The sequence below is a fragment of the Shewanella sp. YLB-07 genome, assembly GCF_009377275.1.
On record NZ_VOQB01000001.1, the window covers coordinates 57672 to 115342 of the forward strand.

The 57671-nt window shown below is 46.2% G+C and carries 39 protein-coding genes (1 of these 39 only partly in view); 24 read left to right on the forward strand and 15 right to left on the reverse strand.

Annotation, left to right across the window (positions count from 1 at the left end; genetic code table 11):
• Positions 1 to 108, forward strand: partial view of a DUF924 family protein gene (locus FS373_RS00280; RefSeq protein WP_144047633.1) — the 3' end only. Its footprint begins 366 nt before the window's first position; the window shows 108 of its 474 coding nt (coding positions 367-474); its start codon lies beyond the left edge, outside the window; the stop codon is at positions 106 to 108.
• Between the two features lie 56 nt (positions 109 to 164).
• On the opposite strand, the gene FS373_RS00285 is transcribed toward FS373_RS00280, so the two are convergent.
• Positions 165 to 1064 (reverse strand): LysR family transcriptional regulator, encoded by a 900-nt coding sequence (locus FS373_RS00285; RefSeq protein WP_152828831.1) that lies wholly within the window; start codon positions 1062 to 1064, stop codon positions 165 to 167.
• Positions 1065 to 1147: 83 nt separating this feature from the next.
• On the opposite strand from FS373_RS00285, the gene FS373_RS00290 reads away from it, so the two are divergent.
• The 3 genes from FS373_RS00290 (at position 1148) to FS373_RS00300 (ending at position 3343) form a co-directional block, all read left to right on the forward strand.
• On the forward strand, positions 1148 to 1564 hold the full coding sequence (locus FS373_RS00290) for a PACE efflux transporter (RefSeq protein WP_152828832.1): 417 nt from the start codon (positions 1148 to 1150) through the stop codon (positions 1562 to 1564).
• 211 nt (positions 1565 to 1775) lie between these two features.
• Positions 1776 to 2348 carry an OmpA family protein gene (locus FS373_RS00295; RefSeq protein WP_144047630.1) on the forward strand — a complete coding sequence of 191 codons (573 nt, stop codon included), beginning with the start codon at positions 1776 to 1778 and terminating at the stop codon, positions 2346 to 2348.
• A 152-nt stretch (positions 2349 to 2500) separates the two neighbouring features.
• Positions 2501 to 3343 (forward strand): mechanosensitive ion channel family protein, encoded by an 843-nt coding sequence (locus FS373_RS00300; protein ID WP_152828833.1) that lies wholly within the window; start codon positions 2501 to 2503, stop codon positions 3341 to 3343.
• A 312-nt stretch (positions 3344 to 3655) separates the two neighbouring features.
• Here FS373_RS00300 and FS373_RS00305 read toward each other — a convergent pair whose 3' ends face one another.
• A complete protein-coding gene (locus FS373_RS00305) occupies positions 3656 to 4288 on the reverse strand; it encodes a trimeric intracellular cation channel family protein (RefSeq protein WP_144047628.1) in 633 nt (210 codons plus the stop codon).
• A gap of 371 nt (positions 4289 to 4659) precedes the next feature.
• On the opposite strand from FS373_RS00305, the gene ltaE reads away from it, so the two are divergent.
• Positions 4660 to 5670 (forward strand): low-specificity L-threonine aldolase, encoded by a 1011-nt coding sequence (gene ltaE / locus FS373_RS00310; RefSeq protein WP_144047627.1) that lies wholly within the window; start codon positions 4660 to 4662, stop codon positions 5668 to 5670.
• Between the two features lie 124 nt (positions 5671 to 5794).
• On the opposite strand, the gene FS373_RS00315 is transcribed toward ltaE, so the two are convergent.
• The 3 genes from FS373_RS00315 to FS373_RS00325 form a co-directional block, all read right to left on the reverse strand.
• Positions 5795 to 6619 carry a hypothetical protein gene (locus FS373_RS00315; protein ID WP_152828834.1) on the reverse strand — a complete coding sequence of 275 codons (825 nt, stop codon included), beginning with the start codon at positions 6617 to 6619 and terminating at the stop codon, positions 5795 to 5797.
• A gap of 87 nt (positions 6620 to 6706) precedes the next feature.
• Positions 6707 to 8338 carry an alkaline phosphatase gene (locus tag FS373_RS00320; RefSeq protein WP_144047625.1) on the reverse strand — a complete coding sequence of 544 codons (1632 nt, stop codon included), beginning with the start codon at positions 8336 to 8338 and terminating at the stop codon, positions 6707 to 6709.
• A gap of 27 nt (positions 8339 to 8365) precedes the next feature.
• Positions 8366 to 9871 carry an alkaline phosphatase gene (locus FS373_RS00325; protein WP_144047624.1) on the reverse strand — a complete coding sequence of 502 codons (1506 nt, stop codon included), beginning with the start codon at positions 9869 to 9871 and terminating at the stop codon, positions 8366 to 8368.
• A gap of 387 nt (positions 9872 to 10258) precedes the next feature.
• Here FS373_RS00325 and FS373_RS00330 point away from each other — a divergent pair, with 387 nt between their 5' ends.
• Both FS373_RS00330 and FS373_RS00335 read left to right on the forward strand, forming a co-directional pair.
• On the forward strand, positions 10259 to 10627 hold the full coding sequence (locus FS373_RS00330) for an acyl-CoA thioesterase (protein WP_152828835.1): 369 nt from the start codon (positions 10259 to 10261) through the stop codon (positions 10625 to 10627).
• Positions 10628 to 10762: 135 nt separating this feature from the next.
• Positions 10763 to 12235 carry a BCCT family transporter gene (locus FS373_RS00335; protein WP_227992484.1) on the forward strand — a complete coding sequence of 491 codons (1473 nt, stop codon included), beginning with the start codon at positions 10763 to 10765 and terminating at the stop codon, positions 12233 to 12235.
• Between the two features lie 173 nt (positions 12236 to 12408).
• Here the strand turns inward: FS373_RS00335 and FS373_RS00340 are convergent, their stop codons facing one another.
• From FS373_RS00340 to FS373_RS00350, 3 genes are all read right to left on the reverse strand, one after another.
• Positions 12409 to 13215: a phosphate/phosphite/phosphonate ABC transporter substrate-binding protein gene (locus FS373_RS00340; RefSeq protein WP_144047622.1), complete on the reverse strand. Its 807-nt coding sequence runs from the start codon at positions 13213 to 13215 to the stop codon at positions 12409 to 12411.
• 68 nt (positions 13216 to 13283) lie between these two features.
• Positions 13284 to 13502 carry a hypothetical protein gene (locus FS373_RS00345; RefSeq protein ID WP_144047621.1) on the reverse strand — a complete coding sequence of 73 codons (219 nt, stop codon included), beginning with the start codon at positions 13500 to 13502 and terminating at the stop codon, positions 13284 to 13286.
• Positions 13503 to 13724: 222 nt separating this feature from the next.
• Positions 13725 to 14087, reverse strand: a complete 363-nt coding sequence (locus FS373_RS00350) for a cytoplasmic protein (RefSeq protein WP_144047620.1) — start codon at positions 14085 to 14087, stop codon at positions 13725 to 13727.
• A gap of 561 nt (positions 14088 to 14648) precedes the next feature.
• Between FS373_RS00350 and FS373_RS00355 the strand changes: the two genes are divergently transcribed.
• The 3 genes from FS373_RS00355 to FS373_RS00365 all read left to right on the forward strand — a co-directional run bounded on the left by FS373_RS00355 (position 14649) and on the right by FS373_RS00365 (position 21353).
• Complete coding sequence (locus tag FS373_RS00355) at positions 14649 to 15827, forward strand: efflux RND transporter periplasmic adaptor subunit (protein WP_144047619.1); 1179 nt, start codon at positions 14649 to 14651, stop codon at positions 15825 to 15827.
• A gap of 200 nt (positions 15828 to 16027) precedes the next feature.
• A complete protein-coding gene (locus FS373_RS00360; protein ID WP_144047618.1) occupies positions 16028 to 19147 on the forward strand; it encodes an efflux RND transporter permease subunit in 3120 nt (1039 codons plus the stop codon).
• Between the two features lie 154 nt (positions 19148 to 19301).
• The gene (locus FS373_RS00365) at positions 19302 to 21353 is read left to right on the forward strand and encodes a cation:proton antiporter (protein WP_152828836.1); all 2052 of its coding nucleotides are present in this window, start codon (positions 19302 to 19304) and stop codon (positions 21351 to 21353) included.
• A gap of 312 nt (positions 21354 to 21665) precedes the next feature.
• Here the strand turns inward: FS373_RS00365 and yiaY are convergent, their stop codons facing one another.
• Complete coding sequence (gene yiaY, locus FS373_RS00370; RefSeq protein ID WP_144047617.1) at positions 21666 to 22814, reverse strand: L-threonine dehydrogenase; 1149 nt, start codon at positions 22812 to 22814, stop codon at positions 21666 to 21668.
• A gap of 607 nt (positions 22815 to 23421) precedes the next feature.
• Here yiaY and FS373_RS00375 point away from each other — a divergent pair.
• From FS373_RS00375 to FS373_RS00405, 7 genes are all read left to right on the forward strand, one after another.
• The gene (locus tag FS373_RS00375; protein ID WP_144047616.1) at positions 23422 to 24588 is read left to right on the forward strand and encodes a porin; all 1167 of its coding nucleotides are present in this window, start codon (positions 23422 to 23424) and stop codon (positions 24586 to 24588) included.
• A gap of 809 nt (positions 24589 to 25397) precedes the next feature.
• A complete protein-coding gene (gene malQ / locus FS373_RS00380; protein WP_152828837.1) occupies positions 25398 to 27593 on the forward strand; it encodes a 4-alpha-glucanotransferase in 2196 nt (731 codons plus the stop codon).
• Positions 27594 to 27706: 113 nt separating this feature from the next.
• Positions 27707 to 30088 (forward strand): 1,4-alpha-glucan branching protein GlgB, encoded by a 2382-nt coding sequence (gene glgB, locus FS373_RS00385; RefSeq protein WP_152828838.1) that lies wholly within the window; start codon positions 27707 to 27709, stop codon positions 30086 to 30088.
• Positions 30075 to 32213, forward strand: a complete 2139-nt coding sequence (gene glgX / locus FS373_RS00390) for a glycogen debranching protein GlgX (protein ID WP_152828839.1) — start codon at positions 30075 to 30077, stop codon at positions 32211 to 32213. The genes glgB and glgX overlap by 14 nt, the downstream gene beginning before the upstream one ends.
• A complete protein-coding gene (locus tag FS373_RS00395) occupies positions 32203 to 34707 on the forward strand; it encodes a glycogen/starch/alpha-glucan phosphorylase (RefSeq protein ID WP_152828840.1) in 2505 nt (834 codons plus the stop codon). The genes glgX and FS373_RS00395 overlap by 11 nt, the downstream gene beginning before the upstream one ends.
• A gap of 102 nt (positions 34708 to 34809) precedes the next feature.
• Positions 34810 to 36078 carry a glucose-1-phosphate adenylyltransferase gene (gene glgC, locus FS373_RS00400; RefSeq protein WP_144047613.1) on the forward strand — a complete coding sequence of 423 codons (1269 nt, stop codon included), beginning with the start codon at positions 34810 to 34812 and terminating at the stop codon, positions 36076 to 36078.
• 63 nt (positions 36079 to 36141) lie between these two features.
• Positions 36142 to 37959 carry a glycogen synthase gene (locus FS373_RS00405; RefSeq protein ID WP_227992486.1) on the forward strand — a complete coding sequence of 606 codons (1818 nt, stop codon included), beginning with the start codon at positions 36142 to 36144 and terminating at the stop codon, positions 37957 to 37959.
• A gap of 109 nt (positions 37960 to 38068) precedes the next feature.
• Here the strand turns inward: FS373_RS00405 and FS373_RS00410 are convergent, their stop codons facing one another.
• The gene (locus FS373_RS00410; RefSeq protein WP_152828841.1) at positions 38069 to 38548 is read right to left on the reverse strand and encodes an aminoacyl-tRNA deacylase; all 480 of its coding nucleotides are present in this window, start codon (positions 38546 to 38548) and stop codon (positions 38069 to 38071) included.
• 484 nt (positions 38549 to 39032) lie between these two features.
• On the opposite strand from FS373_RS00410, the gene FS373_RS00415 reads away from it, so the two are divergent.
• Complete coding sequence (locus FS373_RS00415) at positions 39033 to 43250, forward strand: collagenase (protein ID WP_152828842.1); 4218 nt, start codon at positions 39033 to 39035, stop codon at positions 43248 to 43250.
• A gap of 978 nt (positions 43251 to 44228) precedes the next feature.
• On the opposite strand, the gene FS373_RS00420 is transcribed toward FS373_RS00415, so the two are convergent.
• The gene (locus FS373_RS00420; RefSeq protein WP_144047611.1) at positions 44229 to 44711 is read right to left on the reverse strand and encodes a glutathione peroxidase; all 483 of its coding nucleotides are present in this window, start codon (positions 44709 to 44711) and stop codon (positions 44229 to 44231) included.
• A gap of 280 nt (positions 44712 to 44991) precedes the next feature.
• Here FS373_RS00420 and FS373_RS00425 point away from each other — a divergent pair, with 280 nt between their 5' ends.
• Positions 44992 to 45531, forward strand: a complete 540-nt coding sequence (locus FS373_RS00425; RefSeq protein ID WP_144047610.1) for a YfaZ family outer membrane protein — start codon at positions 44992 to 44994, stop codon at positions 45529 to 45531.
• Between the two features lie 466 nt (positions 45532 to 45997).
• Positions 45998 to 47662, forward strand: coding sequence for a diguanylate cyclase (locus FS373_RS00430; protein WP_144047609.1), 1665 nt, complete (start codon positions 45998 to 46000; stop codon positions 47660 to 47662).
• A gap of 75 nt (positions 47663 to 47737) precedes the next feature.
• On the opposite strand, the gene FS373_RS00435 is transcribed toward FS373_RS00430, so the two are convergent.
• The 3 genes from FS373_RS00435 to FS373_RS00440 all read right to left on the reverse strand — a co-directional run bounded on the left by FS373_RS00435 (position 47738) and on the right by FS373_RS00440 (position 52955).
• The gene (locus FS373_RS00435) at positions 47738 to 50890 is read right to left on the reverse strand and encodes an NAD(P)-binding protein (RefSeq protein ID WP_152828843.1); all 3153 of its coding nucleotides are present in this window, start codon (positions 50888 to 50890) and stop codon (positions 47738 to 47740) included.
• 252 nt (positions 50891 to 51142) lie between these two features.
• The gene (locus FS373_RS31380) at positions 51143 to 51313 is read right to left on the reverse strand and encodes a hypothetical protein (protein WP_185976877.1); all 171 of its coding nucleotides are present in this window, start codon (positions 51311 to 51313) and stop codon (positions 51143 to 51145) included.
• Between the two features lie 250 nt (positions 51314 to 51563).
• On the reverse strand, positions 51564 to 52955 hold the full coding sequence (locus FS373_RS00440) for an RsmB/NOP family class I SAM-dependent RNA methyltransferase (protein ID WP_322619442.1): 1392 nt from the start codon (positions 52953 to 52955) through the stop codon (positions 51564 to 51566).
• Between the two features lie 366 nt (positions 52956 to 53321).
• On the opposite strand from FS373_RS00440, the gene FS373_RS00445 reads away from it, so the two are divergent.
• The 4 genes from FS373_RS00445 (at position 53322) to yqfB (ending at position 56925) form a co-directional block, all read left to right on the forward strand.
• A complete protein-coding gene (locus FS373_RS00445) occupies positions 53322 to 53540 on the forward strand; it encodes a DUF3955 domain-containing protein (RefSeq protein WP_229380965.1) in 219 nt (72 codons plus the stop codon).
• An 87-nt stretch (positions 53541 to 53627) separates the two neighbouring features.
• Positions 53628 to 54116 carry a DM13 domain-containing protein gene (locus tag FS373_RS00450; RefSeq protein WP_144047607.1) on the forward strand — a complete coding sequence of 163 codons (489 nt, stop codon included), beginning with the start codon at positions 53628 to 53630 and terminating at the stop codon, positions 54114 to 54116.
• Positions 54117 to 54388: 272 nt separating this feature from the next.
• Positions 54389 to 56437 carry a methyl-accepting chemotaxis protein gene (locus tag FS373_RS00455; protein ID WP_194165800.1) on the forward strand — a complete coding sequence of 683 codons (2049 nt, stop codon included), beginning with the start codon at positions 54389 to 54391 and terminating at the stop codon, positions 56435 to 56437.
• A 170-nt stretch (positions 56438 to 56607) separates the two neighbouring features.
• Positions 56608 to 56925: a N(4)-acetylcytidine aminohydrolase gene (gene yqfB / locus FS373_RS00460; protein ID WP_144047605.1), complete on the forward strand. Its 318-nt coding sequence runs from the start codon at positions 56608 to 56610 to the stop codon at positions 56923 to 56925.
• 26 nt (positions 56926 to 56951) lie between these two features.
• Here yqfB and FS373_RS00465 read toward each other — a convergent pair whose 3' ends face one another.
• Positions 56952 to 57620 (reverse strand): glutathione S-transferase family protein, encoded by a 669-nt coding sequence (locus FS373_RS00465; protein ID WP_144047604.1) that lies wholly within the window; start codon positions 57618 to 57620, stop codon positions 56952 to 56954.
• Positions 57621 to 57671: the final 51 nt, after the last annotated feature.

A 57671-nucleotide genomic window follows, 5' to 3' on the forward strand; every position in this document is an offset into this window, starting at 1 on the left:
CTCGAAGGGATGCAATCTCAAGTCGAATCGATTCATAGGCCCGCTTGGGTGAATTGGTATGAGCATGCTTCTGCTAGTCGGTCAGCAAGTTCTATTACTTTAGACTAGATTTCATCATCTTTCTTAAGTGCTGACGTGGATTGATATTGCAGGCATCGTTAGTTCTAATTTTTGAGACTTGTAGATTCCGATTTCATCATCTTTCTTAAGAGCTGACGTAGCAGTGTGCAGGCTTCATTACCTGAGCCTGTGTGCTGAATGACATCTATATTAGCCACCCAACCCAACTCTTCAAACTCTACAGGAATTTTGCAAAGTTGTTTGCTATTTATTGCTTCTTGGGCAAGATGGGTTGGGAGTAGCCCCCAACCAAATCCAGATTTAGCCAATTCAAGCAAAACATAGTAATTGTCCGCATACCAGACATCCGGTGAATGTTGCTGATTATAATTGCTTGGAGCCCTGTCTCTGCCACCTATGATCAACTGCCTATGTAATTTTAGCAGATCCATATGTTTAGATTTCGAACTTGCTAATGGGTGATTAGGGCTAATCAATAGTTCAAATTCAATAGTCCCTATGGACTCGAAATCGATATTTTCAGGGTAGATAAACTCACTGAAGACCAGACCAAGATCGGCACGCTTTTCACTGACTAGCTGGATGATATCTTGGCTCGAAGCGTTCAAAAATTCGAGTTGTATATGAGGGAAGTATTCAGTGAATTCGATCAGATAATGGGTTAATTGGCTATAGGGTACCCCTTCATCCAGTGCCAAGGTTAACTTTTGTGGCTGCCCCTCACTTAAGGCTTCAACTTGTTGGTTGAGCCTTCTATGCTGGGCAATGACTGCGTTTGCTTGGGGTAAAAGAGCCTCACCGGCTGCAGTCAGCTTAGGGTAACGGCCGGAGCGATCGAACAGTGTCTGATCACTGTCGATCTCCATATTCATAATATTTTGACTTACCGCAGATTGTACCTTGCCCAGTTTCCTGGCCGCGGCCGAAAATGAGCCTGTTTCCACGGTTTCTACGAATGAGTAAAGCTGCTCGAGTGTTAACATATCAGTATTTGTGATGGTAACTAACTTTGTTCTATCATAATTTGGCTTGATAATGGCTGCAAGTCTTTTAGAGGAGTCGCTTGATGACAACCAAGCAACGCGTTACCCATGCCATTTTATTCGAACTGTTTGCCCTTGTGATAGTCGTGCCTCTAGCTATTATTATCACAGGGAAAGATACTTCCGAACTACTCCTGGTTGCCATAGGACTTAGTGTCTATGCGGTAATTTGGAACTATTTTTATAATATCTGGTTCGATAAGCATTTTGGCAATAACAGAAATAAGCGCAGTATAGGGACAAGAATAGGCCATGCATTGGGCTTCGAAGGAGGCATCATAGTTGCGACATTACCCATCGTATCTTGGTTCTTGGGTATCTCAATATTCGCCGCCTTCATACTCGAGTTTACGTTTCTGGTGTTGTTCTTCTTTTACGCCATCGCTTTTAATTATGTCTATGATCGTGTTTGTCAGCGGTTACTAACAACACCGGTTTAGTGACTTATTAAACTAGATTGGCTAAATTAGTGAATGTTAGGTTTTCGTGACTCGCTTAAAGTTTATAGTGCTAAGTAATTGCGAAATTTGCAGAAGGATATAAAATACGCCAATCTGCGAGGATAATCTTTAGTATTTCACGTCAGGGCCGATGAGCTATTATAAGCTTTAGGCACAAGCTATAGGCGTCAATGGCCATTATAGGTTACAAATGATGAATAAATTTTGGCTTATTTTATTATGCTTTATTGGGCTTATTCTCAGTCCTGTAGCATTTGGCTGGAATGATAGTGATAAAGATGGGGTACCGGATATCAAGGATGCCTGCCCGCATACGCCCTTGGGTGTACTGGTCGATGCTTCAGGTTGTGATAAGAGTCGACTATTCAAGCCGGTTTGTTTAATCACAACCGATGACAGGGTTTATCCTGATACTTGTATTCAGGCCACTGAGTTAGCGTTAAATTTTGAGTTCGCTAAGACTGAGATACTCTACTCCCAATGGCAAATTCTCGCTCAAATAAAACAATTTTTACAGCTAAATGACGTTAAATTATGCCTCATTGGACATACTGATGCCGTTGGGAGTGTAGAGGCCAATCAGCTCTTATCCGAGGCAAGGGCAAAAACTGTTAAGGGTATCTTAGTTGAAGATTATGGCTTCGATCCGGAACGCTTTATCGTGAGGGGGATGGGAACTCGCTCTCCAATCAGTACAAATGATACACCAGTAGGCAGGGCCCTGAATCGACGGGTCAATTTTTTAGTCGAGTTAGATCACTAGCGAGCAAGTAGGGCTCAGGGAGTCCGCTTAGAATTTTGATTTGAATTAAACCTGAGGTTAAACAGTTCATATTTATATGAGCTGTTTTTTGGTGTTAGATTTGAATTGCGTTAACTCAAACATTTGTTTGGGAAATTTTTAGGGAGTAATACATGGAAAACTTGGAAGGTTTGATCGAGCAAGCGCCAGAGCTTATCGTGACCTATGGAATGAAGATCATTTTTGCGATTGTCATCTTTGTTATCGGTAAATATTGTGCCGGTATTGCTAAGAAGTTATCTAGTAAGTTGATGACCAAGCGTAAAGTTGATCCTACCGTTGTTTCATTTGTCTCAAATATGGCATGGTCACTCGTGTTTGTGTTCACCATAGTGGCAACACTTGGACAGATTGGCGTACAGACAGCATCACTGGTTGCTGTTATCGGTGCCGCGGGTCTAGCGGTTGGCTTGGCCCTACAAGGTTCACTGTCTAATTTCGCTTCAGGCGTCTTGATGGTGATGTTCCGCCCATGTCGTGTCGGTGATTATGTTGAAGCCGCCGGTATCGCGGGTACAGTCAATGAGATCACTATTTTCTCAACTAAGCTACTGACACCGGATAATAAACTTATTGTGGCGCCAAACTCAGCCATGATGGACGGTACTATTATTAACTATTCTGCGATGGATACTCGTCGTGTCGATTTCGTTATCGGAGTTTCTTATGATGCAGATCTTTTGGAAACGAAGAAGGTACTGACGCGCGTTATTGAGAACAACCAGTATGTATTGAAAGATCCTGCTTACACTATCGCATTGTCTGAGCTTGCCGATTCGTCGGTTAACTTCGTGGTTCGCCCATGGGTTAAGGGCAGCGATTACTGGCCAGCTTATTTTGAAATTCTAGAGCAGATTAAACTAGCACTAGATGAAGCTAACATAGGTATCCCATACCCTCAGATGGATCTTCACTTGAAAGAGACACCAGCAGTTGCATCTTCTGCAGCAGCTTAAGTCTACATTTTTATTGTGACTGCTAGATCTTACTCACACGCTAGCGCACCGAGTGAGACCGCTGGCAATTAGATCGCTGAAAGTTAGACTGCTGGAAGTTAAAAAGGAAAAAGGTCGGCATTTGCCGACCTTTTCTATGTTTGGAACATTTATGCCACACCCTATGGGTGGTTAGGCGTGGTATTTGTGTCTGGAACACTTATGAAGATTTACCAGGGACAGGTATAAATCTTCGCTATGTCTGGAACATTTATGCAACTAAGATACTAGGACCCTAGGACCCTAGGACCCTAGGAACTAGAATCTCAAGTCTTAATGTACCTCACCATATTGATAATCAAATTTTGGCATGCCCCAATGGAATTTTATTGCCAGCATTCTCAAGCCGAAACCAAATGGCAGACAGATGGCCAGGTTGACCCACTCACTGACTCCGTATGACTTAAGACCCACATAGAGTGCGGCAGTGAGCAGGGCGACTAGGGCATAGAGTTCTTTCTTGAAGATCAGCGGCACTTGATTACACAAGATGTCACGAATAACGCCACCAAAAACCCCGGTTACTAGCCCCATGACGATGGCCACTAGCGGGCTAAACCCTAGTAATAGTGTCTTCTGGGCACCGACAATAGAAAATACCGCCAAGCCTAAGGCATCTATGGCTAAGAAGAGCTTAGACAGATAGCGCATCACGGGGGCGATCACTACGGTGAGCAATGAAGCAAATGCAATGGCGATAAGGTAATGAACGTTCTCTACCCAGATTAAGGGATAGTTCCCCAGCATCATGTCACGCAAGGTACCCCCACCGATAGCCGTGGCACAGCCTATGATGACGACGCCGAAGAGATCCATCTGCTTCTTACCTGCACATAGGGCACCTGTCATCGCTTCGGCTATGATACCGATAAGCCAGAGAAGGCTAATAAATTGAACTTCTTGCATGATATAGAGTGCCGCTGAGTAAAAGGAGACGGATTTTGCCTGATAAAAAACCGAAGTGATAGCTATAAAAATTAATTTTATGGATTAGAATTTGTAATGATTAAGTTTTTTCCTCTCCCTTTGTTGCTGGTAATTTTGCTTTTATATGGTTAGTAATGGTAATCCAATATTGACTAATTATGTATTTATCATTGCCTTGAAGTATTGTTAGTGTTTTGTTGGGTTTTTATTGTGTTAACTGCAGTTCTACTCGTGATGATTTCTGACTTTATCTTATGAGCTAACGACTCTTATTTTTGGCAGATAAATACTGGCACTCGTTATGTTCAGGGAGTAGTATTCATGCCTCGAAATCATAAACAGGGGCTAAGATGATCGATTTTCGCAGTGATACAGTAACCAAGCCAACGACTGCAATGCGCGAGGCAATAGCCAATGCCGAAGTAGGGGATGATGTTTATGGCGATGATCCTACGGTAAACAGTTTAGAGGCCATGGCCGCCGAGATGTATGGCTTCGATGGTGCCTTATTCACTTCATCAGGTACTCAAGCAAACTTATTGGCCTTGATGGCTCATTGTGAACGTGGCGATGAGTATATTTGTGGCCAGCAGGCTCATAACTACAAGTTTGAAGGAGGCGGCGCGGCGGTACTTGGCAGCATCCAGCCTCAACCGCTGACTAACCAAGCAGACGGCAGTATCTTGCTCACCGACATTCAGGCTGCAATTAAGCCTGATGATGTCCACTTTGCTCACACTCAATTGCTCAGCCTCGAGAACACCATTGGGGGGAAAGTCTTGCCGCAGGCCTATTTGGCACAAGCGCAAACGTTAGCATTCGACAATAAGCTGAAAATCCACTTAGATGGTGCTCGAGTCGCTAATGCGGCCGTTGCGCAAAATATCGCTATCGGTGACATCACCCAATATTTTGATTCCGTTTCTATCTGCCTCTCTAAAGGCCTGTGTGCTCCGGTAGGCTCCTTGCTTTTAGGTGATGAGCGCTTAATTCATAAAGCCAGGCGCTGGCGTAAGATGCTTGGCGGTGGCATGCGCCAAGCCGGTATTTTAGCCGCAGCGGCTAAACTTGCTATCACTGACCAAGTCGATCGCCTGGCTATCGATCATGACAACGCGCGCTATTTAGCTGAGTGTTTGTCTGAGCTTGATGAATTTGAGATAGAAGCTCAGCAGGTGCAAACCAATATGCTGTTTGCCGAGGTGAAGCAAGATGTAGACATCAAGCATATCGCGACCGAGCTTAAGTCTCTGGGGATATTAATCAGCCCGGGTTCTACTTTGAGGTTAGTGACTCATGCCGATATCAGCCGAGCCGATATCGATAGCTTTATCGCTAAACTAAAAGGCTTGCTGGCTTAATGGTCTGATAGTGACTCATTAGCCAGTAATGTAATCATTAAAAAGTCTGCCGAGGCAGACTTTTTAAATTCACTCTTATTAAAACCAAGAATACCAAGGCTAGGTATTTCTACAGTTAGCGCCTCTAGTGAGAGTGGTTATTATGACTACTGCCGGGCATCTGTTGTCCGTCACTGGTATAAAACCCTGAGCTGCCGTGTTGAATGAATCCTTGAGTGATCATCTTGGCGATAAAGGGATCTGACTCGCTGTCGCCCACATCGGCAAAATCGATATCTTTGTATCCCGCAGTCAAGATCTTAAAATCCGCAGGTGTGACCGACTTTACCTCGCTGAGTTGATAAGTCAGTCGTTGCTCCCCTCGACCCATAGTGAGGCGGTAGGGTAGCTCGAGTGATGTTGCCCACTGCAGGCTCACCTCTTGCCCTCCCTGTTCACCGCTAAAACTCTCAACTGTCAGACAAGTGTGATCGATGTCATCGGCTTGCTTAAGCTCAGAGCGTACTTCTGGTGAGACGAGATGAAAGACCTGTTCTAAATCGTAGCTGATATTGAGGGATAGCAGGTCGCCAGTGCGATAACTCACAGAGCGTTTATCCATTGGAAAGTAGCGAACATATTCGCCGTTACGCTGCCAAGCCTCGAAGGTTTGCGGCGACCTTTGGTAGATAACCGTATCTTGGTAGCGCGTCAGTTGCAGCTCATGACCCAGCTTGCTTGAGTCATCTCCCTTGAATATCACATAAGTTGCGCTGAGCTGGCTCGGTGATATCCCGTCGCATACCTGCTGTATCTTGTCAGGCTGCTCGACACTCAAGGCTGGCTGAATCTGCGTCGATTGACTCGCTGTTGATAGGTTAGCTGCAGTGGAATGACTCGCTGTCGAATGAGCCGACACTGTGTGAACGAAACCTATGAGTAGGGTGGCGCTCAGCAAAGAATACTTCATAACAACTCCTGTGCTTTGGATTGTTTGAATGAAGGCCGTCTAAGTCGTACCTATGGGTATAAGATTAGACGGCCAATAAACAGCGGCTTATAGAGCCGCTTCGGCTTTTACGACTAAGCTCGCGGCGTGGTTTATCACATGGAAAATATGGTTCTGCTCTACAGTCCCTTGCACTAAGTGCGCGCCGGGTCCACTGGCAAAAATTCCCACATCTTCTCCCGCATGGGTTTCAGACTCTAATGGCACTAAGGCTTCTTGATGGAATCCTGCGCTTTGTGTATCCACATAGTTGAGGTCGAAACGACCGGCTGCGATTGGTAGGCCATAGCGCTCATCTCCGCCAGTTTCCAAAGCTGCGTAGCCACGACCATTGGTGTAGCCCACCGTAGTGTAAGGCATGCCGTTGGCATCGGTTGAGTTAGTGACGGCCGAGATGCCGCTGGAATCATTGCCCTTTACTAGGCCCAGAATAGGATTGCCTCGAGTCGGGTAACCGGCAATGGTGAACACATGGCTGTGATCTGCGGTAACCACAAGCAGAGTATCCTTGCTCGAGGTCTTTTCCATGGCGACGCGCACGGCTTCAGACAGAGCAATTGTGTCGTGTAGCGCTCTTGCCGCATTGCCTGCATGGTGGGCATGGTCGATACGACCCGCTTCTATGATAAGCACGAAGCCTTTGTCATTCTTCTTGAGAATATCGATAGACTTGGCCGTCATTTCGGCAAGGGATGGCTCGCCAGTCGCGCCGTCTGTCGTACGGTCGTAGTCATATTCCATATGAGATGAATTAAACAGACCGAGGGCATGGTCTGTGGTTGCTGGATCCAATGCTAAGAAGCTGTCTCTGTCGGCAACATAAGCTGAGTTGGCATATTTAGCGGTCCACTCAGATGTTAAGTCACGGCCATCGAGTCGCTTACCACTCTTGCCTTCAGGATCTGTCATTGTATTAGGGATAAATGCGCGACGTCCGCCGCCCATCACCACGTTGATACCCGAGCCATAGCCGTAATCCAGCAGTTGAGCCGCGATATCTTTACAGCCGTTACTCACGGCTTCTACCGTCAGGTCCGCATCACTCTCCCAGTTGCGCTCCGGTGAATGGGCATAGGTCGCGGCAGGGGTTGCATGGGTGATACGGGCGGTAGATATCACCCCAGTGGACATGCCTGCAATAGAGGCAAGTTCGATGGAAGTCATTAGATCTTGTCCCTGAGTCGACGCACAATTTCCGCGAGTCACGCCTTCAGCCTGTGAAAGCACGCCAACATCGGTTTTAACTCCTGTGACCATGGCCGTCATGGTGCCGGCAGAATCAGGTGTCTGACCATCGACATTGTAGGTTTTAGCCAGACCAAGATAAGGCAAGGTCTCGAACGAAAGTGAGTTTTCCTCACCTGTCTTGCCTTTAAGTTGACCATCTAATATTCGCGCCGCCGTCACAGTTGAAACCCCCATGCCGTCACCGACGAAAAGGATAATGTTTTTAGCTGCGCCTGCTTGATTATTTACCTCTAGTTCACTGGCTTGAGTCACACGACGTTGGCCATCTATGTACCACTCATTGACTGCGGCCCAATCTTTACCGTCGCTGCCGTTATTGCCATCACTGCCATTGTTACCATCACTGCCGTTTGTGCCGTTGTCACCGTCGCTACCACACGCCGCCAAACCTAAAATTGCTGCCATCGACAGTACGAGAAATTTCTTATTCATGATTTGCTCCAGATGAGTACTGTTTGATTAGTATTTAGTGCCGCCAAGCGATTGCGCCTGGTTGATGATATGGAAGATCACATTCTGCTCGATAACACCTTGAGCCAGATGAGAGCCGGGGCCAGTTGCATGAAGGCTGATATCTTCACCCGCATGGGTTTCACTGCTTAATGGCACTAATGACTGTTGCATAAAATTTTTCTGCTCTGTATCGACTGATGAAAGATCATCACGCTGGCCGATAATGGCGCCGGGGCCATTGGTGTAGCCTAATGTAGTGTATGGCTTGCCATCGTCTGCTATGGCTAAGTCACCACCTACGTTATGGACCAGACCAAGAATGGGATTACCACGCTCCGGGTAACCGGCAATGGTGAATACATGGCTGTGATCTGCGGTGACCATGATTAAGGTGTCATCGGGGTTGGTATTTTCAAACGCGGCTTTTACCGCATTTGATAATTCTACCGTGTCCACTAGGGCGCGATGGGCATTACCCGCATGGTGAGCGTGATCGATTCGGCCCGACTCAACGATAAGCAAGTAGCCTTGCTCATTCTTGTTGAGGATCTCGATGGACTTGGTGGTCATCTCTGTGAGTGAGGGCTCACCTGCGGTGTCATCTAGACGGTCCGCCTCATATTCCATATGTGACGAATTAAACAGGCCAAGCAGATGATCTGTAGTGCTGGTATCTATGGCATCGAAACCTTCTTTATCCCACACATAGGCGGCATTGCTGAAGTTTTCTGTCCAGGCTTGAGTGAGATCCACACCATCACTGCGACGACCCGATTTATTCTCACCGTCGGTCACGGTATCAGGAATAAAATTGCGGCGGCCGCCTCCCAATGCCACACTCAAAGCGTCAGCCTCATCACGCATCACTAGCTGATACGCTATGTCTTTACATTCATTGGTTATTGCTTCTGTAGGTAAATTGCTATCGGCTTCCCAGCCTCGCTCTGGTGTTGCGGCATAAGTCGCAGCTGGTGTGGCGTGTGTGATACGAGCCGTACTGACAACGCCAGTAGATAGCCCCTTGGCATTGGCTAAGTCGACTAGGGTGATTAACTCGTTACCTTTAGATGATAAGCAGTTAGCGCGAAGGCTGGCATCTGAAACAGATAACACTCCGGCTTTAGACTTAACCCCGGTAGCCATGGCGGTCATAGTGCCAGCTGAATCCGGAGTCTGCTGGTTGGTGTTATAGGTTTTAACTAGGGCCGTGTGAGGAAACTGCTCGAAGCTAAGAAAGTTTTCTTCACCACCGTCATTGCCTTGGAGCTGCTGACCTTGATAGATGCGCGCCGCCGTGAGTGTCGAAATACCCATGCCGTCACCGACAAACAGAATGACATTTTTGGCTTGGGTCTTGTTCGTTTGCAGGGTTTTATCGTTGACAACTTGCGCACTGGTTTTGAACCATAGACTGTCAGTTTGCGTGGCAGGTAAAACTGCGGCGTTGGCCGCCATAGTCACTAAACTGCATGAAACGAGTGCAGCTACTTTTTTCATATTAATCACTATCATCACCCTTATTGTATTGAGGTATGTTGGGATTTCATTTTTAGACGCGACGATTGTCGGTGTTTTTCATGACAGAAATGGGTTGGGTATGTGTAGGTTTTGTGACTTTGTTGTGGGGCGACGAGGCTTTACTCTTTTCTTGCTGAGCTCAATCTGTTTGCTTACGGTGCAAACTACCGAGACTTACTCGATATTGGTGAGGTAGTTCCATTTAATATCTTATTAAGCTGTTGTTTATTAGCTAATTAAAAGTTGGCCCTCAACTTGCTACCTATTAATAGGTATTCAGTGTCATTCGAAATGAAGGCCTGTTACTGGCTCTGAATCTTTGTAGTCAGACATTGAAACTGATTAACTTTTGACTGTTAAGTTTTAAGAAGGGAGATATAAATGAAATATTACAGCCGTAGATTTATCAAACCTGAGCACCTAAATCCTGCTAATGCACTGTTTGGTGGCCAGCTGTTAAGTTGGATAGATGAGGAGGCGGCCATTTTTGCCGGGTGCCAGATGCACAGCCAGAGCATAGTGACTAAGATTATTTCGGAGATTAACTTCAGAACTCCTGCCAGGCAGGGAGATGTTATCGAGTTTGGACTAGAGATGGTCAGCGCTGGTTCTAGCTCGATAACCGTGCGCTGTGAGGTGAGAAACAAGGTGACCCGTCTACCTGTGGTCTACATAGATAAGATGGTGTTCGTGAATGTTAATGAGCAGGGCTTGCCAATTCCACATGGAATTCGTGCAAACGCAGCCTGACTCGAGGCCTGAAGAATTAAAGGACTAGGCATAGGCTTAGTCCTTTTTATTGTCAGTGTGTTAGGCTAGCGGCCAATTCATGCCTTCCGGTCTGTGCCTTGCTACTATGCCGGACAATAAAATCCTGTCAGCCCTATGAACACATTAACGCATTCCATTCGAAACCTGATGAGTCAATTGAGTCGGGAGTCCATAGGCCTTATCTGCTGTTGTATTGCGGCGGCCGCCTTCCTCATCTTCCCCGAGACGGCAATATCTTTGGTGGCCGGGGTAACGGGTTATGCTATCCACGAATTTGGCCTGGCTTTTATCATCATTCCCTCCCTATTTGTGATTTTATCTCTGGCCATCGCCTTGAGTCCTTGGGGTAAAATTAAGTTAGGTAAAGGTGCTAAACCCGAATTTGGCTTTGTCAGCTGGACCGCCATGTTATTTGCCGCAGGTATGGGGTCGGGACTTATTTTCTGGGGCGTGGCCGAGCCTATCGCCCATTATGCGCACCCCCCCGCATTTGTGTCTGTCGATAACATAGGTAAAGATAGTGCCCTAGCCTTGACCTATTTTCATTGGGGGCTACATGCCTGGAGCCTCTATGCTATTTCAGGTTTGGTGATGGCATGGTTTGCCTTCAATAAGTCCAGACCTATGACCATCTCGGCAAGCTTCACCGATAAACCAGAGTCAAGCCGGTATCAAGTATTCGATCTTCTGGCTGTGGTGGCGGTGATCTTCGGCGTGGCTGGAACCTTGGCCAATACCATAGCCTTAGTGGAAAGTGGCGTGGAGCAGAGCATAGGCTCAGATATTGGTGGACTGAGTTTTCGACTCGGTCTGCTAATGGCCATCACCTTAGCCTTTACCCTTTCATCTACCATGGGGCTGGATAAGGGCATCAAGCGGATGAGTCTGTTTAATCTGCTGTTGGTTGTCGTCATGCTGGTGGCGGTGTTAGCCTTGGTCGACCCTCTATCTGTCGCCAGTACTGTGGTGACTTCAACTCTGACTTATCTGCAACTCTTACCGTCTGTCTCTTTCTCTATTGATATGGATTCTCGACAATGGAGTGAAGGTTGGAGCATCATCTATTTTGTCTGGTGGATTGCCTGGGCACCTTTTGTCGGTCCCTTTATCGCTCGAATCAGTCGTGGTCGTACCATACGTCAATATCTGCTGTGCACCATACTCATACCCACTATGACCTCCATTGTCTGGTTCAGTACCTTCGGCGGCAGTGTATTCGAGATGAGTATCTTGCCTGATGTAGTACAGGCGACCAATACAGATTTTACCTTAGGCCTGTTCACTTTCTTCGATAACCTGGCTTTTGGAAAAATCCTGACCTACAGCGCCATCTTGCTTTTGATAACCTTTGTGATTACCAGTGCCGATTCGGCTATCTATGTCACTAGCATGATGACGGGGAGTCAGGCGGTGAAATCTAAGTTGATGTGGAGTCTGGTATTAGTTGCGATCACGGCGGCTCTGGTATTGAAAAATAATATCGACCTGAATAAGCAGATCGCGATTTTTGGTGCGCTCCCCTTTACGCTAATTTTACTCGCTCAGGCAGGCATCATGGTGAAAGAACTGATAAAACATAAGTCATAGATGTAAGTAGAACGGAATTAATTGAATTGGAATGATATTTTGTGTCCAGATTCCCCTTTTCGCTAATTTTACTCGCTCAGGCAGGCATCATGGTGAAAGAACTGATAAAACATAAGTCATAGATGTAAGTATAACGTAATGAGTTGAATCGGAACGATATTTTGTGTCTTGGCTTAAATTTCGGCCCACTCTATTTTTTCGGCGCTCTGAGCCATTTTCCGAATAGGATCATAGTCTCTGTCCTCGGTCGCGGAGAAATGTGAGATCTCAACCTTGTCCAATATACTTCGGCCGATAGGATCTTGGTGCATCTCCACTAAGAGATGTTTAATGCGTCGACGTAATTCAACCGGGACAAGCCTAGATATCATCCAGGGCGGGAAACTGCTGGGGCCAAGGGTGTCTATTACGCGCAGCTTTGAAGCGAGTTCTGGGCGTTTTATCATCTCTAATTCCAGTACCCAGCTATCGATAGCCGAAGCGTCGATCCGATTGTCTAAGATCATCTGTATCGAGTTCTGGTGGGCACCTGATTCGACAATCTTGCCAAAATATCGACAATCCTTACCCATCTTAGCCAGATGGTCACGCACGACATAAGTGCCAGAGTGGGACTGTGGTTCATTATAGGACCAACGCATGCCTTCGAGATCGGCAAACTTGCGTATTGGACTGTCTTTGTGCACCACCACATCAGAATAGTAGACGGCCCTATTGCGGTAACGCCTGCCCTTTAATACTGGTGTCGCCAGCAATTCAACTTGGGGAGCAGGTTTGTCTACCTTCCAGATATAGGGAAGGCCGCAGATCCAACATATTTCGATATCGCCGGCATCGAAGCCGAGCTCCCGCTCTTGCCAGGGGATATCCAGACAAGCTTCTATGTGGATATTTAATCTATTAGTCAGGTATTCGGCCAAAGATTTTACAAAATCATCGGCATTAGGGGCCATGCAGGAGGTGAGTTTCAATGTGTTCATTTTTCTATTTTGGCTGCGGTTTTAGTCTGGGTATGTAAACAGAGGGGTTAGGCCTCGATTCGATATACTTAGTTCTTTTTCTCATCTTCATCGCTTAAGTCTGCTTTAACCGATTTGACCGCATCACGAGAGGCGTGGCCTATGGCCTTAGTTGCATCTCTCGTTGCATGACCTATCTCAGTAGTGACTTCCTTGGTGGTTTGGCCGATAGTGCGTCCTGCATCTTGTAGGTCAGCGCAGCCAGTCAGTCCGATAAAAAGCACTAGAACCATCAGGGATAATTTCATTTTGAATACTCAAGGTTAGATGTCCGGGCTATTTTAGCGGTTTAAGGCCGTGGCCGAAAGAGAAACAAGCTTCTTGTTATGGACTAGGGGGCGCAGGTATTTTATCGGGAGTTTGGAAAATGCTTGGTTATTAAGTCTTAAAATGTGCACTGCCTCATAAAAGAGGCAGTTTAAATTAAGCATTTGGAGTTTTAGCCCACAGCTTCTATACCAATTGGCAGACTAGAGCTTAGCTAGTTTTTCATCAAGATCTGCTATCAAGTGCTGCATGATCTCTTGTACCGATGTATCTTTAGTCGACTCATCCATGAAGATCTTAAAGGTCACCAGCACATGACCATCGTCTTTAATTCGTTTGTTTTGCATCGAGAAATAAGCACTCTCGGCCTCAGCCTCTCTAACGACGAATCCATCCAGTTCGAAGATACGGTTACCTGAGCGGTCGTGCCATTTTGTGATTCGGCTTAATCCAATTTCGCAAGATTGATTAAATTCAACATGATTTTGCCATGTTGTTGGGTGTGCAGGATCTTTAACGTGTGGGCATCGAACGGTATAGTTGTATACATGTGAGATTGCTGTCATATATTACCTACTTGTTTGCGAGTACTAATGCCATCATAGACATTGCTTTTCTGATCGGTCAACTTTATTCGTCTTTATTCATATAAGTTTACTGTCTCTTCCTAACGAGAATAGTGAACTTGCTATAACTCTTTTTTAGCATGACTCAAACCCAGATAACCTTGTGCTAGATCTCACTTTTTAACTATTTATCACTCTTGTTTCGTCTTCGGTTAATAAAGCAACAGCTAATTGACTATTGGGCTGTGTGTTGTCGGGTCCTTTACTCCAAGAATGAATACCTATCAGTAAAGGTGATACTAACTAACTTCTGTATCTCATGTTTAAAGATGATAATCAGTAAATCATTTGCTTGATTCACAGACTATATATCCAAAATCTTTGGATACATATGTATTGCTATATGTTGTTCAATTTGCAAAGGAGGCAGTGAGTGAACACTTAGTGATGAATGAAATGTGATGCAAATGAAATAAAATTGTAAATAGCTATTAATGCCGCATTTATCTGCTTATAATTTCTCGATAAAAATTAAATTTCTATACTCTACCGGAGGCTTAAATGCTGGCCAGAACCGTTTCAATTTTTAAGTGGTGCGCTCTTTTCATCGCCACAGTGCAACTCACGGCTTGTGGAGAGGCTCCGGCGCCTCAAGCCCCAATGCTTCCTAGTGTGATAGTCAATACGGCTAATACCAAAGAAATTCAGTCAAAGTCTGAGATAGTAGGACGTACCAGGGCATCTGAAGATGTCACCATCAAGTCTCAAATCCAGGGTCAATTACTCAAGCGTGCGTTTATTGAGGGGGATGACGTTAGTGCCGGCGATCTGTTATTTGAGATCGACCCTGCCAATTATATTTCCGAGTTAGCTCAGCAAAAAGCGGTGCTTAAGCAGGCACTAGCATCGAGAGATGTGGCGGTAATGAATTGGGAACGTGGCAGAAGACTGCTTCCCGATGGAATGATCAGTGCTCAAGATATGGATGAGTTAACTTCACGTAAGCTCACCACTGCAGCAGGTGTGGTACAAGCCGAAGCCGCCGTGCAAGGGGCCGAGTTACAACTTAGTTACACCAAGGTCTACGCACCTATTTCCGGTCGTATCAGTAATGCTAAGGTCAGTACCGGAGACATAATTACGCCAAATTCAGAGATGGCGAACCTGGTTCAGCTGCAACCTATGTGGGTTAACTTTCAGGTTGCAGAGAAGACGCTTATCTCTGCACGGCAGAATTTCTCACAGGCGGCAAAACATGAGGTGAAGATCTCAGATATCGTGATAAGCCTGCGTCTGCCTAATGGCAGCATGTTTAACGAGACGGGTTATATCGATTTCATCAGTAATAAAGTCGATGCAGCGACGGGAACCTTACCCATCAGAGCAACTTTCAAGAACGATGTTAAGTTAATGCTGCCAGGCCTGTTTGTGACTCTGATAATCGAATCCCCCATCAAAGAGAAAGCCTTACTCATTCCTCAAGCCGCAGTACAGGAAGATCAGCAGGGACGTTTCGTCATGGTGCTCAATGATCAAGATGAAGTAGAAAAGCGCATCGTCGAGCTTGGTGAGCGTTTCGGTATCGACTGGCGTGTGCTTAGCGGTCTTGAAGATGGCGAGCGTATCGTAGTCGATGGCTTACAGAAGATCCGTCCGGGTATCAAGGTGAATGCTGTCGAACAAGAAATCGTGCCATTTCAAGATACTCAAGCTACACCCACTGCCAGCGATGCTAAGTAAAGTAGGACTAAATGTATATGAGTGAATTTTTTATTGGTGGCTCTAAAATTAGCCTAAGTTTGCCTTTGTCACTGGCTAACAGGGAAATGTCATGATTAGTGAATTTTTTATTGGCTTGGCCCTAAGTTTGCCTTTGCCCACATCAAATGTTTGCCTTTGCCCACATCAAATGTTTGCCTTGAAGATGGCAGGGGGATGTCATGATTAGTGAATTTTTTATCAACAGACCAAAGTTTGCCTTCGTCATTTCGACGGTACTGACACTTGTTGGCCTGATCTCTATTCCGATCTTGTCTGTGTCAGAATTTCCTGAGATAGCACCACCTCAGATTAATGTGTCGACCAGTTATTCCGGTGCTAGCGCCAATATCGTCAGAGACACCATAGCTCAGCCATTGGAAGCGGAAGTGAACGGCGTCGAAGACATGCTCTATATGGAGTCTAAGAGCGCCAACGATGGTAGCTACTCCTTGAGTGTGACATTCGATGTGGGTACCGATGCCGACATGGCTCAGGTGAAAGTACAGAACCGAGTGCAGCAGGCCATGCCTAGGCTACCTGCTGAGGTTCAGCGCCAGGGCGTAAAGGTTGAGAAACAGAGCCCGAATATCTTGATGGTGGTGAATCTGGTGTCCCCCAATGAGACGTTCGATTCTCTGTTTATCACCAACTATGCCGGACTCAATATTACCGACTCTTTAGCGCGTCAAAATGGTGTGTCTAAAGTTCAGGTGATCGGAGCGCTGGACTACGCCATTCGTATCTGGCTGAACCCGGATAAGATGGCCAGTCTTGGGGTAACGGCATCGGACGTCATAGCCTCACTACAGGAGCAAAACATTCAGGTAGCGGCGGGTCGTATCGGCGCCGCCCCAGTGGATCCGGAGCAGCAGTTCCAATACACATTGCAAACCAAGGGACGTTTGAAGGATCCCCAAGAATTTCGTGAGGTGATGATCCGCGCCAACAATGATGGATCTAAAGTTATCGTCGGTGATGTAGCTCGTGTTGAGCTTGGTTCTCAGACTTATGATGCCCAAGGCCGACTGAACAATAAACCTTCTGCCATCATTGCCGTCTATCAATCACCCGATGCGAATGCATTAGAGGTTGGTGCGGCAATTAAGGCCGAGATGGACAAATTGTCGAAGCAGTTTCCTAGAGACCTGGAATATGAAGTTCTCTATGACACCACAGAGTTTGTCGAAACTTCGATCAAGGAGGTAGTGCAAACGCTGTTTATCTCCATTGCACTCGTGGTCTTAGTGGTGTTTATCTTTCTGCAGGATGTACGCTCGACTCTGGTACCTGCTATCGCGATCCCAGTGTCTCTTATCGGCACATTTGCCTTCTTGCTGGTTTTTGGCATGAGCATCAATACGGTATCTCTGTTCGCCCTGATCTTGGCTATCGGTATTGTGGTCGATGATGCGATTGTGGTGGTGGAGAACGTCACTCGCTTGATGGAAGATGAGGGATTGTCACCGAAAGAAGCGACATCTAAAGCGATGAAAGAGGTCACAGGGCCTATTATTGCGACCACCTTAGTATTACTGGCGGTGTTTGCCCCTACGGCTGTGATGCCTGGGATCACGGGTCAGATGTACGCCCAGTTCTCTGTGACTATATGTATCTCGGTACTTATTTCATCGATCAATGCCCTGACATTAAGCCCGGCTCTGTGTGCTTCCCTTCTTAGACGGCCAAAGAAGCATACTAAAGGCTTTCATGCCACCTTCAATAAACATTTTGAGCGTGTGACTGGCAAGTACATGAAGTTGGTTTCATCCCTGACTCGTAAGCTTTCCTTAGTCTTAGTTGTGTATGTAGGCCTGCTCGCCGTAACGGGAGGCGTAGCTAATATCTTGCCTTCAGGTTTCGTGCCAATGGAAGATAAGAAGGCCTTCATGGTGGATATTCAGCTACCGGATGGTGCGTCACTTAACCGTACCGAAGAGGTGATGAGAGACCTTGTTGAATTAACATTAGCCGAGCCTGGGGTCGAGAATGTGATCCATGCCAGTGGTTTTAGTATCCTATCCGGTTCGGTTGCCTCCAATGGTGGTTTGATGATCGTGACACTTTCCAGCTGGGAGGAGCGAGATACTCCCGACATGGTGGAAGCGGCGATAGTGACCAAGTTGCAGGCCAAGTATGCGGCTAATCCTTCGGTGAAAGCCATGGCATTCTCATTGCCACCAATTCCTGGTGTGGGTAGTGTCGGTGGTTTCGAATTTGTGTTGCAGGATACTCAGGGACGAACGCCTCAGGAGCTAGCTTCTGTGATGCGAGCCTTGATCATGAAAGCCAATGAACAGCCTGAAATTGCCATGTCATTCAGTAATTTCCGTGCCGATGTGCCGCAGATGTATGTGGATGTAGACAGAGACAAGGCCAAGGCGTTAGGTATCTCCCTTAACGAAATTTTCTCAACCATGCAGACCATGCTGGGTTCCATGTACGTCAACGATTTCAACCGTTACGGCAAGGTATTTAGGGTGATCTTGCAGGCCGAAGGAGAATTTCGTAATTCTGATCAAGATATCTCGCGTTTCTATGTCCGCTCTAACACCGGGGAGATGATCCCTCTGAGTACACTGGTGACAGTGACTCCGATATTGGGTCCTGATGTGATGACCTCATATAACATGTTTAGCTCGACCACCATCAATGGTTTCCCCGCAGCAGGTTTCAGCTCGGGTGACGCCATTACCGCCATGGAGCGTGCGGCTAATGAGACTCTGCCTACGGGTTATACCTTCGAATGGACAGGTCAGACTTACCAAGAGATCAAGGCGGGTAACTTAGCGCCCTTGATTTTTGCCCTGGCGTTGGTGTTTACCTATCTGTTCTTAGTGGCTCAGTATGAGAGCTGGACTATACCTTTCGCGGTTATTCTGGCCGTGCCAATTGCGATATTGGGGGCCTTCCTCAATATCTGGTTGATGGGCTCAGACTTGAACCTTTATGCACAGATAGGTCTGGTGCTCTTGATTGGGCTGGCGTGTAAGAATGCCATCTTGATCGTGGAGTTTGCTAAGCAGCTGCGTGAAGAGGGCAAGAGTATTCTCGAGGCAGGTGAGACGGCTGCAAAATTGAGATTCCGTGCGGTATTGATGACCGCTTTCTCCTTCTTGCTCGGGGTCTTACCTCTGATTATCGCCACAGGTGCTGGTGCGGGAAGTCGACGTGCCTTGGGTTATTCGGTATTTGGCGGTATGTTAGCGGCCACTATCGTAGGAACCCTATTAGTTCCTGTCTTTTATGTGATGATGCAAACGATGCGGGAGAAGTTTAAAGCTAAGGCTAAGGCCGAATAGGCTAAGTCTAAGTTTAAACGGCAACAAGATAAGCCAACAGGCTCGGGACTCAAATCCTGAGCCTTTTTTTGTGGGCCCGCATATGCGGTTAGGGTGATTAATTGATGATTTAGAGCTACTTTTAATAGACGGTACTAATGCCTAGGTGATGCGTATGCACATGCAAATGACCTTACAGCTGTTAGTATTTTTTGTGGTAGCGATAATATTAGGGATCTTGTTACGCAGGCTATTGAAAAATACGGCAATTCCATACTCTGTGGCCCTATTAGTCTTAGGAATGTTGATTGGCTCTGTGTTGGATTATGAAGTTCATAGCCCCTTCCTGCACGAACTTAAATCATCCTTTCTGCTTGCTAGTCAGTTAGACGCTAACCTTATCATGTTTATTTTTTTACCGGCTCTGGTATTCGAGTCGGCTTTCTCGTTAGAAGTTCATCTGTTTAAGCGTATGTTTTCCCAGATCGCCCTGTTGGCGATCCCGGGAATGGTGCTCTGCACTGGGATCACAGCCTTGTTAAGTCTCAGCGTTCTACCTTGGCACTGGTCGGTGGGAACAGCCTTGATGTTTGGTGCGATTGTCAGCGCTACGGATCCGGTTGCTGTGGTGTCCTTGCTAAAAGAGATGTGCTCAAGAGCCCGGCTGCAAACGCTGATCGAAGGGGAGTCATTACTCAATGATGGTACCGCCATCGTCTTGTTTACCTTATTTTTGGGGCTAGCGACTCAGGCACAGGCCGAGTTGAGTTTCATGCACGTGATAGGTGAATTTACTCGGGTCGTTAGTATAGGTGTGCTTATCGGTGCCGTTGTCGCGGCAATCAGCCTGATGTTTATCGGCTCCTTATTTAATGACAGCCTAATAGAGATCGCACTGACGCTGGTCTTGCCCTATCTGGTATTTTATCTGTCTGAGCATGTATTTCACGCATCGGGTGTGGTGAGTGTGGTCACACTGGCACTCATATACGCAGGCCCTGGTCGAACGCGTTTCTCCCCCGAAGTGATGGAGCACCTGCATCACTTCTGGCATACCTTATCTTATCTATTTAACACCTTGATATTTATCTTAGTGGGTCTGGTTATATCGACTCGACTCGGACTCGCCGATCTCGCTAATTGGCAATACTTAGCGGTGATCTTTGCCGGAATACTGGTCATCAGGACCATGGTGATCGTCGGTTTTATGCCGATCTTAGCCAGAATAGGCATAGGTTTGACCAAGGAGAAATCAATCGTCTTGATATGGGGGGGCTTGCGGGGGGCTGTTTCATTAGCATTAGCCTTAATCGTGGCGACGAATGAATCTTTAGACATTCAGCTACGGGATCAGGTGCTGTTTCTCACAGCGGGTATAGTGGTCCTCACCATAGTGGTCAACGGCTCGAGTATGCGTTTTGTGATGGCAAAACTTGGGCTGGACAAGCTGCCGAAGGCCAAGCAGAAGACCTTTGCTAAGGTGCAGCATAAGATCTCCGATGAAATAGCCAAGGTAAGGGAGAGCCTTAAACAAGATGAACATCTGAAGGCGGTTAATTGGTCGATGGTCGATCGCAATATTATCACCGTAGCGACGCCCTATAAGGAGGAAGAAAGCATAGATACTCAGGTGGAGTATCAAAGAAAGCTACTGGAATCTGAGCGACAATTTTATTGGAATCAATTTGCTAAGGGTCTCCTTAGCCAAGATGCAACCCACATCTTAATCGGCGCAATAGAGAAGGCGCTAGATGGGACGCCGCAGATTTGGCCCAGACCGTCCATTACCAAGCATTGGCATATTCCTAAATGGGCGAATCAGTGTGCAAAAATGCCGATAATAGGAGGCTATGCACGGGCCGCGAGTTACAAGCAGCATGTCATTACCTTCGAGAGTGCCAGAGGCTTGTATGAGGCGAGTGCTTATATTCTTGAACTCGCTCCTAGCTTGTCTTTAGAGGCTGTTCAGCTGGAAAAAGTATTGCAGCAAGTCAGCCTGGTTAATCAATTTGCCGATAAAACCTTAAATGATTTTCGTAAGGACTCGCCCCATCTGGTTGAGCGGGTAGAGTCCTATCTGGCCTTAAGGATATTGCTCAATACAGAACGTAAAAAGATCCAGGAGTTGACCCATGAAGGCATGATCTCGGAAGTCGATGCCGAGAAGCTTATCGAAGAGGTAGAGCTCAAGATGCATGAGAGCAAGAAACTGAATCAGCTAGTCTGAACCTTATTATTTCAGTGTATTAGCCCGTAAAAATAAGCAAGGCCCGCTCACTTAAAAAGTGAGCGGGCCTTGCAGTTTGCTGATTCTTTGCAGGGAAAAAGCTAACTTTCACCACTCTATAACAAGTGTATAAGCCTTTGCTAGAGATAAGTCACAAATTTACCATCTCGAATAATCAATCTCACCTATTTACAATGGCACTGAATGTTTATCATACGTGTCATCTTGTATCTGACCGTTTTTCGCAATAAAAAGCCCATCCGGAGATAGGCTTATAAATGACTGACTGCTTACGAGCCAATCACTCTCGCATTAGAGCGCATTGGTGAAGATCTGGCAGATCTCTGCGTGTGTTGCTTGCTTAGGGTTGGTAAAGCCACATGCATCCTTCAGAGCGTTATCAGCCAATGTTGGGATATCTTTGGCTTTGACACCCAGTTTAGTCAAATTCTCTGGGATTTTAACCGCTGTAGCCAGTGTTTTAATGGCTTCAATTGCTGCTGTCGCACCTTGCTCATCACTCATGGCTGATACATCTACGCCCATTGCCTTAGCTACGTCTTTTAGGCGCGGCGCGGCAACTTGTGCATTGTACTGTTGAACATGGGGTAGCAAGAGGGCATTACAAACCCCGTGTGGTAGATCGTAGAAGCCGCCTAGCTGGTGAGCCATGGCATGCACATAACCTAAACTGGCGTTATTGAATGCCATTCCAGCCAGGAACTGGGCATAAGCCATCTGGTCACGGGCATCGATATTTTGACCATTATCGACCGCCTCGATCAGGTTAGCCTTTATCAGTTCTATTGCCTTGATGGCGCAGGCATCTGTGATTGGGTTTGCGGCAATAGACACATAGGCTTCGATGGCGTGAGTAAGTGCATCCATACCGGTTGCCGCAGTGAGTCCAGCAGGTTTCGCCAGCATCAACTCTGGGTCATTGACAGATAAGATAGGAGTCGTGTGTTTATCCACGATTGCCATCTTAATATGACGGGCCTCATCTGTGATGATACAGAAACGTGTCATCTCACTCGCCGTGCCAGCTGTGGTATTGATGGCAACCAGTGGAAGTTGTGGCTTGGCGGACATATCCAGACCTTCGTAGTCCTTGATGCTGCCACCATTAGTCGCAACGAGGGCGATACCTTTGGCACAATCATGTGGAGAGCCACCACCGAGAGAGACGACAAAGTCACAGTCATTACTTCTGAGTAGCTCAAGACCCGCTTCGACATTGCCGCAAGTTGGGTTTGGTTGTACGCCATCGAAGATGGTTGTCACGATACCGGCGGCGCCTAACTTCTCTGCGACCTGACCGACTAAGCCAATCTCTACTAAGGGTTTATCGGTAACAATGAGTGCGCGTTGAAAACCTAAGGTCTTGATATCACCTATGGCATCGTCGACGGCATCTTTGCCTAACACATTGACAGATGGGATATAAAATTTAGCAGCCATAAAATCACCTTTATGCTCGAATGTTAAAAGTTGTTATCATTTCTGGTTACCAAATTACCAATCTTAAACAGGGAAAGGTGTGATCTGACTCTAAAAAGTGGATTAGACAGGGGAAGGAGTGTTACAAACTTAGATCTGGGCAACTAAATCTGTAAATTTATGACAAAGGTGGTGAATTAGTCTGTCTGTGATTACATCGATAAAGGAGAAAGGCTTACACGGTGAACTTATTGAGCAGCAACTGCCGCTGTTTTACTTCTTCGATAAGTTGAATATTAGACTCTATCTGGTTCTCTGAGAACTTTTCCCGCTAAGCCAGTTGCTTATCCCTGCCGCGAGTAAAGAAGCATTATCTTCGATAGAGGCTTGGGTTTTTCCTCTAAGGTGTTCTTACACGGCGATATCGGTAGATATTGAAAGTAAGGAAACTAGGATCAAGATGACGACGCCAGAGGCAACAGAAAATGTTGTTCTGATTTTCATTGTATCGATTCCTAGTTGAGCAGGGTGGGTGTAAACGAATATAAATAAGCTGATAACCTCTAGGTTTTATGTTCAAAAGTATAGTCTATACTTTTTCTATCGCCTGCTTACGTGGTTAGGTTTTATGCGAAGTATATTTCTGATTATCCTTATCTTAACGTTTTTCTCTGTGATCACCTCTAATGCGGTAGCTGCAGATTCAGACAGTAGCTTAGAGATGTTGAAGCAGCAAATAGAGCAACTTCAGCAACAAGTGTTAGCGCTTGAGAAGGCCCAGCAAGCCCAAGAGGCTGAAAAAGCCAAGCAAGCTAGTATGAAGCAAGTAACAAAAGTTGAAGAGGCCGAGCCTTCCACCATGCCTGAGAAGCCACTCAATAATACATTAAGTGTCTATGCCACCATGCGACCCACTCTCGGCTATTTTGATGAAGATGCTGAAACCTTCTGGGATGTTCGGGATGCACTTTCCCGTGCAGGGATAAAAGCAACCAATGAGTTTATGCCGGGTTGGACTGCAGAGTTACATGGTGAGTGGGGGATTGATATCTCCAATAATGGCGACTTTGGCACAGCCAGGAAAGCCTATGTCGCAGTCGGTGGTCCTTATGGCCGAGTCGCTGTGGGAAAACAGAGACCGCCACAATACCTGTTAATCGCCGAGTATGTGGATATTTTCAATCATGCAAATAGTCCTTTCTCTTATGATGCAGAAGGTATTTTCTTTGTCAACAATATGGTCACATATCGACTTCAAACCGGTGGATTTAGCTGGCTCGCTGCATCTCAATTTGATGGTGAAAGCGGCAGTAATGGTGCCGATCTGGTTAACCTAGGTTTAGGTTACGACCAAAGTGGCTTTCATGGTGCTGTGACCTATCTAATGCAAGATAGTATCGAGGGTAATTTCACAACGGGAGAAGATGAAGTCTGGGCGGTATCTTTAGCTCAAGATTTTAATAATGGATTATATTTAGCCGCTGCCTATCAAGATAAAAGTTACCAAAGGGATGCCATTTCTAAAGACCGTAGTGGTCACACTCTCGATGTCTCCACGGCTTATCGAATTAGCGAGCAGTTCAGAGTGAAGCTAGGCTATTTTGATTTTGACGATGGTCGAGGAGCACTGTTGAGTCAAAGGTATGATGGTTATAACACCACTCTGGAGTGGCAACCAGATGATAGCTTACGTTTTCACCTTGAGTATCTAGCCAAAGATTATGATTACCTAAATGACTTTGACTCATGGAGTATAGGTTTTAGATATGATTTTTCTAAAGACTGGCAGTTTTAACGTCTGCTTAAAATAAATAATTATCTACTCGCTATATTAAAAGTAAGCGGTTTTATGGCTAAAGTATTATTAAGTTTATATCTAGATTGTTCGACTAATGGCTAGTATTAATATATAGCGTTATCTATTAAGGGGGCGCTACTTCATATAAAATGGTTATACTCCCATCCCTCTTTTAATTATAAGCCTTATTTTTATTGGTTCTGTGTTGTAAGTGGTATTGTTTTTTGTAATGAAAAGAGTTTTCTCATCTTATTTAGGTGTGAGTTCATATATATTTAATTATAAGCTTATAGCTTAAGTAAATATAAGACTAACTTAATCCTTATTCAGTATTAGCACTGAAATTAATTTCCACCTTCGATTTTTCTTGATGCTTTACCTTGTAAGATTTTGATTTTAATTGTGTTGCTCAAGTATTTCTTCGCTGTTTAATCTTGTCCCTTCTAAATTTAAAATGTATTTTCGTAATTTTATTACAGAAATACATTGACTTGGTTTAATAATGATAATAAAAATAGCCTATGAATTTTATTTATTGGTCAATGCTCTTTATGTGTACTTTGATTCTGAATTTGTTTTTCTATTTATTGCCGGGTGATTTGTTTTTAGAGTGCTTTTTATAATATGTAAATAGTAGTTGTCTACTATTTACATATTATAAGTAGTCTACTTATGTTTAAGTTCATTTATTTTAAATAAAATCTCTCTGTCATCTGTTTGACATGAATGTACCTCATCTTGGTATTTTCTGTTGCCGTGAATGTCAATGAGTATTGGTATGTTTATTTCGTATAAGGACGACGAGTATGGGGCTGGAAAAGTTACTGTATCTGCAGGGCGTCGGTGCCGAGTTTATCAATTTCAGTGGTCAGAATATCCGTATCCCTGCTCAGGACAGGGAGGGAGTATTGAGGTGCATGCTGGATAAATTAGTTGATACTCGAGGTGAAATCGATGCAGGGTATCTGGAGCGGCGTATTCATGAACTCGATGCTAAACCATGGACCTTAGGGCTTCATGGTTTTCAGCATACCTATCTGGATGAGCCTGAGGTTAGCTTGTATCTGCCCTATGGTTATCAAGATGAATTGACGCTGAGGATCTTAAGTGAGTCGGGCTGCTTATTCAGTCTTAGCGTGCTGCCGTCCGATATGCAGATAGTCGGTGATTATCACATCGGCAAGACTCAATACTTACACTATCGCTTATCCTTGCTGAAGCTAACACCTGTCAGTTCAGAAGATGCCAAGGTGAATACAGAGCCCTGTGTCGGGTCGCAAGCTGATTCTCCTGAGATGAGGTTGGGTTTAGGCTATCACTGCGCCGAGTTAATCGCGGGGATACACAGGTATTCGGGTATCGTCATGATGGCCCCAAGACAAGCATTTAGACTCTCAGATATAGATTCAGACATAAATCCAGATAAAGACAAGGTCTCGAAGGCTCAACCTCGTCCTTGGGGGCTCAGTATTCAGCTCTACTCGCTACGCAGTGACTGTCAGTGGGGTATTGGAGATTTTGGCAATTTAACTGAAATTATCGAGTTGGTGGCCGCGCATGGGGGAGATTTTATTCAGTTGAACCCGCTGCATGCCTTAGATATCGCTGAGCCAGAACAGGTGAGCCCGTATAGTCCCAGTGACAGACGCAGAATTAATCCCCTCTATATTCATATTCAAGGTGTTCCTGAGTATGCCCAAGTAAAATCTAAGTTGCAGTCAGATGAGTTTGAGAGTCTAAGGCGCGCAATCAATATTGACAATTGGCTGGATTATCCCCAGTTGACCCAGCTTAAATATCGCGCCTTTATCCATTTGTATCAATCCTTTAGTCAGTCAAAATCTAAAAAAACATTGGTCAGGAGGCAAGCATTCGATGATTTTGTGCATAGAGAAGGGCAAGCACTGACTCAATTTGTCGAGCTTGAGTCGGCGAGAGCTGCCGATGACTTACCCAAGAATCTCAACTTCTATCGTTTCTTACAGTTTGTTGCCGAAGAGCAAGTCTGTGCCTGCCAGGCGAGTGCCAAGCAAGCTGGGATGTCATTAGGCTTGATACGGGATCTCGCCGTGGGCGCTAACCCAGAAGGGATTGAAGTCAGGCAAAACCCGTCGCAATTTTGCCTCAGTGCCAGTATCGGAGCACCAGCGGATCCATTTGCGCCTCAGGGACAAAACTGGGGCCTGTCTCCCTTAAAACCACGATCAATGAAAAAAGATAATTTTCAATATGTTATTTCCATACTTCGAGCCAACATGCGTCACTGTGGTGCATTGAGAATCGATCACGTGATGTCTTTGCTGAGAATGTGGTGGTGCCCATTGGATGAGAATAACGGGCAGGGAGCCTATGTGTATTACCCAGTCGACAGTCTTTTTGCCATTCTATGTCTGGAAAGCTGGCGAGCCAGGTGCTGCATCATAGGAGAAGATCTCGGTCTGGTTCCCCCCGAGATGGATCAGCGCCTGCGAACCTCGGGAATCTATTCCAATCAGCTGTTCTATTTTTGTAAGCACAGCAATGGTTTCATGAGTCCCAGTAAACATAAACAAGACAGTTTAATGATGCTGGCCAATCACGATGTGCCTAACTTAGCCGCGTGGTGGTCTACCAGCGATCTGCATCTAAGACGTCAACTTGAGCTTATCGATAATGATGACGCCTTGGGCGATGCGCTGAACGGCCGCGAGCTTGAGAAACAGCAGTTGCTTAGCTTGCTGATGAGTCTTGGTTGTATCGATAAAACCGCCGTCGACAGTCTGGAGTTTGAGGCGCTACTTGAGGCCTGGATCAGTGCCTCAGCCATGAGCCGTTCGGCCTTATTTAGCGTGCAGCTTAGCGATCTCATTGGCGACATACACAGCGTGAATATCCCTGGAACCTGGCATGAGTATCCCAATTGGCAGCGACGCTTGCCTATTAGCCTCTCGGCTATAAAGGAATCTCCACGAGTGAAGCTCCTGCTAGAGCAGATAAGGGCGGCGAGAAACTCAGAAGGCTAGGGAGTTTAACTATTGGTGCCTGAATGCGCAAAGCCCAGCTGGAATGTATTTACAGCAGTGTATCGGCATAACAGGTGATTAGCCTGATAAATTTTAACGTTAATGGAAGATAAATGATGACTCAAAATGCCCCTCACTTTCATCACGGCGCGGATATTGCGCTGCTTAATGGTGAATATTGCGATGTGTTTTCTCTGTTAGGCATGCATCTACTGGAAAACCCGAGCGGTACGCCGACAAAAAACACCAAAGGCAAGCAAGCCGAAGCTAAAGCCGTTCAGGTTAAAAAGCGGTTGGTGGTGCGCTGCTTATTACCTGGTGCCCTCAGTGTCGAGGTGCTTAGCCTTAAGGACGGACGTAAGCTTGCCAGCTTAGAACGGGTCAATGAAACCGGTCTGTTTGCCGGGGTGATAGGGCGAAGGGTGAAACCTTTCCTCTATAAATTACGGGTCGAATATCCCTTGAGCGTCGAAGAGATCATCGACCCCTATCAGTTTCCAAGCTTGTTAAATCGAGACGACATTTATCTGTTTGCTGAGGGACGCTTAGAGCAGGCTTATCACCTGTTGGGGGCTAATTGGCGGCAGAGCCAGGGAGTCGATGGGGTGAATTTCTGTGTGTGGGCCCCCAATGCCAGGCGCGTGTCTGTGGTGGGAGATTTTAACCATTGGGACGGGACTCGGCATGTGATGCGTCAGCACTTGGCCAATGGCCTATGGGAGATATTCATTCCCGATGTTAATGAGAAAGCACATTATAAGTTTGAGCTGATATCTGAGTATGGCGAGTGCATAGAGAAATCGGATCCCTACGCTAAAGCCATGCAAGCTGCGCCGGGGAATGCCTCCTTGATACCCCTTAAGCAAGATTTTAACTGGCAAGATAAAGAGTGGCTAGAGTACCGTAAAGCTCAGCAATGGCACCACCAGCCAATTTCCACCTATGAGGTTCATCTCGCCTCATGGCGACGTAAGGGAGATGAGGGTGAGCTTTTTCTGAATTACCAAGATCTCATCGAGCAGCTCATTCCTTATGTTAAAGAGATGGGGTTTACCCATCTGCAGCTGATGCCTATCAGTGAATATCCCTTCGATGGCTCTTGGGGCTATCAGCCTGTGGGCTTGTACGCGCCTAGCCATAGATTCGGCGATACTTCAGGATTGAAAACATTTGTCGATGCCTGCCATAAGGCGGGCTTGGCCGTGGTACTCGACTGGGTGGCCGCACACTTTCCCAAAGACCCCCATGGTCTAATCCAGTTTGATGGCACTAGCCTGTATGAGCATCAAGATCCCAGGCGGGGGGAGCATCCTGACTGGGATACCTTGATCTATAATTACGGCCGCGGCGAAGTGCAAAGCTACCTGCTGAGCAATGCTTGCTATTGGCTCGATGAGTTTCATTTCGATGGCCTGCGTATCGATGCCGTTTCCTCCATGTTATATCTCGATTACAGCCGTGAGCCGGGGCAGTGGCTCCCCAATGCTGAGGGAGGGCGGGAAAACCTAGAGGCCATTAGCTTTCTGCAGAGCCTTAACCAGCGTCTATACCAGGCATTTCCGGGGATCGTCATGATCGCCGAAGAGTCTACCGCTTGGCCTGGAGTGACGAAACGGGTCGATGAGTCTGGCTTAGGTTTTGGCTTCAAGTGGAACATGGGCTGGATGAACGATAGCCTGCGCTATCTGGGCCGGGATCCAATCCACAGGAGTCATCATCATAACGAGCTGACCTTTAGCTTGATGTACTGTTTCAGTGAGCAATTTATCTTGTCCTTGAGCCACGATGAGGTGGTTCATGGCAAGGGATCATTGCTACATAAGGTGCCAGGTGATGACTGGCAGAAGTTTGCCAGCCTACGGGCATATTTCGGCTTCATGTGGGGGCACCCGGGTAAGAAGCTCCTATTTATGGGCAATGAGTTTGGCCAAAGAGACGAGTGGAGTCATGAGCGAAGTTTAGATTGGCATCTGCTGCAGTATGCCCCGCATCAAGGGCTGCAGGCCTGGGTGAAAGACCTTAATCACCTGTACCTCAGTCAGCCCTCACTTTACAGCCAAGACACCCTGGCAGATAAATTTCAATGGCTCGATTGCGATAATCACCAGGCTAGCGTGTTTAGCTTTATCCGCTATGGCGAGTCCGCAGACGAGCACTTGATATTTGTCATCAATATGACGCCTCAAGTTCACCATGGCTTTCGCATCGGCTTGCCATTGGGCACCGAGTATCGAGAGCTGCTCAATAGCGATAGTGAGTATTATGGTGGCAGTGGGGTGGGTAATACTGGGGTGATATTAGCCGAGAATATGCCTTATCAGAACATGCCTCACAGCAGTCTGATCACTGTACCGCCTCTGGGATGTTTAGTCTTATCGCCATCTCATTTAACCAGTCACTCAGTCATTGATTCAGCTACTAACTTAACCACTAGCTTAACCACTAACTTAACCATAGGGTTAGAGCAGACTGGTGAGCCTGATGAAGCTAACTAACGGTAAGCCTTATCCATTAGGGGCGAGTGTCGATGATTGCGGGGTCAACTTTGCCCTGTTTTCGGCCCATGGGACTCAGGTCACTCTGTGTATATTCGACGAACATGGTCATGATGAGATCGGGCGTTTTATCTTGCCGAGAAAGTCGCAACATATCTGGCATGGGTATCTTGAAGGGGCGAGGGAAGGTCTGCTATATGGATATCGCGTCGACGGTTTGTTTCAACCGCTATCCGGGCACAGGTTTAATGCCAATAAACTCCTGCTCGACCCCTATGCAAAGCAATTGGTGGGCGAGTGCAGTGATAACCCACGCCATTACAGTTACATACTCGAAGATAGTGAACAAGATCTCTCCTTCGACACGACAGACAATGCTGCCAGTATGCCAAAGTGTCGGGTGGTAGATTATCGCCAGCTTGGACCCGTGATCCCGGTGCAAAAAAGTTATAGCCAGGAGGAGGTATCACTGTCTCTGAGGCGCAGCATCATCTATGAACTGCACGTTAAAGGCTTCACTCAGTTGCATCCGGGTATTGTCAAACATCACAGGGGGACCTTCGCCGGACTCGCCAGTCCTGAATCGATAAGCTACCTCACCAACTTAGGCATCACCTGTGTCGAGCTTATGCCAGTGCAGAGTTTCTTCGATGAGCCTTTCCTGCAACAGAAGAAATTGAGTAACTATTGGGGCTATAACAGCATAGGTTTTTTTGCCCCGCACCAGAGCTATTTGAGTGGTGATGATGTGTTTGAATTTCGTCATATGGTGACTGAATTTCATAAGGCGGGCATCGAAGTGATCTTAGATGTGGTCTATAACCACACCGCCGAGGGCAATCGTCTCGGTCCGACCTACAGTTTCAGGGGCATAGATAACCTAAGCTATTACCGTTTGAGTCCCAGTGAACCTAGGTATTACATCAATGATACCGGCTGCGGTAACACACTCAATATTGCTCACCCTAATGTACTGCGATTGGTGATGGACTCGCTGCGTTATTGGGTGGAAGTGATGGGCGTCGATGGTTTTCGTTTCGATTTAGCGACTTGTATGGGCCGTGAAACCCATGGCTTCGATACCGGGTCCGGCTTCTTCGACGCCTTAGCTCAAGATCCTGTGCTGAGCCAGATCCGCTTGATTGCTGAGCCTTGGGACATAGGTCCGGGTGGCTATCAGTTGGGACAATTCCCCATCGGCTGGAGCGAATGGAACGACAGGTATCGCGATACCATTCGTCGTTTCTGGCGTGGGGATGCTGGGATCTTGCCCGAATTTGCCAGACGTTTTCACGGCTCCAGTGATCTATTTGAACATTCTGGCAGGGCGCCTGCCGCCAGTATTAACTTCGTTACCAGCCACGATGGCTTCTCTTTGATGGATCTGGTTAGTTACAGCCTGAGACACAACGAGGCCAATGGCGAAGACAATCGCGACGGACACCAGGAAAATTTCAGCCATAACTATGGTGTTGAAGGTGTCACGGATGACCCTGATATTAATGGCCTAAGAGCAAGACAGTGCCGCAATATACTCACGACTCTGTTTCTGTCTCAAGGCGTGCCCATGTTGCTCGCCGGAGATGAAGTCGGTCACTCCCAATCTGGCAACAATAATGCCTATTGTCAGGACAGTCCCCTGAGCTGGCGGGAATGGCAACAAGACATCAGCAGTAATGCACTGCTGCAGTTTACCCGCAAGTTAATTCATCTCAGAAAACGTTTCCCTTTGCTTTGCCATCGCCAATACATACACGAGGGTGTCAATGTGGATGCACCCGGACTCGATTGGTTTTGTCGTCAAGGGGTCGTGATGACCAAAGCCTTGTGGAGTGAGACCCAGACTCGCAGTCTGAGTCTGGTGATAAGTGGTGAGCTTGAGGCGCAAAAGGGCTGTCGCCAGGCACTCCTCTTGATGCTTAACACAGACGAGAAAAGCTTGGATTTTTGTTTGCCTGAGCTTGAGAACCTGTCTCCCTGGCGCTGTCTGTTACACACTCAAGACAGTGAATTAAATCCTGAGTCTGTCTCACTTGCTACGAATTTACATTCGTTATATCGCCTACAAGATCGAAGCTTGATGCTGTTTTATGCCGAATTTAAGGAGCCTGTTCATGAGTGTTAGTACCCCTAAACGCCAAGGCGTGTCCAAAGCTAAGCCATCGGATAAGCCACTTAAGGATGAAGTTAAAGAACTCCAGCAAGATTGCGAGCCATGTAATTCCTTATCGGCTTCTTTGAGTCGTTATATGAATAATGGATTGGGTCAGGAAGAGTATGCTCAGCACGATCTGTTTCATGCCTTAGCAAGTAGCGTGAAAGAGCTGATGCTGGATAACTGGCGACAGACCCGAGCCAAAGACAGTCAATATCAGACTAAACAAGTCGCCTATCTGTCTTTGGAATTCTTAATGGGACGCGCATTAGGCAATGCCTTATTGAATCTGGAATTGACCGATGAGAGTCGTGAGGCCCTGAGTCAATATGCTGTCGACTTGGAGTCTCTGGAGAGTTTAGAGCATGATGCCGGTCTTGGGAATGGAGGTTTAGGGCGACTCGCTGCCTGTTTTCTCGATAGTTGTGCCAGCTTAGACTTAGCGGTTACCGGCTACGGGATCCGTTACGAATACGGCATGTTTGCCCAGAGAATTGTCGATGGCTATCAGATAGAGGGTCCCGACCGTTGGCTTAAAGATGGTAACCCTTGGGAAGTCAGGGTGCCCAATCATAATGTCACAGTGCCCTTCTTTGGGCACACAGAAAGTTATATCGATAAATTGGGCAGGCGGCATGTCACTTGGGTGGATACTCAAGATGTGCAGGCGGTAGCCTATGATATGCCGATACCTGGTTATCGCAATGGCCGCATTAACACCTTGAGGTTGTGGAAATCTGAAGCCACAGATGATTTTGATTTATCCGAGTTTAATCAGGGAGATTATACCGAAGCGGTTGCCAGAAAAAACTTGGCAGAACAGATCACTATGGTGCTCTATCCCAACGATGCCAGCGAGAACGGTAAGGAGCTTAGGCTTAGGCAGCAGTATTTTTTATCCTCGGCGAGTCTGCAAGACTTGCTCAATAACTGGATAAAACACAATGGCAGTGACTTCAGTGACTTTGCTAAGGCCAATGTGATGCAGCTCAATGACACGCATCCTAGTGTGGCCGTCCCTGAGTTGATGCGCTTGCTGTTGGACCATTATGCGTTGGAATGGGATCAGGCCTGGGAAATTACCACCAACTTCATGGCTTATACCAATCACACCTTGTTACCCGAGGCGTTAGAGCGTTGGCCCGTGCGTATGTTCGAGCAGATGCTCCCCAGAATTTTAGAGATCATCTATGAGATCAATGCGCGATATTTGGATCATGTGGCTCACCACTGGCCCGGAGATGGTGACATGCTGGCCAAGATGTCGATCATCGAAGAAGGCAGTGAGCCTCATGTGCGTATGGCCTATCTTGCCATCGTTGCCAGCTTCTCGGTCAATGGGGTCGCTGGCTTGCATACTCAGCTACTGACATCGGGTTTATTTAGACATTTTTATGAGCTTTGGCCGGAAAAGTTTAATAACAAGACCAATGGTGTGACGCCGAGACGTTGGTTGGCACACTGTAATCCTAGGCTGGCCGCTTTACTGACAAAACGCTTGGGGAGGCAATGGGTCGGAGATCTGCAGCACTTACATGCCCTGAGCGCTTTCACCGAGGATAAGGCACTGATTAATGAGTGGCGTGAGGTTAAGCAGGCCAATAAGCGTGAACTCAGTTTGATGATAGCCAAAGAGTGTGGCGTCGAATTTGAGCCTGAAATGATGTTCGATGTGCAGGTTAAGCGCATTCATGAATATAAGCGTCAGCTGCTCAACATACTGCATGTCATTCACTTGTATCATGAGATCCTGCAAGGTAACACAGACGCATTAGTGCCCAGGTGTGTCTTGATCGGTGGCAAGGCCGCGCCTGGATATGCCATGGCTAAGTTGTTGATCAAACTTGCCAATAATGTCGCCCACATGGTCAATTCCGATCCTCAAATCACGCCCTACCTCAGGTTTGCCTTCTTGCCAAATTACAACGTCAGTGCCATGGAGAAGATCTGTCCGGCAACGGACTTGTCCCAACAAATCTCCACCGCAGGTAAAGAAGCGTCGGGTACAGGCAACATGAAATTTATGATGAATGGCGCGCTGACTATCGGCACCTTAGACGGCGCCAATATTGAGATGCTAGAAGAGGTGGGAGAGGAGAACTTCTTTCTGTTTGGTTTAAATGCCAGCCAAGTCAGTTCACTGCAAGAAGATTACCAGCCAGAGCATTTTATTAATGAGTCCCCAGCGCTGAAGCAAGTCATGGAGCTGCTGGAGAGTGGCCATTTTAATCTACTCGAATCCGGTATTTTCGACACCATCATAGAGAGTATCAAGTCGCCAACAGATCCCTGGATGACGGCGGCGGATTTTGAATCATATCGACAGGCTCAGCAGCGGGCTGCGAGTGCCTATCGAGACCCAGATAGTTGGACAAAGATGAGCATACGCAACACAGCATGCAGTGGGCGTTTTTCGAGTGATGTCACCATTTCTGCTTACAGAGATGAAATATGGAAAGCTTAATCATGCAATACCCTAAAGTTGCAATCATTAACCCAATACAGCAAACGTTGAACGGTGAAAGCCAATTAACCCTAAGCAATGAATCTCAAGGAGCGAGTATAGATGCCTAATCCGAGTCCACGTTATATCAGTAATATAACCCGTGATACCTATGCCATTATCTTGGCCGGAGGCCGAGGTTCCCGTTTGCATGAGTTAACTGAGTGGCGCGCGAAACCTTCGCTCTATTTTGGGGGGAAGTTTAGGATCATCGATTTCCCACTATCGAACTGTATCAACTCAGGGATCCGCCGTGTGGGCGTGGTGACTCAATATAAATCTCATTCGCTCATTCGTCATGTCATGCGAGGTTGGGGCCATTTTAAGAAAGAGCTTGGCGAGTCGGTGGAGATCTTACCTGCATCTCAGCGCTTCTCGGAAAACTGGTATCAAGGCACGGCCGATGCAGTGTTTCAAAATATGGATATTATTCGTCACGAGATGCCTAAATACGTGATGATTTTATCGGGCGATCATGTCTATCGTATGGATTATGCGGGAATACTCGCCGCCCATGCAGAGTCCGGGGCGGACATGACCGTTTCCTGTTTAGAGGTGCCGGTAGCCGAGGCCGCTGGAGCCTTCGGTGTGGTACAGGTCGATGAAACCCAGCGCATCTTAGGCTTCGAAGAGAAGCCAGAAGTGCCTAAACACCTGCCGGATAATCCGGAATCTTGTCTAGCCTCCATGGGAAATTATGTCTTTAACACAGAGTTTCTGTTTGAGCAGCTCAAAAAAGATGCTCTGAATGAAAACTCTGAGCGAGATTTTGGTAAAGATATCATCCCTTCCATTATCCAAGATCATAATGTATTCGCCTATCCATTTTGCAGCGATTTTAACGACCAAAAAGCCTATTGGCGTGATGTGGGGACTCTGGATTCATTTTGGCAGGCCAATATGGAACTGTTATCCCCAACACCGCCGTTAAACCTATACGATGCAAAGTGGCCTATCTGGACCTATCAGGAGCAACTTCCGCCGGCAAAGTTTGTCTTCGATGATGATGACAGGCGAGGCATGACCTTAGATTCTATCGTATCCGGAGGTTGCATCATCTCTGGGGCAACGGTGCGCAGGAGTGTGTTATTTAATGAGGTGAGAATCTGCTCTTATTCACAAGTCGAAGGCGCGGTGATTCTGCCCGATGTAGTGGTGCAGCGACATTGTAAAATTAAGAATGCCATTCTCGATCGTGGTTGCATCATTCCCGAAGGCACTGTGATTGGTTATGACCATGTTCATGACAGAAAAAGAGGCTTTAGGGTCTCGGAGAAGGGCGTGGTGTTAGTGACAAGAGACATGTTGGGACTGCCATTAGGCTATGAGTGAATCTCTGTACTTGATTCTGCACTTTATTTTGCGCTTTATTTCGTAGTGGATAAGGAAAGAACATTGAAAAGAGTATTGATGTTAGCCGCCGAGAACGGCTCGATACCAAGGGCTAAAGTGGGGGGAATGGCGGATGTTATCCGCGATCTCCCGGCCGCTTTGGCGGAGCAAGGTGTGATGACCGATGTGATTATGCCAAGTTATGGCTTTCTCGCTGGCTCAGTTAACGCCACTAAGCTTGCTGAATTTAGTGTGACTTTTGGCGGTGCCAGGCAGAGTGTCGCTCTGTTAAGTACTCCTCATCCGGAAGTTGAGGGCGCGGTGATCTATTTCATCGACGCTCAAGATGGCGTGTTTAGCGGGAAAGCTCAGGAGATCTATAGCCAAGGTAGTGACGAGCGGCCCTTCGCCGAGGATGCCAATAAGTTTGCCCTGTTTTGCCTCTGTGTGGCGACGGCGATCAACGAGCACTTGTTACCCTGGCCGAAGCTGATACATCTCCATGACTGGCACAGCGCCATGTTTTCCCTCTTGAGCCAATACGATGAAGATTTCCAAAAGCTTTCGGCTATTCCCTGTGTCTATACCATACACAATCTGGCCATACAGGGGATACGCCCACTCAGAGGTGACAGCTCTTCCTTGAGTGCCTGGTTTCCGAACCTACTGGAAAAGTTATCTCCTGAGCAGCTTAGAGCTGTGATAGACCCCCGCTATCCCCATTGTATCAACCCCATGAGAGTCGGAATTAATCTGTGCGCTAAGGTTCACCTGGTTTCACCGACTTACGCCGATGAAGTGCTGAAACCCTCAGATCATGGCGCTGGTTTTTTTGGTGGCGAAGGACTGGAGGCAGATCTGCAGCGTAAACAAGACTCGGGTGCGCTGGTGGGGATATTAAATGCCTGTGTCTACGATGAGCTTGCCGATGAAGCGAGTGTTAAGGAGAGTCTTGGGAGTGCCAAAGCCAGTGTCAGGGATAAGCTCAGAGACAAGGGCGTCAGGGGTACGGCTGCTAAGAATAGAGCGAACACTCAGGAGTTAGGCAATAAACCGGATCACCCCAGGGCTGTGCAGGGTATAGTCGAACAAGATGATACCTGGCTCGGGCTGTTGGAACTGATGGAGTCGGCGCTGTTGTGCTGGCAGGGTGATAAACAGTGGGTTGCCTGTTGTGATCAGATAGCCCTGACGCGAATTGCAGGATTGTGGCGACGTGTCTGGCTATCTAAAGATACACAATTATCTAAGCTGCAATCGGCAGACAAGCCGTCGATGAATAAGCACATAGGCCCAAATATGCTAGTGACTTCGGTCGGTCGACTGACGGATCAGAAGGTGCTTATCTTGCGTCAGAGAGTCGTGCTCGCTAATGGCCAGCGAGTCTCAGTGCTCGAGTCTATATTACAGGCTTTGGCTCAGACTCATCCCGAGGGGGTATTCATACTGCTGGGCAGCGGCGACGCTAAAATCGCCCGAGAATTCAGTGCCATTGCAGCCGGATATGCTAACTTCATATTCCTTAATGGCTATGATGAGGCCGTTTCGGATGCCCTGTATCGAAACGGCGATCTCTTTATGATGCCAAGCTCTTTCGAGCCTTGTGGGATAAGTCAGATGCTCGCGATGAAGGCGGGACAAATTTGTTTGGTTCACGGAGTGGGTGGCCTGCGCGATACTGTGGCCGATAATGAAACCGGCTATCTGTTTTTTGGTGATAGCCTAGCGGGGCAAGCTGAGAGTCTGTTGGGGCGTTTTTCCGATGCCCTCGGGGAATATAACAGTGAAAAGTGGCAGAGTATGGAACGCTTAGCCAGTCAACAGAGATTCGATTGGGCAAGCTCAGCGCTAAAGTATAGGCAAGATCTCTATGAGTTTTAAATCATCGTCTTAGGTATCTGATTTAGCATTGAACTAAATGGCTAAATCAGCTACCGACATCAGCATCGAAGTCATCAGGCATCTGCTAATGACTCGATGATGCTCAAACCTAATGTATATTTTGATGGCTGAATCTTAAGTGTTTGGCATCTTTGATCAGTTTGACGAAATCTTTTCGGCTTATGTGCACTAAGCTGCTATGGTCTCCAGCCTCAAAATAGACTTCTTTGGCATCCACTAACAGATCGTCATAAACCGCTTCTAAATTGTAGGCGCCTCCAAAGGGGGGAATAGCCCCATTCTCACAGTCATTAAACATCTGATAGACAGCCTGCTCCTTCATCAGGTGTAGGTCTCGATTGAGTTTGTCCCCCAGTGCCCCCAAGCTGATTTTATGGTTAGCGGGTAACACTGCCATCATCTTACGTCCTTCATGATCTTCTAAGATCACCGCCTTTGCCAGCTGGGATGGTGAGACCTGCGCCGCTATGGCCGAGCTCAGGGAATTAAAGCTATGGGGATGAGAGACAAGCTCATAGTTCACTTCATTATCCTGCAGATACTCATTTAACCGGGTAGAAATAGCCATGGTGTTACCTCTCGAAGCCAATATGGCGTTAGTAGTAATTATAGTCCAGAGGCTTAAAGTTAGGTTCGAACGAACTCAAATCGCTCAATAATATGTACTGAACATTGAGTCATATAATTAACCTTCGTAAGATAGGTTACTACATGACGTATTTATCTGATTTATAATCCTTATTTTATTTTTATTCAATTCTTATTCAAATATCCCTCAAGCTTTAACATGATTAATATTCATCTACCCTTGATTATTGCATGCAATATACAGTAGAAATAAAAAGAAACATTTTATTAACAAAAGTACTGTCTAGTGAAAGCACCAAGAAAAAATCAATAAATAGAGATGGATAATTAAAGACACCTGCCCACCTTGCATGTGTGCAGTCAAAGGAATATCTACGGGTCGCATCGTAGAACTAAAGTGTCTTTTTACTTATATGAATAGTATGTCCAGCGATAAGCTGGCGCCGTTGCATGAGGTAAACCCTATGAGAAACATTATAAAACCAATAAATAGTATATCTTCCAAAAAGTCTATTCTAGCTAGCGCTATCTTACTTACCCTTAACCTAGGTGTGCTATACGCTCCCTCAGTGCAAGCGGCCGAGATGTGTGGCACTAAAACCTTAGAGCGCCAGGGGGAAGTCCCCGCTAATCAAGCTTATTGTATTACCGATTATGGTCATTATTTCTATGTGAATGTGCCCTATGAGAACAGTGATGTCACCATTACTACATCCGGTGGAACATTCAGTGGCAGTGATGCCGATATCGTCCTCTATGATGGTGATGACTGGAGTGGCAATGCGGAACTGACCAGTGCCACAGTCGGTACTAATAATGAGTCAATCTCTTTCGTGTCCCGCGCCGGAGCACGTTATTTCAAGATTAACGGCAACATACAAGAAACGACACTGCAAGTGACTGTGACTGGTGGCGATATTCCACCTCCTATGGGTGACTATATTGTTTTCGACACGAATATTGTTGTCGACCTTCCTACGCCATCTATTTCATCGAAAGCACAATACGGCAACGCGATTGCTACCATCTTAGCCGCGACTTACAGCGATTTTGAAGGTATTGCCAGTGGTGTAAATGACCCTATTGATGATGTGAGCGATGCGGTTCACTATCTTGCGAGCGCTGACGATCTGACCGACCCAGATCTCAATCAACTGCTGTATTTCTTGGGCTCATATAAGTATTACGCGCCTGCTATGTCAGATGCAGAGGCCGTTAAGCTGAGCATTGCACTTCAAGCCGTCGCGAGTATGACTGGCTTCTTGAGCACTGATGGCGGCGTTATCCAGGAAGGTTATGCTAAGGCGCTAAATAACTTTGAGCGCGGCGCTGGTGCGAGCTACTTTAAGGACCAACTGCCTCACCTGTTAGCGACTATTCAATACTACTCTACTCAGACAAACCCGTTTGGCGCCACCAATGCCGGTGATGCGGCCATGGCGCTACTAGGAGCCATTGGTTCTGCTGCCTACTATGGTGATGGTTCGGTCAAATCTGCCTACAACAGCAATATGCTGGATGTGCTTTCTGTGATGCGCTCCTTTGCCTTCTTGGGGGAAACGTCACTGGATATGAAATGGTCCACCGAAGCCGATAGAAAATGGATCTTACCCCATACCTTTATCGCTATGGGCAAGATATCGAGTATAGCAACCGACGAGGCCAAGGCGCGTTTCGATAGCAGCATCTTAGAGGTACATGGCAAGGTGACTCAGGTGATCTCGGTCGAAACCACTGAGACCATAGTGACTAAGAATTACTTAAAGTCAGCGGGTCGTCAGTGTGAGGCGAGCGACCCCTTGTTTGGTAGCTGTGTGGTGCCACCGAAAGAGGAAGACATTTTAACCGTACGTCATCAGTGTACCGATAAGGTGGTTATTCGCGCCCAATCAAGTATTAGCCAGGCAACCTTAACCCAGTCTTGCGCCGATATTGCGTTGCAAGAGACTGAGTTCCACAATTTCTTCAATACCGGCGGCGTGCCTGTTACTGGTGATCAAAACGATGTCATAGAAGTGGTGGCGTTCGCCAGCCCCGAAGATTATGAAAAGTACGCCCCTGAGTTTTTCGGCATTAGCACCAATAACGGTGGTATGTACCTCGAAGGTACGCCGGAGAATGTCGGTAATCAGGCGCGCTTTATTGCCATGCAGTGTCCGGATTCTTGGGTGGGAACATCTTGTCAGTATATCGACCAGATTTATAACTTGAGACATGAGTTTGTACACTATCTAGATGGTCGCTATATCAAGGCGGGATCATATGGCTCATTCGATTATAACGTTTCCTGGTCAGAGGGCATGGCCGAGTATATGGCCAATGGTGCCGAGCATACCCGTACACTTAATGCCTTAAAGGGCGAAACGATTCCACCTCTGTATAACTTGCTATTTATGTCCTATGAGTATGATGATTTGTATCAATGGGGCTATTTTGCCATGCGCTATCTGGGTGAGCAGCATCCGGATGAAGTCGCCTCTATCACAGCTGCGCTGCAGGCCGGTGATAATGCCGCCTATATCGAAGTACTAAAAGGTGTAGCGGAGCGCACAGAGGCTGGTTTCGAAGCCTTCGTGTTAGCAAATTCTGAAACTGTGTCACCAGCCACGGCATTGATTCCGGCAGCGGATAGCATAGGCAGTTGCGCCTTGGCTCAGCAATATGTGCGTAAGGTGGACGCGAATAAGACCGAATATACGGTCACTAATACCACAGATACGCCTGTGTCTCTGTTTTGGATAGATAACAACAAGGGCACGGCTAACTTCGCCAAGAACTATAAAACGTTAAATCTTGGTGAAAGCTACACAGCTGCAAGCTGGAGTGAAGGCGATCGCTTGATGCTGACCGATAATGCCATGAACTGTTTAGGGGTTGCTGTGATGGAGCCGGTTCAGAACAGCTTCTCTATCGATGCAGATTTAGTCAAAGATGTGGTGCCTGAGGCGATTCCCGAACAAGATATGCTGGGCAGCTGTGAGTTAGTGAGACCTCACCTTATCAAGGATGAGTCCCATGCCTTTACCATCACTAACACCACAGACTATCCGGTTCGTCTGTTCAGAGTCGATAACCTGACAGGCAAACCTAAGTATGCCAGTGCGGCAACTGGGTTTGATTTTGGTTACGGTACGCTCAATAAGGGGGAGAGCTACACATCCGATATCTGGTATGGCGATCGTCGTATCATGCTAGCCGATGCCCGCTTGAATTGTTTAAGTGTGGGTGTGCTAAACAATGCAACTGCCGATTTCATTATCGACGCGGCTACCATTGCTAATGTGGCGGCGCCTGAGCTAATTCCAGCTGCCAATACAATAGGCAGTTGTGATCTGATGAATAAGCATCTAACGGGTCCGTTTGAGGCTGATTTCTCCTTTACCAATAACAGCAGCACATCTGTGCGTGTTTACCGCGTAGACAATGAAACCGGTGAGCTTAGCGAGAGCTTTGGTTTCACGACCTTGGCAAGCGGAGAAACCTATGACAGTGCTACCACCTGGAAGTGGTTTGGTAACCGCCGTGCGGCAATTACCAATACTGGCGGCCAGTGTTTAGGCGTTGCTGTGATGACGGAAGAAGGTGTCAGTAATGATTACCTAATCACTGAAGAACTCGTCGGTGGTGGAACGACTCCTGTGGACACTGATGGGGACGGCGTCATAGATTCACAAGATGCCTTCCCCAATGATCCAACTGAATCTGTCGATACGGATGGCGATGGTGTGGGTGATAATGCCGATGCCTTCCCTAACGATGCGACGGAAACGCTGGACAGCGACGGTGATGGTGTAGGTAATAACTCAGATGCCTTCCCTCATGACGCAACGGAAACGCTGGACAGTGACGGTGATGGTGTAGGTGATAACTTAGATGCCTTCCCTAACGATGCAACGGAAACCTTGGACAGTGACGGTGACGGTGTAGGTGATAATGCCGATGCCTATCCAAACGATCCTAACAATGGTGTAGTGCAGAGCTGTGGCGTCGCGACGATCACCTCTGGCCAGTTGAGCCTTGAAAATGAAGAGTGTATCAGTGGTGGCAAAGGCAGTTTCTATGTCTATGTGGATGCGGATAACACAGATCTGTACATCACTACACAAGGTGGTGAGGGAGATGCCAACATTTACTTTAATGCAGATACTTGGGCGTCATCGACTAACGCGCAATCTAAGTCTGAGCTAAGTGGTAACAGCGAGAGTCTGCATGTGGTAGCTAATCGTGGCTGGCGTTATATTGCCATCGACACTGGCACTAGCTACTCAGGTGTCACTGTGAAGGTGAGTTTAACTGACTCGGGTACAACACCGGTCGAGCCGCCAGTTGAGCCAGAGCAACCTAGTGGATTAGCCGATACGTGCGCGACTGAAACTGTGCAAGATTATGGCAGTATCAGTGACGGTGTTTCTATCTGTGTCAAAAATGGTCGCTCATCTTTCTATATCAATGTGCCATCCGGTACTCAGAGCTTAACGGCTGAAACCGGACACGGCGTCGGAGAGCTGGAGTTATATGTAGGCGAGAGCTGGCCCGATGCGAGCAGCAACACAGGTGCATCAGCTAACCCAGGTACCATAGAGAGTGTGACTGTGAATCAGCCAAAGAGTGGTTGGTATTATGTCTCGGTGCAAAGTATGCCTAGCAGCGAAGATGTGACGCTAAAGGTCACCCTTAAATAGCATTGAGTCGCTAGTAAAAGCTATTTATATCGTTTGCTCATAAAACAAGCGGGTCTTAGGCAACTAAGGCCCGTTTTTTATGTGTAAAAGCAGGATAGTCTTTGAATAGAAGATAAAAAAATGGCCCCGCCTTAAATTAAGGGGAGCCACAAGAATTCTTATAAAGAATCTGTATATGAATGATTAAGCTGCATAGCGCTAGCAAACAAACTTAACTCTTCATTTGGAGGCTCAAATGAGCGTCCTAAAGGGAGGTGATGAACCATGATGAAAACATGTAGCACTCGCTACATATAGTAAGAGTCATGGGATCTGAATTAGTTCATCGTTATGGATAAAAACTTAGATTAATTAGAATTCATCATTATCTGTCTTGAGTCAAGTGGTTGTTGTTATTGTGTTTTGTGTCGATTGGTACTTCTTGTTATGAATTTTAAAGTGATAAGAAGATAAAAAAATGGCCCCGCCTTAAAAAGGGGAGCCATAAGAATTCTTATTCAGAATCTGTAGTTGGAAACAATAATGTCGATTAGCGCTAGCAGTCGATAACATGTTTCCAGTAGATACAATGCGTATCTAAAGGGAGATGATGATGAACAGTGAAACGGCTGGGACTGTGAATGACTCATTTGAGTATGAAAAGTCGAAGCCAGAAATTCGGTTCACTATGTATGAGTCATTAATTTAGCGAAAGTTCATTTTGGAAGCAGATAAAGTTATTTTTATTTTTCGACCAATCATTACCTCTTGGAAAACTGATGAAAATGAAGCAAAAAAAGGGCAACACCAGTCTTTTATCAAGATTGGGCTGCCTGATGATCATTTAAGATCAAGGGGACCGCGCTAGAAGTCCCAGGGAGAATGATGAACATGAAAACCTTCTTCGCGTTCATATTCTTTGATGCCCTGAAAATGAATAAGTTCAAAAAATAGACGATATTTTTTGTGTTTAAGTAAAGAAAAAAACTATCTTGTTGATTAGCCTAGCAAACTATTTATCTCTTTTTCTATCGCTTCAGGCTTAGTGGTAGAAGCAAATCGCGTTAACACCTTTCCTTGGCTATCAATTAAGAATTTGGTGAAATTCCATTTGATCCCCTGGCTGCCTAGAATCCCCTTAGCCTCGGATTTGAGGTACTCATAGAGGGGATGTGCCTCAGGGCCATTGACCTCTATTTTCTCAAAGAGGGGGAAGTTCACGCCGAAATTCAGTTCACAAAATGAAGATATTTCACTCTCACTGCCACTCTCCTGGGCTCCGAACTGGTTACAGGGAAACCCTAGGATGACAAAATTATCAGGGCCGTATTTTTCATACAGAGCCTGTAGCCCTTTATATTGAGGGGTGAAGCCACATGCGCTTGCCGTATTGACTATCAATATCACCTTATCTTTATACTCAGATAAGGATACCGATTTTCCTTGGATATTATTTACCGAAAAGTCATAGATGGATGTCATGTTGAATCTCTCCTGAAGGTTTCAGCTAATCTAGCAGTAAGTATAGTTTTGAGCAAACTAATTGCGCACAACTTACATGAGGCTTGAACTGGAGCTCGAACGATACGAATTGTTTCTTTTTTTTCATTTAGTGGGGAGATGATTCTTATTTTTACTCTTTGTGGTTTTCTGGTTGCTTAAGTGTGTGCGATAAAACTATATTACTCTTTAAAAACAATTGAATAGTGGTTGTCTGTGACGTTTTTGCTATTATCCGCAAAACCAATTCTCAGAGGCCAATATGAGCGTTAAAATTTGGAGTAGCCTACTCCTGCTATCGAGTATTTCTGTTGCAGCCAATGCCAACGATTTTGGCATTGGTCTTAACGATGACGTTATTTCTACAGAAATTAATCTAGATCTTAAAAATAATGCCAATGCCGTACTCGGATATATCTATTCAAATGATGGGGGACAACTCATATCGAGTGCCATACATGTAGCCCATGATGCGGGTATTCATCATTTTGAGATCGGAGCAAAGTATTCCTATGCCTGGGCGGAAAACAGTGCTAACGGCAGTGCCATTGGGGTGGGTGGTCGTTACACTATGGCGCTGGGGTCTAACCTCTCTTTCCATGCGTCTGGTTATTATGCACCTTCGGTACTCTCTTTTGGTAGCGTCGATGGTATGTACGAGTTAGACAGTAAAATTCAATTCCAGTTAAATCCAAGTCTTGCACTTTATACTGGCTACAGAAATATTCGTCTGCAGTATGACAACACCAATAACTCTACTTTCGACTCTGGTTTCTATATAGGTGGCAAAGCCAGTTTCTAACTCTCCCTGCTATGCGCAATAACATCAGTCGCTCAGGTGCTATAGCGACTGATGTTTTGTTTAATACCTTGTCATACCCCCATTAAATTTGCTCCGATATATCATTCCGTTACAGTCAAAATAGTCTAAACTAATCGTTAGTGACGCTTGAACTCGTACTGGAACACTAAAGCCATCGGAAGGCAACTCCCTCCATTTTCTACGGCTCAGCCTGTTTCTTCGATTAGATATTGCTATATCACAGCGTCCTGCTGAAAAAGACATCTTTAGCGTTTATTCAAGGGGAAAGCACACTCTTCATCTTTTTGTGACTTATATTGAATAATGCTCAATGTGTAAACGATATTGCAAGCTGCTGATGGCATGTGCGGCTATGATTTCCTTCAAGGATCAGGAGGAAATCATAGAGCCTAGCTGCTTGTAGTTGACCTAAGGTCAACGAATAATTAGATAAAAGGCGAATGATATGATCCAAAGAACACTCTTGTTATTACTCATCTTTTTTAGCCATACAGCAGTAGCTGCAATCTCTTTCGATCAGTCCTTCCTATTTCATGCTAAAGCCGAACAAGCACCTCCTTCTCAACATGCCGATGTGACGCCTTGGATGGCGACACTGGAGAAAGCTGACAGCATCAGTTTAACGGGGGGCAGCTACTGGGTGGTAATGCCTACATTTATGTACGACAGAGAGACTAAATGGGCAATCAGTGTCAGAAACTCCATCGTTGAATCTCTCGATTATTGGGTGATAGGTGACGATGGCAGCAAGCAAGATTCTCACAGTGGTTACTATGCCCCTTATGAGTTTTTGTTTGATTATGGCCGGGAAGTAGAGCTTAACTATGGAGTGGAATATTGGGTTATCGTGAAACTGGAGAGTCGCTATTTCTCTTCGGTGCCTAAGGTGGAGTTAAAGCATCTGCTAGAGCACAAGAAGAGTGCAGATATTGAAGCCATGGCTGTGATGTTATGTCTAGGTGGACTCATCTTTATTGCTTGCTATAACTTACTGATTTTTTTCTCTATCAAGGACCGGGCTTTTCTCTATTACGGTCTCTATGTATTGGCATACTTCTTCGGTTGGGCGCTGACATTTCACATTCCTGCTCACCTATGGGCTTATCATAATTTAGAGTTACACCATCTGTTTTTTATTAGTCTCCCTATATTTAATATCTTGTTCTACAAACATTTTCTTCAGCTTCCTGAATATTCTCCAAAGCTGTGGCGTTTAAGCAAGTACTTGATGTGGCTGTGTATCTTGGCACTGCCGACGAGTATCTATTTGGTCTCCTATACCGCGATTATTGCCTCTGTATTAATCATGTTGTGGATTGGCCTGGCGATTACTTGTGGTAACGTCTGCTTGCTCAAAGGTTTTTCTCCGGCTCGTTATTTCATCTTTGCCTTCACCTGTTTATTGTTGCCAGCCGTGATAATTCTTCCGGGTAATTTAGGGCTAACTCCGGACTTTATCGAATATGCAGAACTTGCCACACTCATAGGCGGAACCGCCGATGCCCTTATGCTGTCCCTGGCACTGGCAAATAAGATCAAGTTATTGTCCGAGGAGAGGCAAACCTACATCAAGACGTTGGGCATCGCCTGGGAGAAAGCCCGTAAGGATGAACTGACACAGCTACAAAATCGACATGCATTCGATGAATTCATGCAAACTCAGCTGTTTGGTATAAATGTTAAGCGGGATGAAGACCTGATCTTGCTGGATATTGATGGTATCACTCTGGTGAATCATACCTTAGGCCATCATGAGGGAGACTGTTTACTTCAATTTGCCGCTAAACAGCTTAAGTCTATCTGTGAAGCCCATGAAAGGCTGAGGTTATTTAGGATCGGGGGAGATAATTTTGTCATTTTACTCTCTATAGAACAGACTCAATCTGTTCTGGTTAAACTCGAGCAAGTCTCTAATGCATTTGAGAAGGAAGGCTATCGAGAGACAGGTATAAGCTATGGTTTCGCTCTGAACAGAGATGCTAAAGATGCCAGTGACTGGTTGAGAACCGCAGATAAGAATATGTATCGCCATAAGACTGAAAAACGCCGTGTTAAGCAGGCTAAGTTGAGTCAGGTCATTAATGATTCCAAGAGTTTAGATTTTATCTAATTTACTGCAACTATAAGAAAGCTGACAGTTCGCACTGTCAGCTTTTTCTATGTGTTATACCTTTAGGTAAACTGACTAAAAGTCCTTTTCTCCTTTAATTACCTTAGGGTAGCCACAGATAGCTTTTGAGGTGTGCATGCCTGCCATTGTCGCCGCTTCGACGCAGCTGGCGTTGATGCCTGTATTAATCCAATCGCCAGTGACATAGAGGTTGTCTATGCCTGTACCGTCGGTATCGATACGGAATTTGCTGCTACCTTTAACCGACATCACATAGCGCTCCGAGGGATCGATATTGACGCGCCAGTATTGACTATCGAATCTGGCTTGCCCCTGCACGGCTTCACTCGCTTCATCTCCTAGGTGTAACCACTGCCAGGGGAACTCGTTTCCAACATTGCTCCATAGCTTGTGGATCTGACTGTTGAGTTGACCTATGGCGCCTTCTTTGGCCTGCAGCGCCTTAAGCTGTGGAAATTCAATATCCGAGCGGGGAGGGTAATGCTCTACTGGCAGCGCCGAGCAGAAGTAGCTGGCATTTTTGGGCTGTCCCCCTTGCCAGTCCTCCTTATCTATTAACTGATCCATCGAGGCCCAGGTATCAAAGGGTTCGGTGAAGCCAGAGAGTACAGGCTGCTCGCCACTCTCTGGCATATATTGCCAACCCATGCCATGCAGATCTTCATTGAGCCAGACTTGATAGGCTTGAGTGGCTACAGTCTTAACCTTGTCGACAGTCTTAGTTAAAGGCTCGCTCTGGGCCATGACCTCGGCGGCGACATGGGGCACCGAACCTATGGATAGACCGAAAATAACCCGGTCAAAATCCTCTCCTTTCACGAGTCTTTTTGTCGGCAATGGCTCACCAAACCTATCTTGATAAACAGACTGCCAATCACTCCAGAAGTGTTCCAAATTGATGTTATTGTCTTTTAGTAGCTGAGCCTGCTCACTATCAAGCTGATCATAGAGTGGTGCGCTCGGCCAGCAATCTAGACCTTTAACATCGACTAAGGGATCGTAGCTTTCTAAACCCTCTTTAAGTTTAACCTGCTCGGTGATCTCAATGGCTTCAATGGTGCCGTTATTGCAGACAAGATTGTCCACTTGGTTGAAGTAGTGAAAGTTTACCCCGCGGCGCTTAAGGACTTGGTAGTAAGGGGTAAAAACCACATCGCCCATGCCCGCCTGCATCTTCCACATCACGCCACCTTGATAGCACAGGGCGATACGCAACATGGAGCGAATGATGGTACCCGCCTCCAGATTGGGTTTATCGAAATTGCCTTTCTCATAGGCGAATACCAGATCGTAGAAGCTCCTGACTGGCGCAGAGTCTACCGTAAAGGTCTGATTCGCACCGTGTTTAATCAGCCACTCACGGTAATCGTAATCGTTGATGGCATCGAAGCCATGCTTAAACACGCCATCGGCGAACATCCCCTTGAGTATGGTCAGGCCAAGATCTGAGGCGATATACAGCCTGCGAAGCTCATCGTTAGTCTCTAACTTCTCGGCGAAGCTCTCCTCTAAGCGCGCACGGAAACTGTCGACGGCAGACTCGATAAAGCCTTCATCATCTTCATCTGGGCTGTGGGCGTGTTCATCACACTCACGACCGACGAGTTGATTAAGATGACATTCTATAGAGTCGCCAAGAGAAGCAAGGTTCTCCTTAGTATCATCTATGGTGTCTTCAATCGAGTCTTCTATTCTGTCTTTGAGGCGTTCAAACCAGTCCTCACTAAACCAATGGACTGGCTTAGCGGTTTCTTTTTCGGCTTCATCGAGCAGGTCATCCATCTCCTTGAGCCAGTCTCTTATCCAACTAAAGGCGGCCTTGACCACTTTCCATAGGGTTAAGATCTCCGTACTGTCTCCCGGAAGCCCTTCTCTGAGTGGGAACTCTATGGGCCAACTGTCAGACTCACCGCCAACGTCCTCCTGCAGTACGATATAGCTGTGGGGCTTGAAGGCATCTAAGAAAGTTGCCAGTGGTGCACCTTCCGGTCGTTCTAGCTCTTCATAAGCTTTGCGCATCAGGCTGAAGGCATTTTGATAAAAACCAAACCAGATATGTAGGCCGTGCTCTTCGATTCGCTGGCCTTGCTCAGCATTTCGACCACTGGCGCCTTTGCCGCCGATGCGCCAACCCAGTTGATACACATCAATCTCATATTTGTTTTGCCAGCCAGGCTGCTCGGTTAAACACATGGCCGCCGACATTGCGGCGACGCCACCGCCGAGTATGGCTATCTTTTCCTTCTTGAGCACTGAGTTATCGACTAAGACCTCTCCCTCAGGTACCTCGAAGTCAAAATTAACATGATAGGGTAGCAGCACGTGTTGCTCGCCTAACTCGAGGCCCAATGACTCTTTCAAGGGGAAGCTGGCATTGTCGAACACTGTGGCTAACAGGTCATTTTTCAGTAGTGACAAGGAATGGACTCGATTCACCTTAGCGGGTGAGGCGGTAATCGCCTGATAGACAGCCTTCTTTCCGGCCGAGTCTGGTAGCTGCTTGAGAAAAATCTGATCGATAGCGGGTTTGAACAGCAAGCTAAATAGCTGGTTCTCACCTAGTCTGTCGAGTTCGGGAATGAAGTCGGTCTGGCCTTTAAACAGTTGCCAGGTTTTGGTGATGGCCTCTAATGTGCTGAGCTGATCTTCCTCTTGAGCTTCACAATCGACCGTTAACAGGGGGTGAAACGCCAGTTCAGTCTCGGGAGAGAAGGTCTTGAAGCTCTTGACCGACAGGCTGAGTTTAGTGAGGGGCTCACCGGGCTGGGGCATCTCATATTCACACATGTATTTGGGATAACCGAATAGCTCACGGCCATTTATGAGGGCCATGGCATCATTGACGAAGGTGAACAAGGGATGAAAATACACCTGGCTGATGTCGTTGCTGTCGGCACTTTCTTGCCTGCCTATCATGACCCAAGTGATAATATCGGTTTCCTGGATCCAACCTTTTTCCCTGTCCTCGGGATATTCTGAATAAGCCTTATCGACTCGGGTAAAACTGGTTAATATATAAGGCGAAAGCACCTTAAAGTACATCTTGCTACCTGCTACCTGATTGAGACTAGTATCGATGGATTTTTGTAAGTTTTTCTCCTTCCCTTTCATGAAGAAACCATACATGTCGGCCCTGTTGAGCACGAGTGGTGAGTGCATCAACATGGATCCTGGGGGATAGATGAAGTCAGGTCGAAGTTGTTCCATGGCCTATTTCCTTTTTGGCATAGAAGTCGTGAAGCGCATCTGTGATAGAGACTATTTTTTGTTTAACTATTAGTTGATAGTAGATGTTTGCGCGAAGCTACAGGTAAGCCTATGAAGGATTTGGGGATTTATCCAATTTTTGTATAAAAAAATTAGCTAAGGATTGAAATGATCAGCTTGAAGGATGAAGGAAAGGTTCTGGGAACTAGGTCCTGGAACCTATAAACTTTAATCTTGTTAGCCTATCTGAGCTTAGTACTGCTCGGATTGTGAATCGCCCTGTTGACGTTTTTGATCCAATAACTGTCTGCGCCTGTGTTTATTGCGCTTACTCTTGTGCTTACCTTGACGTTCTTCATTGTCACTATCTGTGCCGATTTGGCTATCCCAAAGTAGATCATCACTATCGTAGAAATTTGACATCTTCATATCCGAATTATTTGTGCTTCATACCGCTTGGTATAACTAGTGCTTAATACCAATGGATGAGCAGGACTATAAAGCAGATTCTAGGAAAGCCAGGTGACAGGAAGATGACAAGGTTTCGACTCGTCGCTATAAATATTGAAATAGTTACTTATGTTGAAATACTGCAGTCGATAAACCTAGGGCAATAAAAAGACGACCATCAAGGTCGTCTCTATATGCTGGATTCGCTAGCGCTGTTTGGGTCTCAGCACTTTCTTTTCATTCGAGCGACGAACATGCCATCGGTATCGGCTTGATATGGCAAGACTAGATGCATACTGGCCTCTACGCCAGTAAACGGATGTCTAGTGACTTCCAGCGTAAAATCGGCGTGCTTGGCCAAGAAGGCATTGACCACATATTCATTCTCCAAAGGGGAAAGTGAACAGGTGGCATATACCAAGGTGCCACCGATTTTAACTGCCTGACTGGAGCGGCTGAGAATATCCAGCTGTAGGCTTGGCATGTCCTGAACGGCTTCAATAATGTCTATCCAGCGCATATCCGGGTTGCGTCGCCAGGTACCTGTGCAACTACAGGGGGCATCGACAAGTACGCCATCGAAGTGATTATGAGGCACAGGCAGATCATCGGATTTCCAAGGGGAGGTTGTGATGCCTTTAAAGCCAGCACGTTTAGCGCGCTTGGCCAGTTCTTCTAACGGTTTACGGCGCACATCTGAGGCGACAATAGTCCCCTTAGCTTGTTTGTCTTGGGCTAACATCAAAGATTTTAATTGCAGGCTCTTACCGCCTGCACCGCTGCAGGTATCCCACCAGTTATCATTTGGGCTCGGAGCACATATTTGCCCGACAACTTGTGAGCCTAAGTCTTGTATCTCAAGCTCGCCTTCACGATATAGTGACATGCCGTTAAGGTTGATACTCTTATGGCCAAGACTGATGCTATCGCTAAAATACTCACTCGCCGTGGCAGTGATATCTAATTGGGCTAGCTTCTCTATGGCCTCATTGGTTTCGATGTTTTGCACTCTGGCCCAGATAGGCGGGCGAGAAGAGAGGGCCTGGACCATAGCCAAGCGCTGCTCGGCATCTTGGATGGGGCAAGTCTGCCAGAACCACTCTGGTACCAAGTCATCGGTGGTAAAAGAGATAGCTGGAAACTGGCTAGCCAGCCAGTCACATTTTGCCGATACTGTCTCTAAAGGTGCGTCTGCATCGAGAGTGAGTTCTTTCTCTTGACTGGAAAAGCCTGTCCAGGCTGCAATAAACGGTTCCCATGAATGGGACTCCAGGCGGGCATTAAGCATCAACATAGTGAACCAAGCTTGGGTGCCTGTATTTACTGTGCTAGTGCCAGTACTAGTACCGATATTAGTGTTGAACTTGTTTAACCATCCCCACCAACGAAAAAGTGCAAACAAACTCTCACGGATCACACGCCTGTCTTTAGAACCATGCTTCTTATTGACTCTAAAGTACTCACCCACAACGCGATCGGCCGGCAGCTTCTTTTCCATCACCTGAGTAAATAGGTGAAGTATGGTATTGGCGTAGCTAAGAGCCCGCTTTTGCGCAGGAGTATCTGCGTTCAAGGCTTCAAAAGAGGTCGCTTTGATCTCGTTTAAAAATGTCACGATTGAGAGGTGATCATTAGCTGTTGAGCCTATTCTCGAGTGGAGAGTCGAGTCAAGAGTTGAATCAGTGTGGCTTGTGTTCAAGGCGTCGCCCATGGGTAGTTATCTAGGGTGGTATTTATCTGGGGCGAATTATAACAGATGTGGGACAGCCTTAGAATGAAGCCTGGAGGCATTATCTGGGGTTATGTTGTATTTGGAGATGTGCTTGCGGTGATTCACTGAAGTTTTGCGTTAAAGTCCACAGCAGGTAATTGATAACCAATAAACTATGGTATTAATTAACTTTAATCTAGGAGGCGCTTGCTCCATGGTTTTCTCAGCCTTAGAATTACTGGCAAATATACATTCATATGGTGAGGCGAAGTGAGTCATAAACTTGGAATAAAGTCGATTATTGTTTCTGTCCTATTATTAGTTTTGGGTGGTATTTTTCTCTTATTGGAAAATACTTTCTACCAATATGTTGATGAACAAGGATTCCTGCATGAAAGCTTGTTTATGCCCTTGGGCTTTTTCAGTGTATGCCTGGGGTTAATCATCATGCTGCTGGTCTTTATTAGTCGATTCTTTACTAAGAAATAGTATGGTAATTTCAACATGGAGTTATGATCACTACATACTGGTCAGGTATCTTTAGGATTCACCAGCATAGATGAGTTAGGAAATAACATGAAAAAACGGTTGGTTTTATCTTTTGCACTCTCTCATGTTCTGGCTGTGTTCGGTGGGTTTGTTTTGGGGATATATTACTTGCCTATACTGATAGCGCCCGCCGCGCCCGATAGCCAAGTATTGGCATTGGCTGCAGAGAACCGTTTATTTGTCGCTGAATTTTCTCGGGATAGAGAAGATAGCGATGCTTTGCATTGGGGGGAAGGGGAAGTATCAATTGGTCCCGATTCTGTCTCTTTTTCTGGGAGTCTCTCTCCCGGACCGGATTATAAACTTTATCTGTCTCCTGAGTTTGTGGAAACGGAAGCAGACTTTAATCGATTGAAGTCGTCTATGGTGCAAGTCGGTGAAGTGAAGACGTTTGAGAATTTTATCCTGCCTATGAGTGTCAGTATTGACCCTTCTCAATATAATACCGTTATCGTCTGGTGTGAAACATTCGGGCAATACATTACCTCAGCTAAATACGAGCGGAGAGTCAACTAGCACTCGCTCCGCTTTCTTCTTTTTCTTCTCTTCTCTTTATTTCTCTTATTGCCTGCCTTCATTTTTTTACTTTACGCGGGTTTACAAAGTTTACACGCCTGTTCACATCTCGTTCATATTCTGATGCATTCTATTCATATTCTTAAATTATAATTATGGGTTTAGGGTCATCTTTTCAAGGAGACTCTCAATCCAGTCATAATACTAATAAAGAAGGATTTTTTGTGTTTAAAACCATCAAAACTCGAATTGCTGTAAGCGCAGGAATAGCAATGACGTTTACGTTACTCATTGCTATGGGTATGACTACTAACGCGTATACGACAGTGAGTCAGCAGGTGACCGATAAGGTTAAGGTTCAGTTGAGCGATGCGATTAATTTCCATTTGAAATCCACTGCATCGGAACAGGGGAAAATAATAGAGACTCAACTGTTTCCGGTGCTTGCCAATTTAAATCAAGTTCGATCAATCATAGAGTTGAGCGGTGTAAATTCGGTCGGTGCCGATACCATAGTTAAACAATTTATCGCCGCGTTAGAGGTTCAGGACAAGGCAGTATTTGCAGGCTATATGGTATGGGATCAAAAAACTTGGCCCACAGAATCGGAAGTTCAAGTTGCAGAAGCAATCAATAGTAAGGGCTATCTAGCTCCTTTCTTTTCTCCTAATTCCAATAATAGCTTCGATTCCGTTGCGATGGAGAGTTTCAACAACACAGCGCTCAATAGTAATGGTGAACGGACTGATGACTGGCACTTAATGCCGTTTGAAACCGGTCGTACCTTCGTTATGGAGCCCTATATCTATCCGGTTCGTGGCAGAGATGAATTGATCACTACCATTAGCCAACCCATAAAAGTGAACGGCCACATTATTGGTACCTTGGGTTTCGATTTATCCCTGTCAGAGCTTCAGGGGCAGAGTGAGAAGCTGGCGTATAAATTATTTGATGGTGAGAGTAATATTATTATTTCATCCTGGAAAGGAGCGGTGCTGGCCAACAGCGGCGCACCATCACAAGTCGGTAAAAAAGTTTCCAGGCAATTATCTTCTCAATGGTCCGATATTCAAGCATTAGCCCGTCAAGCAGAAAGTGGATTGATGTCCATAGGTTCCCAAGAATATGCGATCACCTCAGTCAATACCTCTGACTCTCATTGGATCGTGATGGTCTCTGTTCCCAGAAGTAAACTGATCCAAGGGATAACAGAGTTTGAAACCTGGAGTGATATACAGAATGAGAGTGCGATTAAACAAGGGGTTTTAGCAGGTCTCTTCGCTGTCATACTCGGTATTGTCGCCATGACCATGATAGGTAACTCTCTGGGAAGAATACTCACTAATCTGGTTGAACGTTTTAAAGATGTCGCCGAGGGAGACGGTGATTTAACTTATCGGATTGAAAAAAGTGGTAAGGATGAAACGGCGCAGCTAGCACATTGGTTTAATACCTTCTTAATCCGTTTACAGGAGACATTAGGTACTGTCATGCAGACGGCTGAACAGGTTGAACTGAGTTCTGCTAAGGGTAAGTTACAAGCAGAAGATTCAAAGCAGAAGCTGCTTGGCCAAGTTAACGAAGTTAACTCTCTGGCCACAGCTATCAATGAGATGAGCGCAACGGCGCAGGAGATTGCCAGTTCGGCTGTTCAAGCGGCTGCGGCAGCAAGCCAGGTGCAATCCAATAGTGTAAGTGGCATGAAACAGATGAGCAACACGGTATCGGCAGTGAGTGATTTAGCATTAAAGATCAACAGTGCTCAGGGACAAACTCGAAATCTAGCAAAGTCCAGTGCTGCGATTCAGGGGATTTTATCGGAAATAGGCGGGATTGCAGATCAAACTAATTTACTCGCACTCAATGCAGCTATTGAAGCTGCGAGAGCGGGCGAAGCGGGGCGGGGTTTCGCTGTCGTTGCCGATGAAGTTCGTAATCTGGCAACCCGGACTCAGAGTTCGACCGAAGAGATCCGTAAAATGCTTGCACGTTTGGAAACTGAAACCCAGTCTATCGTTGATTTGATGCAAGAAAGTCAACAGCAGGCCATAGGAACGAAAGAGGAAACGCAAGCTGCTCAGCAAGCACTTGCAGAGATCAATCAGGCGATTGAAGTTATAAATGACATGAATAATCAAATCGCTTCAGCGGCAGAGGAGCAAAGCGCCGTAGCTGAAGAGATTAATCGTAACGTAGTGGTGATTAATGATACGGCAATTGATGTGATGGATAGCATGACTTCTGCGGTTACCACAAGCGTTGAACTGGAGGGGAGTGCTGGGGATCTTCGAGTCGAGTTAAATAAATTTAAAACTAAGTAGCTCATAGAAGCGGGAAATACAGCTTTAGTGTTGGCAACTGATTTGAGATGATGGCTTAGGCATCGTTCTGAGGAATGAGCACAGAATTGGTTCCTTAAAATAACTGGTCTAGCTGCAATTTTACAGGCTAGGCTAGCTTAAATAACCAGATGGATAACTTGGATTTATTAATGAAAGATGTACCAACTAAAATCAGCTTTTTTGAAATGCTCACCCCCTTTGTTGCATCAGGGAAAAAGACCATCACCATCAGGGATGAGTCTGAGTGTCATTATGTGCCAGGGACCCAGGTCGAGGTGTATACCTTAGAAACTAATATTAAGGTTTGTGACATAAAAATTGAGTCGGTAGAGCCGATACTCTTCAGCGAGATTAACGAGTTTCACGCCCAGCAAGAATACCTTGAGCTACCAAAGCTAAAGGAGATAATCAGTAAGGTTTATCCAAATACAGAACAACTCTACGTCATCTCCTACAAGTTGGTTTAGCGAGGCGGAGGCAAGGATAATATAGGTTATTTAGACACCATCTTTCTAATCTGCTCAGCCAGCTCCTCATCGCTTAAGTCCGATGACGGCGGTGTCACTATGCCTATCTGAACTGCTGGTCGTTTGGCTATCTCATTCAACCAGCGTTCCAGGTGCCCGAGTCCCGAGATATCGACGCCGCTCCACTCAAAGATACGTACCCAGGGCCAGGTGGCTATGTCGGCTATGGTGTAGTCATCCCCTGACAGGTAGCGGTTATCGGATAGCTGATGATTCATGACTTCAAATAATCGACGGCTCTCGTTTTGATAGCGCTCGATGGCCGTTGGGATCTTCTCTGGCAGGTAACGGTGGAAGACATTAGCTTGACCCATCATAGGACCTACAGCGGACATCTGGAACATCAGCCATTGCAATGTTTGTGAGCGCTTGTCAGGATGTGCAGGCAAGAGTTTTCCAGATTTTTCGGCTAGATAGATAAGAATGGCACCGGACTCGAATACAGCGAAGTCATTATTGTCTCTATCGATAATGGCGGGGATACGGCCATTGGGGTTAATTGCGATAAATTCAGATTGCTTCTGATCGGCTTGCATCAAATCCAAGTGATGGACACTATACTCCAATCCCATCTCTTCTAGTGCGATAGATATTTTATGGCCATTGGGGGTTGCGGCGGTATATAAGTCGATCATAAAAACTCCTGAAGATTGAGTAACAGCTTACTAATACCAATCGGTATAATT

Coding starts and splice junctions, on each gene's coding strand:
- FS373_RS00285 (WP_152828831.1), bottom strand. CDS start 1,064: ATGTTAACACTCGAGCAGCTTTACTCATTCGTAGAAACCGTGGAAACA.
- FS373_RS00290 (WP_152828832.1), top strand. CDS start 1,148: ATGACAACCAAGCAACGCGTTACCCATGCCATTTTATTCGAACTGTTT.
- FS373_RS00295 (WP_144047630.1), top strand. CDS start 1,776: ATGATGAATAAATTTTGGCTTATTTTATTATGCTTTATTGGGCTTATT.
- FS373_RS00300 (WP_152828833.1), top strand. CDS start 2,501: ATGGAAAACTTGGAAGGTTTGATCGAGCAAGCGCCAGAGCTTATCGTG.
- FS373_RS00305 (WP_144047628.1), bottom strand. CDS start 4,288: ATGCAAGAAGTTCAATTTATTAGCCTTCTCTGGCTTATCGGTATCATA.
- ltaE (WP_144047627.1), top strand. CDS start 4,660: ATGATCGATTTTCGCAGTGATACAGTAACCAAGCCAACGACTGCAATG.
- FS373_RS00315 (WP_152828834.1), bottom strand. CDS start 6,619: ATGAAGTATTCTTTGCTGAGCGCCACCCTACTCATAGGTTTCGTTCAC.
- FS373_RS00320 (WP_144047625.1), bottom strand. CDS start 8,338: ATGAATAAGAAATTTCTCGTACTGTCGATGGCAGCAATTTTAGGTTTG.
- FS373_RS00325 (WP_144047624.1), bottom strand. CDS start 9,871: ATGATAGTGATTAATATGAAAAAAGTAGCTGCACTCGTTTCATGCAGT.
- FS373_RS00330 (WP_152828835.1), top strand. CDS start 10,259: ATGAAATATTACAGCCGTAGATTTATCAAACCTGAGCACCTAAATCCT.
- FS373_RS00335 (WP_227992484.1), top strand. CDS start 10,763: ATGAACACATTAACGCATTCCATTCGAAACCTGATGAGTCAATTGAGT.
- FS373_RS00340 (WP_144047622.1), bottom strand. CDS start 13,215: ATGAACACATTGAAACTCACCTCCTGCATGGCCCCTAATGCCGATGAT.
- FS373_RS00345 (WP_144047621.1), bottom strand. CDS start 13,502: ATGAAATTATCCCTGATGGTTCTAGTGCTTTTTATCGGACTGACTGGC.
- FS373_RS00350 (WP_144047620.1), bottom strand. CDS start 14,087: ATGACAGCAATCTCACATGTATACAACTATACCGTTCGATGCCCACAC.
- FS373_RS00355 (WP_144047619.1), top strand. CDS start 14,649: ATGCTGGCCAGAACCGTTTCAATTTTTAAGTGGTGCGCTCTTTTCATC.
- FS373_RS00360 (WP_144047618.1), top strand. CDS start 16,028: ATGATTAGTGAATTTTTTATCAACAGACCAAAGTTTGCCTTCGTCATT.
- FS373_RS00365 (WP_152828836.1), top strand. CDS start 19,302: ATGCACATGCAAATGACCTTACAGCTGTTAGTATTTTTTGTGGTAGCG.
- yiaY (WP_144047617.1), bottom strand. CDS start 22,814: ATGGCTGCTAAATTTTATATCCCATCTGTCAATGTGTTAGGCAAAGAT.
- FS373_RS00375 (WP_144047616.1), top strand. CDS start 23,422: ATGCGAAGTATATTTCTGATTATCCTTATCTTAACGTTTTTCTCTGTG.
- malQ (WP_152828837.1), top strand. CDS start 25,398: ATGGGGCTGGAAAAGTTACTGTATCTGCAGGGCGTCGGTGCCGAGTTT.
- glgB (WP_152828838.1), top strand. CDS start 27,707: ATGATGACTCAAAATGCCCCTCACTTTCATCACGGCGCGGATATTGCG.
- glgX (WP_152828839.1), top strand. CDS start 30,075: ATGAAGCTAACTAACGGTAAGCCTTATCCATTAGGGGCGAGTGTCGAT.
- FS373_RS00395 (WP_152828840.1), top strand. CDS start 32,203: ATGAGTGTTAGTACCCCTAAACGCCAAGGCGTGTCCAAAGCTAAGCCA.
- glgC (WP_144047613.1), top strand. CDS start 34,810: ATGCCTAATCCGAGTCCACGTTATATCAGTAATATAACCCGTGATACC.
- FS373_RS00410 (WP_152828841.1), bottom strand. CDS start 38,548: ATGGCTATTTCTACCCGGTTAAATGAGTATCTGCAGGATAATGAAGTG.
- FS373_RS00415 (WP_152828842.1), top strand. CDS start 39,033: ATGAGAAACATTATAAAACCAATAAATAGTATATCTTCCAAAAAGTCT.
- FS373_RS00420 (WP_144047611.1), bottom strand. CDS start 44,711: ATGACATCCATCTATGACTTTTCGGTAAATAATATCCAAGGAAAATCG.
- FS373_RS00425 (WP_144047610.1), top strand. CDS start 44,992: ATGAGCGTTAAAATTTGGAGTAGCCTACTCCTGCTATCGAGTATTTCT.
- FS373_RS00430 (WP_144047609.1), top strand. CDS start 45,998: ATGATCCAAAGAACACTCTTGTTATTACTCATCTTTTTTAGCCATACA.
- FS373_RS00435 (WP_152828843.1), bottom strand. CDS start 50,890: ATGGAACAACTTCGACCTGACTTCATCTATCCCCCAGGATCCATGTTG.
- FS373_RS31380 (WP_185976877.1), bottom strand. CDS start 51,313: ATGTCAAATTTCTACGATAGTGATGATCTACTTTGGGATAGCCAAATC.
- FS373_RS00450 (WP_144047607.1), top strand. CDS start 53,628: ATGAAAAAACGGTTGGTTTTATCTTTTGCACTCTCTCATGTTCTGGCT.
- FS373_RS00455 (WP_194165800.1), top strand. CDS start 54,389: ATGACGTTTACGTTACTCATTGCTATGGGTATGACTACTAACGCGTAT.
- yqfB (WP_144047605.1), top strand. CDS start 56,608: ATGAAAGATGTACCAACTAAAATCAGCTTTTTTGAAATGCTCACCCCC.
- FS373_RS00465 (WP_144047604.1), bottom strand. CDS start 57,620: ATGATCGACTTATATACCGCCGCAACCCCCAATGGCCATAAAATATCT.